48 protein-coding genes, 4 pseudogenes and 1 riboswitch (1 of these 53 running past the window's edge) are annotated in these 57,671 nt (G+C 59.8%); of the genes and pseudogenes, 31 read left to right on the forward strand and 21 right to left on the reverse strand.

The genetic code is table 11. The annotated features are described in order from the left end of the window. Positions 1-100: 100 nt before the first annotated feature. The gene (gene asnB, locus NOV21_RS09145) at positions 101-2,050 is read left to right on the forward strand and encodes an asparagine synthase (glutamine-hydrolyzing) (RefSeq protein ID WP_283170742.1); all 1,950 of its coding nucleotides are present in this window, start codon (positions 101-103) and stop codon (positions 2,048-2,050) included. A gap of 565 nt (positions 2,051-2,615) precedes the next feature. On the opposite strand, the gene NOV21_RS09150 is transcribed toward asnB, so the two are convergent. Then, positions 2,616-3,704 carry a DUF6591 domain-containing protein gene (locus NOV21_RS09150; RefSeq protein WP_283170743.1) on the reverse strand — a complete coding sequence of 363 codons (1,089 nt, stop codon included), beginning with the start codon at positions 3,702-3,704 and terminating at the stop codon, positions 2,616-2,618. Between the two features lie 489 nt (positions 3,705-4,193). Between NOV21_RS09150 and NOV21_RS09155 the strand changes: the two genes are divergently transcribed. Then, positions 4,194-5,336 (forward strand): hypothetical protein, encoded by a 1,143-nt coding sequence (locus NOV21_RS09155; RefSeq protein WP_283170744.1) that lies wholly within the window; start codon positions 4,194-4,196, stop codon positions 5,334-5,336. Positions 5,337-5,366: 30 nt separating this feature from the next. Here the strand turns inward: NOV21_RS09155 and NOV21_RS09160 are convergent, their stop codons facing one another. The 3 genes from NOV21_RS09160 to NOV21_RS09170 form a co-directional block, all read right to left on the reverse strand. Further along, entirely contained in the window at positions 5,367-6,953 is a 1,587-nt protein-coding gene (locus NOV21_RS09160) for an asparagine synthetase B family protein (RefSeq protein ID WP_283170745.1), read from the reverse strand. A gap of 583 nt (positions 6,954-7,536) precedes the next feature. Then, positions 7,537-8,763 carry a dicarboxylate/amino acid:cation symporter gene (locus NOV21_RS09165; RefSeq protein ID WP_283170746.1) on the reverse strand — a complete coding sequence of 409 codons (1,227 nt, stop codon included), beginning with the start codon at positions 8,761-8,763 and terminating at the stop codon, positions 7,537-7,539. Positions 8,764-9,016: 253 nt separating this feature from the next. Next, positions 9,017-9,988, reverse strand: a complete 972-nt coding sequence (locus NOV21_RS09170) for an IS1595 family transposase (protein WP_283170747.1) — start codon at positions 9,986-9,988, stop codon at positions 9,017-9,019. Positions 9,989-10,203: 215 nt separating this feature from the next. On the opposite strand from NOV21_RS09170, the pseudogene NOV21_RS09175 reads away from it, so the two are divergent. Both NOV21_RS09175 and NOV21_RS09180 read left to right on the forward strand, forming a co-directional pair. After that, a pseudogene (locus NOV21_RS09175) lies at positions 10,204-12,003 on the forward strand (BCCT family transporter). A gap of 45 nt (positions 12,004-12,048) precedes the next feature. After that, positions 12,049-12,606: a TetR/AcrR family transcriptional regulator gene (locus tag NOV21_RS09180; protein ID WP_283170748.1), complete on the forward strand. Its 558-nt coding sequence runs from the start codon at positions 12,049-12,051 to the stop codon at positions 12,604-12,606. Positions 12,607-13,327: 721 nt separating this feature from the next. Here the strand turns inward: NOV21_RS09180 and NOV21_RS09185 are convergent. Next, positions 13,328-13,786, reverse strand: a complete 459-nt coding sequence (locus NOV21_RS09185) for a DUF1648 domain-containing protein (protein ID WP_283170749.1) — start codon at positions 13,784-13,786, stop codon at positions 13,328-13,330. Between the two features lie 241 nt (positions 13,787-14,027). Here NOV21_RS09185 and NOV21_RS09190 point away from each other — a divergent pair, with 241 nt between their 5' ends. The 6 genes and pseudogenes from NOV21_RS09190 (at position 14,028) to NOV21_RS09210 (ending at position 19,180) form a co-directional block, all read left to right on the forward strand. Further along, on the forward strand, positions 14,028-14,501 hold the full coding sequence (locus NOV21_RS09190; protein ID WP_283170750.1) for an HsmA family protein: 474 nt from the start codon (positions 14,028-14,030) through the stop codon (positions 14,499-14,501). Positions 14,502-14,960: 459 nt separating this feature from the next. Then, the gene (locus NOV21_RS09195) at positions 14,961-15,353 is read left to right on the forward strand and encodes a secondary thiamine-phosphate synthase enzyme YjbQ (RefSeq protein WP_283170751.1); all 393 of its coding nucleotides are present in this window, start codon (positions 14,961-14,963) and stop codon (positions 15,351-15,353) included. 25 nt (positions 15,354-15,378) lie between these two features. After that, positions 15,379-15,960 (forward strand): DUF5714 domain-containing protein, encoded by a 582-nt coding sequence (locus NOV21_RS09200; protein WP_283170752.1) that lies wholly within the window; start codon positions 15,379-15,381, stop codon positions 15,958-15,960. Between the two features lie 701 nt (positions 15,961-16,661). Beyond that, positions 16,662-16,727 (forward strand): annotated as a pseudogene (locus tag NOV21_RS11425) (hypothetical protein); the annotation flags it as partial. Between the two features lie 28 nt (positions 16,728-16,755). After that, positions 16,756-17,481, forward strand: coding sequence for a DUF4143 domain-containing protein (locus tag NOV21_RS09205; protein ID WP_283170753.1), 726 nt, complete (start codon positions 16,756-16,758; stop codon positions 17,479-17,481). Between the two features lie 403 nt (positions 17,482-17,884). Continuing rightward, a complete protein-coding gene (locus NOV21_RS09210) occupies positions 17,885-19,180 on the forward strand; it encodes an ATP-binding protein (protein WP_283170754.1) in 1,296 nt (431 codons plus the stop codon). Between the two features lie 177 nt (positions 19,181-19,357). Here NOV21_RS09210 and NOV21_RS09215 read toward each other — a convergent pair whose 3' ends face one another. The 10 genes and pseudogenes from NOV21_RS09215 to NOV21_RS09255 all read right to left on the reverse strand — a co-directional run bounded on the left by NOV21_RS09215 (position 19,358) and on the right by NOV21_RS09255 (position 26,106). Continuing rightward, positions 19,358-20,080, reverse strand: a complete 723-nt coding sequence (locus NOV21_RS09215) for an ABC-2 transporter permease (protein ID WP_283170755.1) — start codon at positions 20,078-20,080, stop codon at positions 19,358-19,360. Then, positions 20,077-20,553 (reverse strand): ATP-binding cassette domain-containing protein, encoded by a 477-nt coding sequence (locus NOV21_RS09220; protein WP_283170756.1) that lies wholly within the window; start codon positions 20,551-20,553, stop codon positions 20,077-20,079. Before NOV21_RS09220 ends, NOV21_RS09215 begins: the two co-directional genes overlap by 4 nt. 112 nt (positions 20,554-20,665) lie before the next feature. After that, a complete protein-coding gene (locus NOV21_RS09225) occupies positions 20,666-21,766 on the reverse strand; it encodes an ATP-binding protein (protein ID WP_283170757.1) in 1,101 nt (366 codons plus the stop codon). A gap of 179 nt (positions 21,767-21,945) precedes the next feature. Next, positions 21,946-22,158, reverse strand: coding sequence for a hypothetical protein (locus tag NOV21_RS09230; RefSeq protein WP_283170758.1), 213 nt, complete (start codon positions 22,156-22,158; stop codon positions 21,946-21,948). A 1-nt stretch (position 22,159) separates the two neighbouring features. After that, entirely contained in the window at positions 22,160-22,291 is a 132-nt protein-coding gene (locus NOV21_RS09235) for a hypothetical protein (RefSeq protein ID WP_283170759.1), read from the reverse strand. A 39-nt stretch (positions 22,292-22,330) separates the two neighbouring features. Then, a pseudogene (locus NOV21_RS11295) lies at positions 22,331-22,513 on the reverse strand (Fic family protein); the annotation flags it as partial. A gap of 452 nt (positions 22,514-22,965) precedes the next feature. Next, positions 22,966-23,802, reverse strand: coding sequence for a metal ABC transporter permease (locus tag NOV21_RS09240; RefSeq protein ID WP_283170760.1), 837 nt, complete (start codon positions 23,800-23,802; stop codon positions 22,966-22,968). Continuing rightward, positions 23,802-24,524 carry a metal ABC transporter ATP-binding protein gene (locus NOV21_RS09245; RefSeq protein ID WP_283170761.1) on the reverse strand — a complete coding sequence of 241 codons (723 nt, stop codon included), beginning with the start codon at positions 24,522-24,524 and terminating at the stop codon, positions 23,802-23,804. Before NOV21_RS09245 ends, NOV21_RS09240 begins: the two co-directional genes overlap by 1 nt. 3 nt (positions 24,525-24,527) lie before the next feature. Beyond that, positions 24,528-25,550: a metal ABC transporter substrate-binding protein gene (locus tag NOV21_RS09250; protein ID WP_283170762.1), complete on the reverse strand. Its 1,023-nt coding sequence runs from the start codon at positions 25,548-25,550 to the stop codon at positions 24,528-24,530. Between the two features lie 94 nt (positions 25,551-25,644). Then, positions 25,645-26,106 carry a Fur family transcriptional regulator gene (locus NOV21_RS09255; RefSeq protein ID WP_283170763.1) on the reverse strand — a complete coding sequence of 154 codons (462 nt, stop codon included), beginning with the start codon at positions 26,104-26,106 and terminating at the stop codon, positions 25,645-25,647. Positions 26,107-26,439: 333 nt separating this feature from the next. Here NOV21_RS09255 and NOV21_RS09260 point away from each other — a divergent pair, with 333 nt between their 5' ends. The 6 genes from NOV21_RS09260 to NOV21_RS09285 all read left to right on the forward strand — a co-directional run bounded on the left by NOV21_RS09260 (position 26,440) and on the right by NOV21_RS09285 (position 37,750). Further along, the gene (locus tag NOV21_RS09260; RefSeq protein ID WP_283170764.1) at positions 26,440-29,592 is read left to right on the forward strand and encodes a Cna B-type domain-containing protein; all 3,153 of its coding nucleotides are present in this window, start codon (positions 26,440-26,442) and stop codon (positions 29,590-29,592) included. Positions 29,593-29,771: 179 nt separating this feature from the next. After that, positions 29,772-30,629: a pirin family protein gene (locus NOV21_RS09265; RefSeq protein WP_283170765.1), complete on the forward strand. Its 858-nt coding sequence runs from the start codon at positions 29,772-29,774 to the stop codon at positions 30,627-30,629. 243 nt (positions 30,630-30,872) lie between these two features. Next, entirely contained in the window at positions 30,873-31,712 is an 840-nt protein-coding gene (locus tag NOV21_RS09270) for a hypothetical protein (protein WP_283170766.1), read from the forward strand. Between the two features lie 192 nt (positions 31,713-31,904). Then, entirely contained in the window at positions 31,905-36,071 is a 4,167-nt protein-coding gene (locus NOV21_RS09275; protein WP_283170767.1) for an InlB B-repeat-containing protein, read from the forward strand. A 230-nt stretch (positions 36,072-36,301) separates the two neighbouring features. After that, complete coding sequence (locus NOV21_RS09280; protein WP_283170768.1) at positions 36,302-36,520, forward strand: hypothetical protein; 219 nt, start codon at positions 36,302-36,304, stop codon at positions 36,518-36,520. A gap of 108 nt (positions 36,521-36,628) precedes the next feature. Next, positions 36,629-37,750, forward strand: a complete 1,122-nt coding sequence (locus NOV21_RS09285; protein WP_283170769.1) for an ABC transporter substrate-binding protein — start codon at positions 36,629-36,631, stop codon at positions 37,748-37,750. Between the two features lie 406 nt (positions 37,751-38,156). Here the strand turns inward: NOV21_RS09285 and NOV21_RS09290 are convergent, their stop codons facing one another. The 4 genes from NOV21_RS09290 to NOV21_RS09305 are packed head-to-tail and all read right to left on the reverse strand — an operon-like array spanning position 38,157 to position 41,417. Continuing rightward, positions 38,157-38,972, reverse strand: a complete 816-nt coding sequence (locus tag NOV21_RS09290) for a class I SAM-dependent methyltransferase (protein ID WP_283170770.1) — start codon at positions 38,970-38,972, stop codon at positions 38,157-38,159. Beyond that, positions 38,969-39,829, reverse strand: a complete 861-nt coding sequence (locus NOV21_RS09295) for an ABC transporter ATP-binding protein (RefSeq protein WP_283170771.1) — start codon at positions 39,827-39,829, stop codon at positions 38,969-38,971. Before NOV21_RS09295 ends, NOV21_RS09290 begins: the two co-directional genes overlap by 4 nt. Beyond that, positions 39,826-40,872, reverse strand: coding sequence for a FecCD family ABC transporter permease (locus tag NOV21_RS09300; RefSeq protein ID WP_283170772.1), 1,047 nt, complete (start codon positions 40,870-40,872; stop codon positions 39,826-39,828). The genes NOV21_RS09295 and NOV21_RS09300 overlap by 4 nt, the downstream gene beginning before the upstream one ends. Beyond that, positions 40,872-41,417: an FmdE family protein gene (locus NOV21_RS09305; protein ID WP_283170773.1), complete on the reverse strand. Its 546-nt coding sequence runs from the start codon at positions 41,415-41,417 to the stop codon at positions 40,872-40,874. The genes NOV21_RS09300 and NOV21_RS09305 overlap by 1 nt, the downstream gene beginning before the upstream one ends. A 444-nt stretch (positions 41,418-41,861) precedes the next feature. Between NOV21_RS09305 and NOV21_RS09310 the strand changes: the two genes are divergently transcribed. The 7 genes and pseudogenes from NOV21_RS09310 to NOV21_RS11390 all read left to right on the forward strand — a co-directional run bounded on the left by NOV21_RS09310 (position 41,862) and on the right by NOV21_RS11390 (position 49,259). Beyond that, positions 41,862-43,475, forward strand: coding sequence for an ABC transporter substrate-binding protein (locus NOV21_RS09310; protein WP_283170774.1), 1,614 nt, complete (start codon positions 41,862-41,864; stop codon positions 43,473-43,475). Positions 43,476-43,662: 187 nt separating this feature from the next. Further along, a complete protein-coding gene (locus NOV21_RS09315; RefSeq protein WP_283170775.1) occupies positions 43,663-44,622 on the forward strand; it encodes an ABC transporter permease in 960 nt (319 codons plus the stop codon). Then, the gene (gene nikC / locus NOV21_RS09320) at positions 44,619-45,584 is read left to right on the forward strand and encodes a nickel transporter permease (RefSeq protein ID WP_283170776.1); all 966 of its coding nucleotides are present in this window, start codon (positions 44,619-44,621) and stop codon (positions 45,582-45,584) included. Before NOV21_RS09315 ends, nikC begins: the two co-directional genes overlap by 4 nt. Before the next feature lie 10 nt (positions 45,585-45,594). Then, positions 45,595-46,731: an ABC transporter ATP-binding protein gene (locus NOV21_RS09325; protein ID WP_283170777.1), complete on the forward strand. Its 1,137-nt coding sequence runs from the start codon at positions 45,595-45,597 to the stop codon at positions 46,729-46,731. 2 nt (positions 46,732-46,733) lie between these two features. Beyond that, a pseudogene (locus NOV21_RS09330) lies at positions 46,734-47,495 on the forward strand (ABC transporter ATP-binding protein). A gap of 229 nt (positions 47,496-47,724) precedes the next feature. Then, positions 47,725-49,047 carry a LuxR family transcriptional regulator gene (locus NOV21_RS09335; RefSeq protein WP_283170778.1) on the forward strand — a complete coding sequence of 441 codons (1,323 nt, stop codon included), beginning with the start codon at positions 47,725-47,727 and terminating at the stop codon, positions 49,045-49,047. Continuing rightward, the gene (locus NOV21_RS11390) at positions 49,044-49,259 is read left to right on the forward strand and encodes a response regulator transcription factor (RefSeq protein WP_283170779.1); all 216 of its coding nucleotides are present in this window, start codon (positions 49,044-49,046) and stop codon (positions 49,257-49,259) included. The genes NOV21_RS09335 and NOV21_RS11390 overlap by 4 nt, the downstream gene beginning before the upstream one ends. 113 nt (positions 49,260-49,372) lie before the next feature. Here the strand turns inward: NOV21_RS11390 and NOV21_RS09340 are convergent, their stop codons facing one another. Beyond that, positions 49,373-51,166, reverse strand: a complete 1,794-nt coding sequence (locus NOV21_RS09340) for a flavocytochrome c (RefSeq protein WP_283170780.1) — start codon at positions 51,164-51,166, stop codon at positions 49,373-49,375. Between the two features lie 505 nt (positions 51,167-51,671). Between NOV21_RS09340 and NOV21_RS09345 the strand changes: the two genes are divergently transcribed. From NOV21_RS09345 to NOV21_RS09375, 7 genes are all read left to right on the forward strand, one after another. After that, complete coding sequence (locus NOV21_RS09345; protein ID WP_283170781.1) at positions 51,672-51,875, forward strand: helix-turn-helix transcriptional regulator; 204 nt, start codon at positions 51,672-51,674, stop codon at positions 51,873-51,875. A gap of 9 nt (positions 51,876-51,884) precedes the next feature. Further along, positions 51,885-52,418: a hypothetical protein gene (locus NOV21_RS09350; protein ID WP_283170782.1), complete on the forward strand. Its 534-nt coding sequence runs from the start codon at positions 51,885-51,887 to the stop codon at positions 52,416-52,418. Positions 52,419-52,629: 211 nt separating this feature from the next. After that, positions 52,630-53,649: an ABC transporter substrate-binding protein gene (locus tag NOV21_RS09355; RefSeq protein ID WP_283170783.1), complete on the forward strand. Its 1,020-nt coding sequence runs from the start codon at positions 52,630-52,632 to the stop codon at positions 53,647-53,649. Then, positions 53,649-54,398 carry an ABC transporter permease gene (locus NOV21_RS09360; protein WP_283170784.1) on the forward strand — a complete coding sequence of 250 codons (750 nt, stop codon included), beginning with the start codon at positions 53,649-53,651 and terminating at the stop codon, positions 54,396-54,398. Before NOV21_RS09355 ends, NOV21_RS09360 begins: the two co-directional genes overlap by 1 nt. 38 nt (positions 54,399-54,436) lie before the next feature. Then, positions 54,437-55,078, forward strand: coding sequence for an ABC transporter ATP-binding protein (locus NOV21_RS09365; protein WP_428978394.1), 642 nt, complete (start codon positions 54,437-54,439; stop codon positions 55,076-55,078). 10 nt (positions 55,079-55,088) lie between these two features. Then, positions 55,089-55,421: a cupin domain-containing protein gene (locus tag NOV21_RS09370; RefSeq protein WP_283170786.1), complete on the forward strand. Its 333-nt coding sequence runs from the start codon at positions 55,089-55,091 to the stop codon at positions 55,419-55,421. Positions 55,422-55,430: 9 nt separating this feature from the next. Then, positions 55,431-55,772 carry a cupin domain-containing protein gene (locus NOV21_RS09375; RefSeq protein WP_283170787.1) on the forward strand — a complete coding sequence of 114 codons (342 nt, stop codon included), beginning with the start codon at positions 55,431-55,433 and terminating at the stop codon, positions 55,770-55,772. A 326-nt stretch (positions 55,773-56,098) separates the two neighbouring features. Here the strand turns inward: NOV21_RS09375 and NOV21_RS09380 are convergent, their stop codons facing one another. Then, a complete protein-coding gene (locus NOV21_RS09380; RefSeq protein ID WP_283170788.1) occupies positions 56,099-56,239 on the reverse strand; it encodes a VOC family protein in 141 nt (46 codons plus the stop codon). A 679-nt stretch (positions 56,240-56,918) separates the two neighbouring features. Then, a riboswitch (cyclic di-GMP riboswitch) is annotated at positions 56,919-56,992 on the forward strand. Between the two features lie 445 nt (positions 56,993-57,437). On the opposite strand from NOV21_RS09380, the gene NOV21_RS09385 reads away from it, so the two are divergent. Continuing rightward, positions 57,438-57,671: the 5' end (the start) of a SpaA isopeptide-forming pilin-related protein gene (locus NOV21_RS09385; protein WP_283170789.1), read on the forward strand. 4,521 nt of this gene lie beyond the right edge of the window; only the first 234 of its 4,755 coding nucleotides appear in the window; its start codon is at positions 57,438-57,440; the stop codon falls past the right edge of the window.

The raw sequence follows: 57,671 nt of genomic DNA on the forward strand, positions 1-57,671 counted from the left end.
TTTTTGTTGCCGGCGGCGCTTAGGGGCCGTCGCGCCGTACAATTCAATGGCATCTAAATTACCTGGGGCTTTGCGAAGCCAAGAGGGAAGGGCGGCTTCTATGTGCGGGATTACCGGTTTCTTCGGCGGGCATCGGTCCGACTCGTTCGACGCGGCTGCCGTCATTCGGAGCATGATGGCCGCGCAAACGCATCGCGGGCCCGACGACGAGGGAACCGCTGCGCTTGCCGCCGAAGGCGGTGCGCTGCGCATCGCGCTCGACCGGGATATTCCGAATGCCGCCGGCTATCTGGGATTCAATCGCCTGAGCGTGCGCGATGTCTCGCAACGCGGCCATCAGCCGATGGTCAGCCGCGACGGCAATTCGGCCCTCATCTTCAATGGGGAGATCTACAATGCCGATGAGCTGCGCGAACGCTACCTTGCGGATGTGCCGTTCGAGAGCACGGGCGACACCGAGGTGATTCTGCGCTTGTACGAGCGCTTCGACTTCGATCGTACGGTGAGGCTGCTCAACGGCATGTTCGCCATCGCGATCGTCGATGCTTCCACCCGCACGCTTTTCCTCGCGCGCGATCGCGTGGGAATAAAGCCGCTGTACCTGTTCAGCGACGAATCCACGTTCGCCTTCGCCTCCGAGATGAAATCGATCACCAACTCGGGGCTGGTGGTTCCGCAGCTCGATATTGCCGCCTACTACGAAACGGTCGTGTTCAGCTTCTGCCATGGCCGCACGCTGGTGAAGGGCGTGCGGGAGCTACCCCCCGCAACGATCATGGAGGTCTCGCTCGACACCTTTTCCTGCGACGAGCGCACGTACTGGCGCGCGACCGACGTCCTGCTATCCGCTGAGCGCATCGGGCTGGCGAAGGCGCAGGAGATGCTGCCTCAGGTGCTGCGCGATTGCGTGCGCAGCCAGATGGTGACCGACGTCGCCCTGGGGTGCCAGCTTTCCGGGGGCGTGGACAGCTCGCTGATCACCTATGAGATGATGCAAAACCGCGCCTCGCTCGACAACGACAACCTGCACCCGGTGGGCATCGGCGTGATCGGGTCCGACCCGAAGCTTTCCGAGGAAAAATGGATGCGCCACGCCCAACAGGTATCGGGCGTGGAGCTGCGGCTTGTGCAGGTGAGCGACGAGCTTGCCATCGATGACTGGCGCGATGCGGTGTGGCACATGGACATGATTCCCGCCATGTCGAGCGAAATCGGCGTGATGGAGCTTGCTCGGAAGGCGCGCGAGCAGCTGACGGTGCTGCTGTCCGGCGAGGGCGCTGACGAGCTGTTCGCCGGCTACGATCGCATCGTGCGCAACGTCGCGCTGATCACCCAGGCGGACCTGGGCGGGGATGTGCGCGCTCTCGCCGCCGATCTCAACGTACGCAGCTACGCGGGGAACACCTACGATACGGATATCTCATTCGCCGAGGATCAGCTGCTGTTCAACGGGGACGGCATCGATCTCCGGGTGATCGAACGCTGCTGTCCCGGCCTGCGCCGCTACGAGCAGGAGATTCTCGCGCCCCGCTTGGCGAAGATCGCAGACTTGCGCAAGATGGGCCTGGGGCTATGGGACTTGATGCGCGTGTACGATTTGGAAGTACGCATGCCCGCCCTGCTCATTCGCCAGGACAAGATGACCATGGCCTCCTCGATCGAGAACCGCGTGCCGTTCCTTGACAACAATATGCTCGAATTCGCCTTCTCGCTTGCGCCGGAGTGCCTTGCTCGCAAGGTGGGCGCTAAGATTCAAGGGAAATACGTGCTCAAGGAGCATGCGGCGCAGGTGTTCGGCCATAACTTCGCATACCGGCCGAAGATCGGGTTTTCCATGCCGGTGGATCGCTACATCCGCGCCATCTCCGAGGCGGAATGGTTCGAGCCGCTTCGGATCGATCTCGAGAGCAGCCCGGTGCTCGATGCGAAGGGCGTGGCGAGCCTGCTGGATGGCATGCCGCAGATGAAGACGTTCGACGATTCGACGATCCTTTTATGGCGCCTGCTCTCGCTCGGAATATTCCAAGACGAGTTCATCGCGCAGGAGTAGGCGTGCCGTCAGCGCGATCATTCCTCATGGGATCGCGCTTATTGCGGGGACGCTCCTGAATATTCCAGGATATCGTCGGGCGCTGCCATCCCCCTGCTGCTTCGCCTACCCGGCAAGCTAGCATGGCCGGGGCTGCTTGCAGGTGCGCAGCCGATCATCGCGGCGCGTGCGATTCCCCCGACCGAGCTCAAAATCATCGGGTCGATGGGGAGGGGGAATGCCGAACGGCATCTTGCAAGGAATCCAAGCGGGGCGGCAACTCAAATGGAATTCCGCTTGCGACGTTGGAAGCTCCTTATGGGTTTGCGGATGGCAATGGCGGCATGCGCGATTCCCACAGCCGTCGAAGCCGGGTTGATGCGTGGGGGATGCCGAACGGCGCCCAGAGGGAAGAAGCTTAGCGCGGCGGCATGGCAAACGGGTTTCGCGTATGGTGCTGAAAGATGCCGCCCAGGCATTCGGCGCCCCTTCCGCGCCGGGCGATCATGCCCTCGGGCGGAGGCGCCGTACCCGTTCCGGCCCTTCCCGTCGATGCGCCGCTGCCGCCCGGTTGCGGCCGATTGCGTCAGTAGATGCTGATCGCAGCGACGCCGTTGCCTTCATAGCGGATGCTGAGCGTCTGCCCGGCGCTGTTCGATGCGCACAGGTAGTCGTCGTTCTGGGCTTCCACCGCAGAGTATCCTGCGTTCACGCATGCTTGGCCGTATTCTTTCAGCTTGGACACGGACATGTCATTCACATAGATGCTCAGGCTGGTTGCGCTCGCGGACTCGATGTAGCACTTCGAAGAATCGGGTTGGGGGATGGTGTCGGCGACGGTTCCCGACGGCCAGATCATCGCGCTCATCGGCTTGGGCGCCTTCATGCGGATGTCCATCTCGTTGAGGCTTCGGTAGAGGTTGACGGAAACCTTGTATCCATCTTCGTTGAATGCCTCGAACGATGTGGTGTAGATAGCCGGCTCGATGGTGTAGCCGCTTTGCCGGTATGCCGTCACGTAGGCATTGAAGTCATCTTCCGTGGCGTTCGCCAAATCGATGCTCAGGCGCTCGCTTGTGTTGGAATACACGTATGCCTGCGTCAGGTTGGACGGGGGGATATGCTCTGCGAGCACGGCGTCGCTCCAATCGAAGTCGGAGTATACGTGCGACGAAGACGTGCTGCTGTCGGGGCCGGCCGCATACGCCCATGGGACGATGAGTACGACCGCGAGCGCCATAGCGGCGGCGCGCCTCTTGCCCGCGCCCGGTCCTTGCGCGAACGCATAGGCGAGCAATCCGAGCTGGATCAGCGCGACGGCGCCGGCGGGGAAGCCGATGGCGAAGCTGGCGCAGGTGGTGACCACGGCGAGGGTTATGAGGATGATCAGCAGGATCTGCGCGACGCTTACGCGCCCTTCTTTCTTAAGGATGCACCGCGGTGTTTTCGGAGCGGGGTGCTTGGCGGCTGCGCTGGAAAGGATCTTCTTGAACGCTTTCGATACCGCGCGGGCGGCGCGTTCGCTTTCGTTTTCGTCGAGCAGGTCCGAAACCGAAAAGCTGCTCCCGCAGTATTCGCAGGTGACGAACTCCTGGCCAGCTGAATCTATTTTCAGCGGCGCCCCGCAGCTCGTGCAGATGAGCGGTTTGTCCTTGTCGGTCGAATGTGTTGCCACGCTAACTCTCTTTCCCGGGTTCCGATGGCCATTGTAACGTATTGGCGAAAGCGCGCTGCGCCCGTTCGCTTGCGAGCGCTCTCCGTACCGGTTTCGTGGGCGGCGATGGAATCCTGCCTCGGAGCCTCCTTTTCCGCCGCCCATGCCCGGAAGGAAGCGGGCGGCGGGGTTCGCCGACCTTCTGCTCCGCTTGGCCACCGCCCGCGCCCGAAAGGGGATGGCGCCCCTCCGTCATCCCCGGCACCGGCTGCTTCCCCGTTTTTTGCCGCGCGCACGATGGCGCGAGGGCTGCCGCCGCACGATGGCGCGAGGGCTGCCGCACGTCAGATCACGTGCGTTCGCAGGAACGCGTCGGGCAGATTTCGCGCGCACGGAATGCGATGATTGTGTACCCTGTAGGGGCGCCGGCATGCGGATCGTTTTGGGGGAAGCGGGCAAGCGATTGCGGCGCGGGGAAAGCGATACCGAATGAAGGAGCGGATGCCTCCCATGGCTTTGAAGAGCGATGAGCGTCGCCTGCGAGATCACACGCTGATGCTGAAGAACGTCGAGGTTCTCGATTTCCGGTACGACGGAGATGCCGAGCATGTCGTTTCTCTCGGGCGTATCGTCCATCCAGAGCTCGCGCCCCCGGGTGCCTGCGCGGCCCCGGGGTATCCGACGGAGAGGGCGCTCTCCTTGTGGCTGGCAGCGCGCGCTGTCCCGGACGATCGGTTCGATTGGGACTACATGGGGCAGGTGCAGGGGGCGGGAAGCCCCGCCGCCCTCCTTTTCAAGAACCTTGGGCAGGGTTTGGCCGACCAATACTGGTTCAAGCCGACCGGCTCCGCAATCGATTGGCACGACGTCAATTTCTTCGAGAACGAGTTCGAAGGCGACGTCGATGGGATCGGTCCGGGGGCGGCGACCCCGGGCTCGCAATTCAAATGGTGGGAATGCCGCGACGGCGCGCGCCGATTGTTGAAGTTGGCGGGCGATTCGGAGCGAGAGCCCTTCGCCGAAAAGGCCGCCACGGCGCTGTTTCGCCGGCTGCTTGCGGAAGGGGAGTATGCGCCCTGCGATATTTCGTTCGAAGATTACGGCACGTGCTCGGTAAGCACCAGCATCGTCGATGAGGATACGCATTTCGTTCCGATGCGCGATGTCATCCGATGCTATGCGGGGGCGGATTTCGATGGCGGCTACGCGGAATGCCGCGACCTCCTTTTGAAACTGGGCATCGGCGATGCGCGCGAGCGTCTTGCGAAGATGATCGTTTGCGACTTTCTGGGGGCCAACACGGGGAGAACGTTCGAAAAATTCGGGTTGATCCGTTCGAGCGCAGATGGGTCGTTCCTCCGCTTTGCCCCTCTATTCGGCCACAGTCGGTATTTTTATGTCGATGCTGATAAGGAGAATGATTTCACTGCGGGGGTGTATCCGCACGCATCGCAGCCGTTTTCCTCCTTCTCGTGCGAGCAGCTTTCATTTGCCGAGGACTTCGGCTGGTTCGACCCGGATGCGCTCGACGGCTTCGAAGACGAGCTCGCTGCGATTCTCGGGGAGAACGACTCCGCCCCCGAATGGTTTGCCAAGTCGGCGGCGGATCAGTTTATTCTGCAATTCTCGCACGTCATGGAAGTCGGCTTCTAAACACGTGCGGGAACCGCCTGATGGCGGCTCCTATTTCGCGGATTGCTCGAAGAACAGCTCGTACCAGCGGATAAACACGTAGATCGACCAGACGCGGCGCCAGAGCGAGGTCTTGTTCCCGCGGTATCGCAGCTTATGCCAGAGGTTCGATTTCCCACCCGTGAACTCGCCGAACAGGGCCTGCAGCTCCTTGGGCTCGAAGAACTTCGCCGCAGCCTCGCCCTTGAACGCGCGCTCGATATCCCCGTTGTAGGCGGGGTCGGCAAGCCAATCGCGGATGGGCACGGGGAAACCGAGCTTCTTACGGTAGGCGACCTCGTCAGGCAGCACGCGCGATGCGGCTTTGCGCAGCGCGATCTTGTTTTCGCCCGCGTTCGCCTTGAAACGGGAGGGCATGCGGCGGGCGATATCGAATATGCGCAGGTCGCAGAAGGGCATACGGATATCGAGACCGGTACCTTGCGCGATCTTGGTCGAGTTGAGCAGTATGCTTCCCTCGAAATAGCTGCGCAGGTCGACGTAGAGCATCCAGGAGACGGTGTCGTATTTCCGGCCGCCCGCCCCGCGCTTTCGCATGAAATAGCTTTCCGAGCGATTCTTGTGGAAGCGCTTCAGATAGTGCTTCTGGTCGAGGTCGCGCATTGCCCGCGTCGCCCCGAAGTAGACGGGGTCGGACTGCTTCTCGAAGCGCGCGGCGTCCTGGTAGCCGTTGTATCCGGCGAAGAACTCATCGGCGCCTTCCCCGGAAAAGCACAGCTTGGTGCGCGATGCCACCTGCTTGCACGCGCAGTAGAGCGCCAGGCCGGCGGCATCCGACGTCGGCTGCTCGTAGGCGAGCAGGAATTCGTCCAGCGTGGCGAAGAAGTCCTCGGGTGTCACCTCGATTCCCTCGAACCCACGGCCCAGATACTCCGCCGTCGCGCGGGCCTGGTCCTCTTCGTTCGCCTCCTGGTTCTGATAGGAGACGCAGTAACCGGTTTTCGCGCGGCTCTTCGCCAGCATATACGACGAATCAACCCCGCCCGAGAGGAAGCTGTCGGGTTCTTCCCCCTCGTCGCAGATGGAAGCCATGCTCGCGTCCATTGCGTCGGAGATCTCGTCCGCCCAATCGTCGAGGGTTTTCGTCTCGTCGGGTTCGAAGGAGAGCTCCCAGTACCTTCCCAGCTGCAGGCCGCCTTTCCCGAACTTCAGGAACCCGCCGGGCTCCAGCTTGTTCACGCCCGCGAACAGGGTTTCCTCGCCGGGGACGTAGGAGAAGCCCAGGTAGAACTGTATGAGCTCCTCGTTGAGCTCGCGTTTGAAGCCGGGCTGGTCGAACAGGTCGCGGATCTGCGTGCCGTAGAGCAGGTCGCCGTCGGCGGTTACGTAATAGAACAGCAGCTCGGCGCCCAGTATGTCGCGCGCGCAGAACAGCTCGTCGGCTTCGGAATCGTACAGCGCCACGCCGAACTGGCCGTTGATGTGCAGCCCCATCCGATCGCCCCATGCCTGGTAGGCGGCGACGATGAGCTTCTCCTCGCGCTCGCGGCGCGTGCATCCCGCTATCTCGGCGCCGAGCTCCTCGGCAAGCTCTTTATGGTTGCGGATGAGCCCCTGGTACGCTTTCAGCTCTATCATGCACGCCCCTCTCCTCCGGGTGTTCTCGCTCTGCAATTCGTGATGCAGCCATTCTAATACGTAACCGTTTGGCCGCATCGAGGCGAAGGATTTCTTCGCAAACGCTTAGAGAATGTACCCCAGATGCATTTCGGGCAGGTTAACTCTCCCCGCGTCTGCGCTCCGCCTTCGCATTCTGTGCGAGTATCCCGCGTCGATGCCCTCGCCCACGTCGAGCTTTCCCAGGGCGTTTGGCGGCATCCATGCTTTTGGGGGTTGTTCGCGAATCTCTTCGCGTGGTCCTGCCTATGGCGAAGCGACCGCTTGTTGAGAATGCGGGGCGCGAAGCGATCTGCTTCATGGCCGCCATCGGGCGAGCGAGATAGAACCGCCGATGCCATGGTCGGCGGCCCGTTCAAGCCGTGTGGAAATGCGCTTTCGAGCTAGACGATATGACCCGCTGGTTAATTCCGCCAGCCCAAGGACGGCATGCTGAGCGCCGGAGCGGCTCGATCCCCGTTCGCGCACGCCTGCGCCCGCTCGGCTTCCGCCGCTTTGGCGCTCAGCATGCCATCCCCGGCCAAGGCAGAATTCATCAGTGCTTCTAGAATCCGATTTTGGCCTCGTCTTCGGGTTCGAACAGCTTGCGGTTCAGGCTTTCGTCGGGCTCGATCCCGTGCTTCTCCACATAGCCCGTCAATGTCAGCGTCAGCGCTCCGTCGCCCGTCACATTGCAGGCGGTGCCGAAGCTGTCCTGCAGCGCGAAGATCGTCAGCATCAGCGCCGTACCCGTGTCGCCGAAGCCCAGCACGCCGGTGATCAGCCCGAGCGATGCCATGACCGTGCCTCCGGGCACGCCGGGCGCGCCGATGGCGAAGATCCCCAGCAGCAGGCAGAACAGGATCATCGTGCCCACGCCGGGAATGGTGCCGTAGAGCATTTTCGAGATGGTCATGACGAAGAAGACCTCGGTCAGCACCGAGCCGCACAGATGGATGTTCGCGAACAGCGGGATGCCGAAGCTGACCATGTCCTTGCGTAGCGGTTTCGCCTTGCCGGCGCACTGCAGGGCAACGGCAAGCGTGGCGGCGGAGGACATGGTGCCGATGGCGGTCAGGTATGCCGGGCCATAGTGGCGGAGAACGTCGAGGGGATTCCTCTTCGAGTACACGCCCGCGATGCCGTACAGCAGCGTGAGCCAGATATAGTGGCCCACGATCACGATGAGCACGACCACGAGGAAGACGGGCAGTTGCTTGGTGATGGATCCTTCGTACGCCAGCCCGCAGAACGTCGCGGCGATGAAAATCGGCAAGATGGGGATGACGACACGCGTGACGATGGCGAGCACGATGCGCTGGAATTCGTCGAGCAGGCGCGGGATGAGCTGGGCGCGCGTCCATACGGCGGCGAGTCCGATGAGGATGGAGAACACAAGCGCGCTCATGACGCCCATGATCTGCGGGATATCGAGTTGGAAGGGCACTTCGGGCAGCATGCGGAGCCCGTCGGGGTTCGTGTCGATCGACAGGTTGGGGATGATCGCATAGCCCGCACCCATGGAGAACAGCGCCGCCCCTATGGAGGAGATGTAGGCGAGGATGAGAGCGAGTCCCAGCACGCGGCCTACGTTGCTGCCAAGCTTTGTGATGGACGGAGCGATGAAGCCGATGATGATCAGCGGAACGCAGAAGTTTATGAACTGCCCCAAGATGTACTTGATCGTGATGACGACCAGTATGAACTGCTCGTTGGCGACAAGCCCGATGAGGATGCCGGCGATGACGGCAACTAGTAGGATAAAGGGCAGGCTGGTTAGAATCTTCTTCATGGTGTGCCTTCGGAAAGAGGATATGGTAGCGGGAGGCATGCTACCACAAAAGGCGCATTCTGTTCCGCAACCGCTGCGGTGCTCGTGCGAGCGGTGCTTGGGGGCGTTTTCGCGCCGCGGTATCCCGAAGGAGGCATCCGTATTTCGCCCCAAGTGTGGCAATACTTTGGATTCTACGAATACATGATAAGGTTTTTGCATAATGTGCGGTTTTTAATGAATCTAAGAGTAGCGAATCGTGTGGATAACTAACCTATCGGGAGCTGCGGTAATGAGCGTCAGACATGAGCAAATGGCGAAGCACCCTTGCAGTTTTGGGCCACTTTTCCTCGTCCCTGCGGACTCGGAAGAGGTACACGAACCAGTTCAGGTAGGACTGGAGGTTCACCTTCTTCATTCCCGGGAACCTGAACAGGTATCGTCTGAGCCACGAGCAGAGGTTGTTCACAAGCCCCATCGCCTCAAGGTACGTCGGGTCGTTGACGTCGGCCTTGTAGGCCTCGTCGGTGCACTTTGCGGCCTTCACGAGAGAGGGGTGAGAGCGCTCCATGTCGTGCACGATCACCGAACCCGGCGCTATGTGCGAGAGGAGCGCGTCCTTGATCCGCTTGGAGGAGGGCCTGCCGTGCCCGCAGACCACGACGACCGCGTTCTTGAACGCGTCTATCGCGACGGCGATGCAGATCTTGTTCTTGGACAGGCCCCTCTTCTGGACGAAGCCGGCGCTGCGCACGATGTCGGAGTCGGTCATGTAGAGCTCGTCGATCCAGACCCGGCCGCTCAAGACGAGCCGGTCCTGGTAACCGTCGATCGTGGCGAAGACGCGGTGGCGCCACTCGAAGGCGGTCGTGTGCGCGACCTCGCAGACCTCTGCGATGAGGTCGATCGGCGCGTTGTAGCACATGCACGTGATGAAGCGCTCCCATACGGGGAGCTCCTTGTTCACGTGCTCGAGCACCGTCCCGGTGAGCGCGGAGAAGGGCTCGCCGCATGCAGGGCAGAGCCACCTTTGGCGGCCGGCCGGCGTGCTCCCGTTGCGCGTGCAATCCGGGAACCCGCACGAAGGGCACGGCGGATGTGGGCGCCAGAGATCGGCTGCTTCGGAAAGCCTGCCCACGCCGATCAGCTCCCGGCAATGCCTCTCGGCGATGGCGGACCTGAGCAAGTCGAATTCGCGGGCGTCGAGAGCGGAGACCATGCCCGCATAAGGGTTGGAGGCAACCATGGCGAATTCCAATCCGCCCAAGCGGCCATCCGGTCTGGAATGTCGCCAAACATAGGGCCAGATGGCCACTTGGGCAAATCTATGTTTGGCAAGGCCATGTTACCATTGCGATTTAGAGGCGAGACCGGGAGTCACTTCTTTATCCGCACGATTCGCTACTCTCGGATTAATGAAAGGTGTGTATGCGGGTGCGCGGTCGGGGCAATCGATCCCCTGTGGGCGGGAACTCGCACGAGGTTTCGCCACGGGGAAGGTTCGCTTCGGTTGCGCGCAATGTCTTTTTCCCCTCCGTCATCGTCCTCGTGCTGCTCGTAGGCGTGGCGATTGCGGCGCCCCAACAGATGAACGCGTTCATTCAGCCTATCTCGGATGCGATCGTCACATCGTTCACCTGGTATTACGTGCTGGTCGTAGCGGCGATGGTGGTTTTCGTCTTCGTCGTCGCGCTGTCCCGCAAGGGCGATATCGTGCTGGGCAAAGACGAGGACGAGCCCGAGCATTCGCTCGGTTCGTGGTTCGCGATGCTCTTCGCGGCGGGCATGGGCATCGGTTTGGTGTTCTACGGTGCCGCCGAGCCCCTTATGCAGTTCGCCAACCCTCATCCGGGGGTTCCCTTGGAGGTGACCCAGCGCGCCTAAAGCGCGATGACGACGAGCATCTTCCATTTCGGGTTGAGCGCGTGGGCCATATACGCCGTCGTTGGGCTCGCCGTCGCCTACGCCATCCATCGCAAGGGGCGTTCCGTATCGCTGCGCTGGACGCTTTCCTCCGTTTTGGGCGAACATGCCACGGGGAAGGCGGGCGATGCGATCGACATCGTCGCCACCGTCGCCACGCTCATCGGCGTCGCCACCTCGCTCGGCTTCGGGGTCATGCAGCTTTCTTCCGGCGTGGAATACCTTACCGGGATCGAGCTTTCGAAGTCGCAGGTCATCACCATCGCCGTTGCCATCTCCGCCTTGGCGGCGATCAGCGTGAGCTCCGGGCTCGACCGGGGGATCAAGTTCCTCTCCGATGCCAACCTCGTGATGGCGGCCGTGTTCGCTGTCATGGTGGCCCTTTTGGGGCCCACGCTGTTCGTGCTCAACGGCATCGTCCAGGACGTCGGCGACTATCTGGCCCGCATGCCCTCCCTGATGATGCAGACGCTGCCGTTCGGCGGGCAGGAGGGCTCCGACTGGATGGGCGCGTGGACGGTGTACTATTGGGCATGGTGGATTTCCTGGTCGCCCTTCGTCGGCATCTTCATCGCTCGCATCTCGCGGGGGCGAACCGTGCGCGAATTCGTCATGGGGGTCGTGCTGGTGCCGACGCTCGTCACGCTGATCTGGTTCGGCGTGATGGGAGGGACATCGCTGTACCATCAGATATTCGGCGGCGTGCAATTCATCGGCGCCGATGGCGCGGTGGATGCTTCCAGGGCGCTGTTCCAAATGCTCGACAACCTGCCGGCGAGCAAGATCCTGTCCGGCGCCGCCCTCATCATCCTCATCGTGTTCTTCGTCACCTCGTCCGATTCCGGCTCGTACGTGATGTCGATGCTCACCACGGGAGGCAACACCACGCCTCCCATGTCGGTGCGCCTGCTGTGGGCTATCCTCACCGGCGCGGTCACGGCCAGCCTGCTCGCGGCCGGCGGGGAAGGGCTGCAAGGTACCGCAGCCCTACAGACGCTTGTCATCATGGTGGCGCTTCCCATGAGCGTACTCATGATATGCATGGGCGTTGCGCTCTGGCGCGACCTCTCGGTGGAACACGAATGGATCGTGCGCCGCGAGAGGCGCCTGCTTCGATCGCGCTTGGTGGAGGACACCGTCGCTGCGGTGGCGGAGCAGATGGACGACAGCGTGCGGTCCACGGGCCGCGTGGAGCCCATCAGCCTGCCCGAACCGCTGTGGGCATGGCCCATCCGCAAACAGGGCAAACCGTTCCCGCCGCTCATGCTCCCCAAGATAATCGGGAAGGATTCCAAGGATGCGGGGGATGGCGAACCGGACGATAAGGGAGCACAATAACCCCTGCTGCAGATATCTGCACGCCATGTCGAAAGGGCGGGAACCATGCCGGGAATCACACGGCAACAGCTTATCGACCACGCATGCGCCATAGCGGCGCAGCATGGGATCGCCGCGCTCACGATCCGCGGGCTCGCGCAGGAGTGCGGGGTGTCCACCGGCGCGGTGTACCTGCATTTCAAGACGAAAAGCGAGCTGAGCGTCGCGGTCATCGAGACGTTTTTCCGTCGCAAGCTGTTCGCCGATTTCTGCCTGCCCAGCGGAGGGTTCGACTACCTTGAATTCTGCAAGCGCGTCGATGCGGAGATCGAAGACGCGATGCGCGAGTTCATGACGAAGTGGCTGCGCGGCGCCGAAGCGTTGCCCGCGAAGGAGGTGCAGGCTGCAAAAACGCGCGAAGCGGAGGTCATGGAGCATATCCAACGCGGGCTCGTGTACGCGTTCGACCGCGATCCCGACATCGACCGCGACGCGCTGCCTGAAGGGGTGGACGGCGCATCGATAAGCGCGCTTGTCTTAGATGCCATCGTCAAGCGCGTGCGGGGTCAGGGAACGTGCGACGCGGTCTTCTACCTCCTGGAACGCGGGTTGTATCGGAACTAGCGCGCGATTTCGGCGTCCTCAACCCGCGCGCTGGTTGCCCTCTGCAACCGTGCCCAGAACCGCCTCGACGTGCGTTTTCGACCTGCTCGGGCTTTGCTTTAGCTGCCTGCGTCCCCGACCAGGTTCATCTGCGGCAGTCCCTTCTCCGTTCTGCGGACTTTGCCGCCTGCCTTCGTTTTCGATAACAGATGCGATCTTCTTCCTGGTCTCGACTCTGCAAAGGGCTTCAAGCGGTTCGGGGCATTGCCTGCCGTTCTCGGGGCGCCGTGCGGGCGAGTCCGTGCAGCCCGGCTTTTTTGATTGAAGCCCACCGTGACCATAGCCGGCTGATCGGCGTTGCGGAAGAGGAATGCCGCGGTGCCCGATGAGGGCTTTCGACACTGCGGGAGCCGCTCTCGTAGTGTCGCCGGTGGAGCCAACTTCGGAGGTTTTTAGCCTTACTTCGATCTGGAAGTCCGAAATAGGTCCTTTTAGCGCCAACTTCGGGGGTTCCCAGCCTTTTCGTAAGCTATGAAAAAAGAAGAAGATCGAATGGGCAGCTGCAACCTGGGGAAACTTGGTTGATTTCTCATCGACCTGAAAAGATCAGGTGGCGAAAGGGCTGGAAACCCCCTAAGTTGGCTCCAGGACCTTGATTTTCGTAATGCCAGCTTGCGAAAAGGCTGGGAACCCCCGAAGTTGGCTCTGCTATGGGCGGCGGCTTCTGCTCCCGTTGAGCTCCTTATTTGAAACGGCGAAGCGGCACGAGCCAGAGCGCGAGATCGCCGAACGTCACAAGCAAAAATGTGGGCAGGAAGTGCCAGGGGAGCGGCGTGCCGCTGACTTGGGTAGCCGAAATCACAGCGAATGCGACAATGATGATGAGCTTAAGCGAGATCACCAGCGCCCGCAGGCATCCGTACACCCGCACGCGGTTCTCGTCCGTCACCCGCACTCCCGTGTTCCATATCTTGGGATGCCGTTCGACCCACTCGAACAGGATGAGCATGAGGAGCATGACAATGGGCGGGAAAAAAGCCCGAGCCTTCCCTCCCCATGCGTCGATGGTGCCGTCCGCTCCATAATGGGTGGGGATGATGTCGGGCATGGTTACCCAGCTCAGCAGCAGATGCACGAAAGTCGCTGCCGTGATGGCCGCGCATATGAGGGAAATCGCTGTCGAAATCCGATCCCGTTTCATCGGCACCTCCCCGAACGTTCAACCGGTCAAGTTTACTGCTTCTCCTCCGCTTGGTTCAAGAATCGCTTGCAGTCCGTGCGCCAAGCAGAGGGCTGTTTTGCTAGATTGCCTTCGCCGTCTGATGTGGGGGAGGCGTGAAAGAGCTGAACATCGCATCGTTGATGTTCAAATAGGACTCCGTAGGATGAAGGTGCCACATGAAATGCGCCGCTGAATCCGGCGCCCATCCTAAGGAGCACCAATGTCCACCACGCTTGCATTCGCGACGAGCGCAATCACGCTCGCCCTCGTCCTGTACACCATCGGCGTCATGTGGGAGCGCAACAGCGAAAGCGGCTTGCGCCCCGTCCATCTGCTGTTCTTCATCGGCGGTCTCACCTTCGATGCGATTGGCACGTCATTGATGGGCGCGATTGCCCAGACTTCGGACGCGGTTGCCTCGACGCATCTGATCACGGGCTCGCTGGCACTGGCCCTGATGCTGGGACATGCCCTGTGGGCGACCATCGTCCTTATCCGCAACAATCCGGAAAGCAAGCAGCGCTTCCATAAGTTGAGCACGGCGGTCTGGCTGTTCTGGCTGGTCCCCTACGCAGGCGGCATGTTCATGGGAGTGCCCGCCCTGCACTTCGGCGACGCGCAATCCCTGCTCGCCGCCACGGCGGTTGCCGGGGTCGTCGGCATGCTCCTGATGCGCAAATCCCTCCGCGCGTAAAACGATCCGGAGCGCGGCGACACCGTCGCGCCCCTGCTGCAGGCCGGCACGTGCTGCATGGATTCCGGGCGGCGGTGATTTCACCGCCTGTTCTGCAGCATGGATCCTGACATGGCGTGAAGATGTCGGCGGGTGGCTTGCAATCGTGCCGTCTCATGCCACCGCGTGCCGCGCCCTAAGCGTCTTCTTGGTGGGGTACCCATGATCTTGCCCGCCGCCGCATAGTTGTAATCCGACGCGGCGAGTGCATCCGAGACTATCCGTCTTTCCTCGCGTTCGTACATACGACGGCAGCTCTTTTTGCTGCAAATGGGGTGATGTTTCAGTGATGTACGTGACTGGCGATATACACGGTGTCTTGCTTGGCTGGCTGACTGACAGGGGGCCGCTCCGTTCCCTGTGCATTTCCGCTGACCTGCGCGTGCGCTACACTGGGCACAGCTTGAAAGAGGGGTTGTTATGAAGACATTCGAGCTGAGCACGCCGGCCTACGATCTGATCGACATCACGCGGCAGGTCGAGCAGGCGGTTGCGGAGTCGGGCGTGCAGGAGGGGCTTTGCTGCGTGTACTGCCCGCACACCACTGCCGCGATCACCATCAACGAGAACGCGGATCCTGATGTGGTGCACGATTTGCTGCTGGCTCTGGGCGACACGTTCCCCGATCGCGCCGCCTTCCGCCATATGGAAGGGAACAGCCACGCCCATCTGAAGAGCAGTGTGATGGGGTGCAGCGAGACCATCCCCGTATCCAGCGGCCGCCTGGCGCTGGGCACGTGGCAGGGCGTGTACTTCTGCGAATTCGACGGTCCGCGCCATCGCCGTTTCTTCGTGCAGGTTGTCGGCAGCTGATGCGCGCCAGAAAAGGAGAACGAGCATGGACCTGAAAGAGAACAGCCTGGTCTGGGCGCGCGAGAAGTGCCTGGGTACCCAGAGCCCGAACCCCGGTGAACTGCTGGAGGAGCTGATGGCGAATCCCAAGTGCGCGGCGTTCGGCCCGGCGCACCACTTTCTTGTCGGCGCGGCGCTCACCACGAGCCTGGATCGCGCGAAGGACGAAGGCGGCGCGAAGCTCGAGGCGGATTTGGAAGAGCTGTTCGCCCGATCGTTGCAGCTTCCCGGTGCCGCCTGCGCCAAGTGGGGAATCTGCGCCGCCGCGATCTCGGCCGGCATGGTGTACTCCATTGCCGCTGGCACCGCGCCGCTCAAGCGCGAGGGCTGGAGCGAAGGCCAGGCCATGGTCGCTTCTATCACCGCCCAGATTGCGCAGGCGGGCGCGCCCCGCTGCTGCAAGCGCGACGCGCGCATCGCGGTCGAGCATGCAACGGAAGTCTTCACCCGCGACTTCGGCGTAGCCTTCCCACCTGTGAAAGGTCCCCGAAAAGCCTGCGCGGTCGCAGATCAGAACACCGTCTGCATCGGCACAGCCTGTCCCTACTTCGCCTCCGACTCGGCCTAACTCGTCAAGCGTCAGGTTAGGTTGATGTGGCAGTATCCGTCGGGGTGCTTCTTGAGGTAGTCCTGGTGTAGGGCTCGGCTCCATCGCAAGCTGGTTGACCACCTCCCTTACGTGAGGCTAGATGCGCCAATATCGAGGCTCGTCAATTCCGCATCGGATTTCTCCGGCTGGTTTGCGCTATATATCGGTCCGCCAACTTTTGGGCGCCTGTTGGGGTGCGCATGAGATGGCATGGTGGCTTCCCGATTTTTTACGATCTGGGAAAACACGCGTTGCGTTTGCTTTCCCCGTCCCATTTTTCGGAAACAGGAGCTGACCAAGAATTGCGGACTGCAGATTCTGGCTCACAGACACGGAACGGTGCGATAATGAAAAGCGAAAAGGCAACCGGATGCTGAAGGAGGTGAGGCCGATGTCGAAGAAGCGCAAGCGAACGGGGAGGGAATCCCCAGTCTGGCACCGAAGCGCGGAGCAGGTGACGCTCGACGCGATGCCTAAGTACAACCCGTACGCCATCGGGCACGGAGTCCACGGCGACGTGAAGTACAATCGCGCTAAAGAGCGGAACACGTGGAAGCGCGAACAGCGACAGGAGGGGGCCTCTCGGGGCCCCTTCCTTATGGCCTTCTCTCCTAGAGGCCTCATTCCCCGCAGCTCGACGTTTGCAAGAGCAGCTCAAGGGCTATTTCGTCACGGGCGGTATGCCCGATGTGGTGAATGCGTGGGCACAGACTCACGATGTCGCCGAAGTCGAGCGCGCCTTGTCGGACTTGCTCGATTCTTACGAGAGAGACTTTGCAAAGCACGCCGGGGCTGCCCAGTTCGCGAAGATCTCGGCGATCTGGCAATCCCTTCCGTCCCAGCTGGCGCGCGAGGCGCATCGTCCAATATCCTCCCGAGCATATCTGGCAATCCCTTCCGTCCCAGCTGGCGCGCGAGAACAAGAAGTTCCTGTACGGGCTGGTGCGTAAAGGGGCGCGGGCGCGTGAGTATGAAGACGCTATAGAGTGGCTGCGCAGCGCCGGCCTGGTGCATCGCGTGGGGCGTATCGAAAAGCCCGGCATTCCCTTAAACTCCTATGTCGATAAGAAGGCCTTCAAGCTGTACAGCCTGGATGTTGGCTGCGTACGCAGGATGGCGCGCCTCGACCCTTCCGCCTACCTGCAGGGTTCGCGGCTGTTTGAGGAATTCGAGGGTGCGCTCGCGGAGAATTACGTGCTGCAGGAGCTTGTGGCAGAAGCGGGGGAGGAGCCTCTCTACTGGATGTGGGACAAGCCGAAGCACGAGGTTGATTTCATCGTGCAGCATGCAGGCAGGATAGTGCCGTGCGAGGTAAAAGCGGGCGGGAATGTGACCGCGAAGAGCTTGGCGTACTACCGGAAAAAGTACGCCGACCGAACCCCAATCGCTGTGCGCTACTCTCTTCGCAACCTGGCGCTGGACGGGGGTGTGCTCAACATACCCTTGTACCTGGCATCACGCACGTCCTGCTTGTTGGATGCTACGTTGAAGTCCTTCTAGAGCCGCGCCCCGCATTCGCGAATGCGGGGCGCGGTTTTTGGCTGCTGGGATGCTATGCTCTGACAAGCGAAGAACTCTGAGGAAAAGGGGAGCTTTCTCTCGTTTGGCATTTGATGGATAGATTTTACGATGCGGCAAAGACGATCGGAAGTACCGAATATTGTCGTAGGCGCTACGCTAAATCGTACCTATGCAGGTGGAGGTGCACATGGCGAACAAGAGGAAGGCTGTGGACGACACGGTGGTTGTCGAGCATCCTCGAGCGTGTGAGCGCTCCCAACGGAACCGGTTGATGCCTTCCGTGGGGGTGAATCTTGCTGTAAAGCAATTTTCAGTCGAAAATTGTGGTAGACTCACACAAAATTCCGCCGAATAATGTGTGTTTTAAATAAGGGAGGCTGCGATGAGGCGCTTTCTGATTGAGGAATTGGCCGTTTGGAAGGACTCGCCAAATCGCAAACCTCTTGTGCTGCGCGGCGCACGTCAAGTCGGGAAAACTTGGCTGCTGCAGGAGTTCGGAAGAACCCATTTCGAAAATGTGGCCTATGTGCGGCTCGAGGACAATGCGGCAATGGCGCAATTGTTCGATGGGTCGCTGGAGCCAGCACGACTGATTTCCGGCATATCGGCCCAGACGGGAGAGCGAATCGAGGAAGGGAAGACGCTTATTGTCCTCGACGAAGTGCAGGCAGTCCCTCGCGCTCTCACCGCGCTTAAGTACTTCTGCGAAGACGCGCCCGAATACGCAGTCGCCGTTGCAGGGTCCTTGCTGGGTGTGGCCCTGAATTCCGGCATCTCCTTTCCTGTTGGCAAGGTCACTTTCCTAGATCTCCATCCGTTGAATTTCCGCGAGTTCCTGATTGCCGTTGGGCAGGAGCGGATGGAACAATGCCTTCGCGCACATGACCTTGATATGCTCAACGTTTTCAAGGAACGATTTCAAGATCTTCTGCGCGTGTATTATTTCGTCGGCGGAATGCCTGAAGCAGTGAGCGCTTATGCAGACGGTCGGGGATTCGCTGAAATCCGCCAGGTGCAACAGGACATCGTGCAGGCATACCGGGGCGATTTCGCAAAGCATGCCGGCACCACCGTGGGGGAGCGCTGCCGCCTGATATTCGATTCATTGCCGCGCCACCTTGCCAAAGAGAACAAGAAGTTTGTGTATGGCGTGGTGAAAAAGGGGGCACGCGGACGCGATCTAGATGATGCGCTGCAGTTTTTGTGCGACTCGGGTATCACGGTGAAGGTTAATCGGGTGTCCCGCGCGGGCCTGCCTCTTGCCGCGTACGAGGATGAATCCGCGTTCAAGCTGTTTTGCGTGGACGTAGGCCTTCTGGGGGCGCTGGCCGGAGTTGGCAGTGCCATGATTATCGACGGGAACGAACTGTTCACGCATTTCAAAGGCGCATTGGCCGAGCAGTACGTATGCCAGCAGATCATTTCCGATTGCGGGTTCTTCCCCTATTACTGGTCTGCGGCAAAAAGCTCGGGTGAAATCGATTTCATTATCCAGCGCGGTAGCGAAATCGTGCCTGTGGAAGTGAAGGCCGAGGAGAATCTTCGGGCCAAAAGCCTGGCACAATTCTGCCGTGACAATGAGCTCGCAAATGGAGTCAGGCTCTCGCTTTCGGGCTATCGAGAAGAATCCTGGATGACGAACATCCCGCTCTACGCTGTTTGTTTTCTGCGGCCGTGAGACGCCGATTCGCCTCCTCTGGTGGTCCTGGGTTCCGCCGTGCGCGACCGTCTTATCCGGGTTGCCGAGTTCCTTTGCATGCGGGACAGGTAGCGCGGGAGGGATCGCGGACGGCTGCGGTGGTTGCATGAGGCCGTCGCGTCCGGGTGAGCGGCTGGGGGGCGGCCGGCCGGTGCGTTAGAACTCGCGGCGGGCGTAGAGTTTCAGGCTGATGCGCCAGCTGACCGCCAGCAACACCGCGATGACGGCGACCGTTATGGCAAGTAAGGCGATCAACACCCCCATCTGGGATGATGCAAGCTCCGGCGCGACGGCGTGCAGCGCGTCCTTGAAGTCGAAGAACGAGGCGATCTTCCCCGCCACCTGCAGCATGAGCCCCGCCGTGCACATGATGGCAAGCGGCAGGGCCTGCGCGACCAACGATGCCTCTTTCATAGCGAGCAGCGGTGTGGCGATCGCAGCGGCCAAGGCGGTGATGCAGGCGACGAAAACCATGATGATGAGCGAGAACGCCACCATGTCCATACCGCCCGTTATCGATGCGATCCCTTCGACTTCTCCGTGCAAATTCCCCGTTGCCGCACCGGCTGCGATGGAAAGCGCCCATCCGCAGAGTATGCCGCCGATAAGGCACAGGACCGTTCCCGTGTACCTGCCGTTGATGAGATCGCGTCGGGAATGCAGCATCGTCGCCCGAAGCCTTCCCCAGTCGTTCTTCTCGTCGACCGCCCATTGGTTGATGGAGAACGAATAGGGGATGAACATGGCAAGCGGCGCTCCCGCGAGAAACGGCGCATTTCCCCAATAGGCCATCAGGATGCCGACGATGGGGCAGAGGATGCAAAGCGAGAGGAGCGAATTCCTCATCGAGACGAAATCGGTTCTCATCGAGGCGTTCATAGCTCGTTCCTTCCCAATGTCATTAGCAGATACGTTTCGATGGTCGCAGGATCGCAGGGGATGCGGGGGAATTCCCGCGCGAACGCGAAGCGGTCGGGCACGAGCACATCCGTGCTGTAAGCTTTTTTAGCCACCTCCACGTTTTCGCGCGAGAGGTATCCCGATCCCTCGAGCGTTGCAAAATCGGCCGCGGAGCACCGCGCGATGCCGGCGAGCCCGCTGATGTCGTCTTTGGAGAGGGAGAACGCGATGCGCCCCTTATCGATGCACGTGATGGTGTCCGCGCATTCTTCCAGGTCGGAGGTGATGTGGGTGGAGAGCAGGATGCCGCGCCGCCCGTCCGAGACGAAATCTCGGAGCACATCCACCGTCTCCGCCCGCGCCAGGGGGTCCAAGCCGGCGGTCGCCTCGTCGAGCAGGAGCAGTTTGGGGACGTGGGCCAGGACGAAGGCGAGCTGCTGAATCTGCGTCATCGACGATGCTTCCTTCGGTAAGCGGCGGTGGGGCGCTGTCCGTCGTCGCAGACCACGCTCTAAGCTGTTGCATTGCTTTCCCGCGGCGGCGTCCGGCCCCGTCTCGCTTCCTTTAGCCGTTCTTCAAGTAGCCTCCCAGATAGGGGACGGCGAATGCTATCTTGCCGCGTCCCGCGGCTTCGATCACGCCCGCGTCGATAAGGCGGCGACGGTATTTTTGAGCATAGTCTTGCGACACCCCCATGCGTGTCGCAACATCCGCTATGGCGCTTGGCCCCTCGTCCTCCGCCATGGCGGCCAGGAAATCGGCATCGCGATGGGAGAGCGCTGCCAACGTCGTCTCGCACACATCCATCCGAAAATAGGCTCGCGCCTCGTCGATCGCCGCATCCAGCTCTTTTCGTTCGACTTTGCCGCTGTCTCGCGCATATGCGCAGATGTAGTGGCCGACGAGTTGGAGCATGTAGGGCGATCCTTGGACCGCATTCGACGCCTCGTGCCGCAAGTCCGGGGCAATGGCGACGCCGAGCTCATCGAACGCTTGGAGGAAGAACGCATCCACGTCGCCGCGTGCCAAGGGCGGGAGCTCCACCTTGCGGGCGCGGTTCAAAAACGTGAGAACCTTGTCGTTGAGCGTGGCGGAAACCGCGCCGGGCAGGCCCGCCATGACCAGGGCGACGTCGAGCCCCTCGCCCACGAGCTCCTGGTAAGCGATCACGAGCTGGCGGATCTCAGTCGAGCTGGCTTGGAGCTCATCGATCAGTATGACGATCCCCCGGCCTCGTTCGCTCAGTCTCCGCGCCAGGCTTGCGAGCTTGTACTCGAACGTCTTGGACTCCTGGACGTCGCGTGTGAACTGAAGGCCTGCCGAAAAGCCGAGGGCGCCCACCGAACCCCCTGAGACGTAACTCGTCTTATTGTGGACATATTTTTCCCCGTCGTCCTGCACCTTTTCGACAACACGCTCCAACATGCCCTCCGAGGCGATCGTGGGGGAAGCGACGACATAGCCTTGCTGACGGGCGCGATCTGCGAATTCCCACAGCAGCACGGTTTTGCCGCTGCCTCGTTGCCCCAGTACAACGATTGCACGGTCTTTGCTGCCGGGCTTTGACCTAAGAGCGCTCTCGAATGCGCGCAGGATCGGCTCGCGGCCGACGAGATGCGACGGGCGATTGCCGAAGGCAGGCGAGAAAATGAAATCGATGACCATGATGCCTCCATCTTTTCCTTTTTTCCTATTCTTTCCTTTTTTTCCTATTTGTCAATTTTCGCGTGCGTCGAGTGCATTCCGGGGTTGCCGTGCGTGCCGCAATGGCACTGCGCCCCGCAATGGCACTGCGCCCCGCGATTGACCGCAGGGCGCAGGGACTTCGGGGATGCGATTTGGATCTAATCGAGTTGTGCCAGATAGTATTCGAGCGATCGCCGCGGCATCTGGCCGGGTTGCGCTTCAACGCGGTTACAGGTTGCCGATTCCGACTCGTCCATGAGCGCAATGTCGTTCGCCGCTGCCGCAGCGGAAAGGGAGCCGCAAGCCGCAACCGCCTTGAGCACCTGCTCGTCGGTCAACAAGTTGCCTTTCTCGTCTTTCCATATGCGCATGCTACGATCTGCCTCTCCAGTCGGAAATGCAGGCGATCTTCAGGAAAGCTTCCGGTGCGTCCAGGTCGCCTTCGCGATGGAAGGCGTCGAGGGCGCCGTAGTACGCCAGACGCTGTTCTTCACGGATTGCCACGGGCGGGTGATTCCGTCGTAGCAGCTCGCGGTTCATAAGGAGCCGCGCAACGCGCCCGTTCCCGTCGGCAAACGGGTGGATTCCTACGAGTCGCGCGTGCGCGAACGCTGCAATCGTGAGCGCTTCCCACCACGCAACGCATCGGTTATGCGCAGCTTCGATTTGCACGGCGCCTCCTTGCGTGGGTATCGTACCATGGGAGCGACCGTTCGGCGTTGGCACCGGGGGAGAGCCCGAGGCTCTGTCATCGTAAGACGGGTTGCAGTAATCAGGGGCGTGCAGTGTTTGCGAAAAGGCAAGGACGCTCGCGGCGGAGGAGTCTGTCAGCTACAAGGTTTACGCGCGATGCTTATGAGGGGAGACTGTCTCGAAACTCCCTCTGAGACTTCTGTTCATATGACATATAGTGTTTCAATAAACATATAGATACTATGTGATGTATGCTTGAACAGATTGATAGGAGTTTCTAGACAGCCTGAGGGGGGCAAATCCGGACAGCCTCGATAACCGATAATCTCGCGAAGGAGGGGATGGCGGAAGGGGGCGGCATACGGGGCTTGGCATCGCCGCGGACTTGAAGAGGCGTTGCGGGGTGGATCGCGGAGAACGGTGAGCACGTGCTGCACGCAGAGAACCGGCGTACGCTGCAACAGGGTGCAAGCGCACTGCGAGACCTAGCGCTGCGACCCTTTCGGGGCGCGGCGAAGGATGGCTCCGACAGCCCAATGCAGGAAGAACGCCGCGATGTTGCAGAGCACTACGCTCGCGCCGGCGGGGGTGGAGAACACATACGACACGGTGATGCCGATCCACAGGCACGCCACGGAAACGACGGCCGAGCTGATGGTGACGCGGCGGAACGAGTCGTGCACGCGCATGGAGGTGAGCGCGGGGAACACGATGAGGCTGGAGATGAGCAGCGCGCCCATCAGCTTCATGCCCAGCACGATGACCAGTGCCGCCAGCGTGGCGAGCGCGGCGTTGTAGGCGCCGGTGTTGGTGCCCGTGGCCTTGGCGAACGACTCGTCGAATGTGATGGCCACGATGCGGTTGTACAGGATGACGAACACGATAAGCACCGCGACCGACACGATGATGGAGAGCACCACGTCGGTCTGCGAGAGCCCCAGGATGCTGCCGAACAGGTAGTTGTCCACGTCGGTGTTCATACCGGTGGACATGGAGATCACGAACACGCCCACGGCGAGCGCGCCCGTGGATATGAGCGCGACGGAGGCGTCGCCTTTGATCTTGCTGCCGTCGCTGACGCGCAAAAGCAGGAAGGCGGAGGCGACCACCACGGGGATCGCCACGGCAAGCGGCGCCGCGTTCACGGCCGTCGCCACGGCCATGGCGCCGAAGCCCACGTGCGACAGCCCGTCGCCGATCATGGAAAAGCGCCGCAGCACCAGGCTCACGCCCAGAAGCGCCGCGCACAGCGCGACCAATGTGCCCACGATGAACGCGCGCACCATGAACGGGTAGGAGAGCATTTCCGCAACAAGCGCCATCAGCGGCCCCCGCTTTCTTCCGCGCGGACGCCCAAGAAGGAGCGTCCCAGCTCCGTGGCAAGATACTCCTGCCGCGTTCCGAAGAACAGCTGGTCGAGCGAGAGGTGCAGTATGTGCGATGCGCGCGTGGCGGCGCACTGCGTATCGTGCGACACCATGATCACCGCGATGCCGTCCGCGTCGTTCACGGCATCTATGCGGTCGTACAGCTCGGTAGTGGCTTCGGGGTCCAAGCCCGAGGCGGGCTCGTCCAACAGCACAAGGCGCGATGTGGCGCACAGGGCGCGGGCCAACAGCACGCGTTGCTGCTGGCCGCCCGAAAGCTCGCTGAACTTGCGTTTGCGCAGGTTGGTTGCGCTCATGAGCTCCAGATTGTGTGCCATCTTGTCCCGGTGCGCCTTCTGGTAGAAGGGGCGGCGCCCCAGGCTGTTCAAGCACCCTGAGAGCACCACCTCCTCCACGCTCGCGGGGAAATCGGCGCGCGGCGCGCTCTTCTGGGGCAGATATCCCACCTCGTCCAGCCTCAGGCCGTCCCCGTACTCGACGCTGCCCGAAGCGGGTTTGATCAGCCCGAGCAAGCCTTTGACCAGCGTGGATTTCCCCGCGCCGTTTTCGCCCACCACGCACAGGTAGTCGCCGCTGTCCACGGCGAAGTTCAGTTTGCGCACGGCGGGCGCGCCATCGTATGCAAACGAGGCATCACGGCAGGATATCAAGCTCATGTGTTACGCGAGCGCCTTCCTCAGGGCATCGACGTTTTCGGTCATCATCGACATGTACGTCGCGCCCTCTTTCATCTGATCGGCCGAAACGTTATGGCAGGTATAGAACGTCAGGCGCTTCGCACCGGTGGATTCTGCGATAGTGTCGGCGATCTTACCATTTGAGAGCTCGATCGAGAACACGACGGGGATCTTCTCCTCTTTTACCTTATTGATCAGGAACGCCACGGTATCGGCGCTCGCCTCGGTGTCGGTGGCGCAGCCCGGGAAGGCGGCGTAGTAGTTCAGGCCGTATTCCTCGACGAAGTAGCGCAGGGGGAAGCGATCGCCGAAGACGATGGTCTTCCGGTTCGCGTTGTTCACCACGTCGCGGAATTTGCCGTCCAGCTCTTCCAGCTGCTTTTTGTACTCGGTCGCGTTCGCCTTGAAGGCGTCGGCATCGGCCGGCCGGGCGCTTGACATGCGATCGCACAGCGCATCGACGATGGCCTCGGCGTTCTTGGGCGAGGTCCACACGTGCTCGTCGATCTCGGCCTCCTCGCCGTCGGCGTGCTCATGCTCATGCTCGTGCTCATGCGCCTCTCCCTCGGCGTGCTCATGGGCTTCGCCGTCCGCGTGCTCATGCTCTTCCTGCATGCCCTCGACGGTCTCTTCCTCGACGGTCTTCACGCAGTCGACCAGCTTCAGGGTCTGGGGCGCCTTATCTCCCATGGACTCCAGGATGTCTTCCACCCATTCGTCGTTCTCGCCGCCCACGTACACGAACAGGTCGGCGTTCTGGATGGTCTTGATGTCTTCGGGGGTGGGTTCGTACGAATGCGCCTCGGCGCCGGGGGCCAGCAGCATCTGAACGTCGGCGCGGTCTCCGCCGATCTGCTTGGCGAAGTCGTACTGCGGGAAGATGGTCGCGACGACTTTGACTTTCTCGTCGCTCGAAGGGGTCGATGTGCTGCCTTGGCTCGAGCAGCCCGCCAAAATGGCGATGCACATGACAAGTGCCGCGGCGACGGCGATGATTTTCTTCATAGTCTTCTTTCTCTCTGATTAGTGGGTTCGGATACGCGTGGACACTCCGTTCGCGGCGCGGTGGGCGAGGGCGAAGCGGAGCATGGCGGCTCGATCAGACGATGCGGCCATTACCTCCCTGGAAACGGTCGGTCGGGGTCTCTTCGCGGTGCGGCTTCTTCGACTTGCAGTCATCGCAAATGCCGAACAGCACGGTCTGCCACGGGTCGATGTCGAATCCGTGCTTGGCGGCGATGTGTTCCTTCAGGCTGTCGAGCTCGTGGCATCGCAGGTGGATGATCCTCCCGCATTCGCGGCATTCGCAATGGACCGAGATGGGCATCGCGTCATCGCCGCGCTGGCCGAGATATTCGAAGCAGCTTGCACGCTTGCCCGACGTCGGCATCCTGCGGACCAACCCCTCTTCCTCGAACCGCGTGAGCGCCCGATAGGCGGTCGCGGTGCTCACGGGTGTGCCCGCCGCCTTCAGCGCATCGACGAGCTCGTCGGCGGTGACGTGCTGTTCGCGGGAAAGCACGGAGAGGATCGCATCCTGCTGCTTCGTCTTGTAACGCACAGAAACCCCTTTGAAACTGATATTGAGAAGCATTCTCATATTAGTCCATCAGATTCGCGTCCACGGAATCTCCACGTGCCAAGGATCGACCCATGTCGAGACGGGAGATGGAGCTGTTGCCGAAAAGCGGGTGGATCGATGTTGCGCCGGCTTGCCGTGTTGATGGGGGAAGTCTTTTCCAACGTGAGAAGCAAGGGTCGCATCTCAGGTTTGATTCTCTTACTGGACGTGCGCTCATGAGAAAGTTAGCAATCCTAACTAGATGCGTGTAATATAGGCGAGGTTTCTTTCTCCGTATGGCTATGCGGGGGTTTTTCCTTATGGAGGGCGTGAATGAAAAAGAGATTCCGGTATTGTGCCAGCATCGTGTTGATAGCATGCTCCTGCTTCACCGTCGGCGCTGTGCAGGCGCTGGCCGATGAGACCTCGTCGACCTCGTCGGCGGTGCTGCCCGCGGCCGACGGGGTCGCATTGCGGGATGGCACGGCGTTGTCGTCCGATGTCGATCCAACCGAGGTTCCGTCATCCGCGCAGCTAGCTTCGTCCTCAAGCGAAACCCAATCCGCAGACGCTTCAACGGAGGATGGGCAGGACCCATCCGATCCTGCGGATTCGGCTGAGCCTCCCACCTCTGCCGATTCGGAACCGCTTGCGTCACGGGCTGCTCCTCTGCGGGCGCCTGCCGCCCCTTCGCCGCTTCAGCAGATGATCGATGATGCTCCAAACGGCGGTACAGTGACCATCACGAGCGATATGGGTTTGACCGAAACCGTGGTGATCCCTGCCGGGAAATCCATCACGTTGACCGATGATGGAACCGCCCGCACGATCAAGAGCACGGCGGAGCCGATGTTCAAGGTCGAGGGAACCCTCACAATCGCGGCAACGTCCGATGCTAATCTGAGATTTTTTGGTTCCTCGAACGGGACGTCGAGCCAAGGCTCGGTTGCAACCGTCACCGGTGCGCTCAACTTGAAGAGCGGGACGTTCACGGGCGGTGCGGCAACCGCTGCGGTCGAGGGCACGGTTGCCGTCTTCGGTGGGACGTTTGCCATGACCGGCGGGCTTATCACCGGCGAGCCAAAGGGCGCTACGGGTACGGTTTCCACGGCGACGGTGCTCGTTTGGGACGGCTCCACGTTCACCATGACCGGTGGTTCCATCACCGGCAACCGTGCCATTTCCGGATGGGCGGTGATCACATCGGGCTCCCAGATGAGCATGACGGGCGGTTCCATCGACGGAAATGCCGGCGGTGTCATATTGACGGGGAAATCCAACTTCGACTTTTCCGGCGGGTCGATATCGAACAACACCAATTCCGGCATCAAGGTGAATTCGGGGACGACCCTCGCCATGACGGGTGGAACGATTTCCGGCAACGAGGCGGGCTACATGCGCGACGATGGTCGCGAGGTGATAAGCCCAGGCGCGGGCATCTGCGTTCGTAATGCGGGGACCGCGGTCATATCTGGTGGAACCATCAGCGGCAATCATTCAAACGGATCGGGAGGCGGCATCTATGCCGACGAGAGCAACGACCTTACCATCACCGGCTGCACGATCTCGGGGAATTCAGCCGCCAGCTTGGGCGGCGGCGTGTACATCAACTCCACCGTATCCACGCTGCGAATCGATAGCGCACTCGTCACAGGCAACACCGCGTCGCTGATGGGCGGCGGCGTGTGGTGCTGCCCGACGAGCGAGGCGACCATCGGGGTCACCGATGGCATGGCGATCTTCGATAACTCGACGACGGACGACCCCTCGGCAGGGGATGACTTCGCAAACCTGAACCAGTCGAGCAGCGAGGGGGCGAAGGTTACGGTTTCCGATCGCATGCTCGGCGGTGGTGTCGTTTCCTTTTACCGTGATGGCGCGATCGCATATGCACCTGACGGAGCGAAGTTCTTTGACAAATGGAAGGCGGATCCTGCTGCTCCGCGTTTCGACGCCTCCAATCCGGGGGATCCCGTCCATATCGATGGAACGCTTGAATCCCGTGCCCTGAAGTCGGTCGCAAGTGATGATGCGAAGCGGGCAGCGAGGCTCAAGGCGACCACGGTCATCATCGGCAACACGGCGAAGGCGGGCGGCGGCATCGCCACCAACGGCAGCTTCACCAGCGGCAAGAACGACGAAGGTTGGAAGCTTTCTGTCAACAAGGTGTGGGGTGATGCCGTTCCCGCATCCTCGAAGAAGGCGGTCCCCGTCTATCTCGTGATCGACGGTACGGTGCTTGATCATGTCGTGCTTTCCCAGGACAACGGCTACCAAGCCGCGTTCGAGGGGCTGCCCAACCCTGATTCGGTGGGGGTTATCGAGGTTCGCGAGGGGACGTTCGATGCAGAGGGGAAGGCAATTCCGGTCGAACCGGCCAATACATGGGACATTTCGTACAGCACGTTGACCAAAGACGAGACGACGAAAACCCTCTCGGGGACAGTGACCAATGAGCCGATTCCCGAGACCATCGCAATCCCCATTGAAAAAAAGTGGATCGGTGATGAGGGCAAATCGGTTGTTATCGAGCTTTTGGCCGATGGCAAGCCGACCGGCAAGATGCTGCCACTGAATGCGGAAAATTCCTGGAAGGGGACGTTCGAGGGTCTTGCCAAGCGTGATTCGAAAGGTGCCTTGATTTCCTATAGTGTGAGGGAAACGCGCATCGATGACGTCGACGGTGATACGTATATGATGCAACCCATTCAAGGAACTGCGGAAAAGGGTTTCACCATCACCAACGTCAACACGACCACGGTGGATGTTGCGGGCTCCAAGACCTGGAACGACGATGGCGACCGCGATGGCATGCGGCCCGAGAGCATCACCGTCCACCTGCTCGCCGACGGGGTTGAGAAGGCGAGCAAGACCGTGACGGCCGCCGATGGTTGGAAATGGTCGTTCGATGGCCTTGCGAAATTCGACAAAGAAGATGGCCACGCGATCTCCTACACGTTGACCGAAGACGCGGTCGCGGGATACGTCGCCACTTCGAAAGCGTTCGATATCACCAACGCCCACAACCCTCAGAAGACCTCAGTCAAAGTTGAGAAGAAATGGGACGACGCGGATAATCAAGACGGCCTGCGCCCGGCAAGCGTGACCGTTAAGCTCCTCGCCGACGGCGTGGACACCGGCAAGACGGCGAAGCTGTCGGATGAGGGCCAGTGGACCGCGGTCTTCGACGACCTCCTTGCCAAGAGCGGCGGCCGTGACATCGTCTACACGGTTGAGGAGGTCGATGTTCCCGAAGGGTACACCGTTGCGATTTCTGGAGACGTCCAAAAGGGGTTCACCGTTACAAACGCGCATAAGCCCACGGAACCCGATACCCCTAAGCCGAATAAGCCCCACCCCGATCGGCCTTCCGTTGAAAAGACTCCGCAAACCGGCGATGTTGCGGGCGCGGTTGCCGCAGGCATTGCGATCGTGGCCGTCGGGGCGTTGGTTATCGCCGTGGCGATTCGCAGGAAGATGCGTTAATTCCCCCTCGCAAGTCCCTCTCTCGGAAGGCCGGTCGTTGTTGACCGGCCTTCCGGCGTATGGGAGGGGTTCATTCTGTGGAGAAAAGGGCTATTATTATAAATCGTACAATTATATTGTATGCAAGTAATATGATGCGGATTGAAAAGATATGCAAACCAATCACCAAGGAGCTTGCAATGGAAAAATCGTACCGTTCGATCAAGCGCATCGTGCGCGGCGTCCACACGACGGATGGCGCGGGCGTTCACCTGGTGCGCGTCGTTGGCCAGAACGACATCGACGACTTCGACCCGTTCCTAATGCTCGATGCTTTCGATTCCGATGATCCGGCGGATTACGTCGCCGGGTTCCCCTGGCATCCGCATCGCGGCATCGAAACCGTTACCTACCTTATCGAGGGCGACATCGAGCATGGGGACAGCCTGGGGAATCGCGGCAGCATCAAGGATGACGATTGCCAATGGATGACCGCCGGCTCGGGCATCATCCATCAAGAGATGCCGCAGGCGACCGACAGCATGCTGGGGGCCCAGCTGTGGCTGAACCTTCCTGCAGATGATAAGATGTGCGATCCGCAATACGGCGATATCCAGAAGGAGAACGTCCCCGTCGTCAAGGACGATATCGCCACCGTGCGCGTCCTGGCGGGTTCGTATGGCGAGATTGAAGGCGCGTTCCAGGGCCAGCATGTTCCGATGACGTATCTCGACGTCGAGGTGAACCCGAATCAGGAATGGGAGTTTCCGAGCGACCCCGAGGCGACGCTGTTCGTGTACCTGGTGTCCGGATCGGCCTCGTTCGACGGGGGCGAGAACTTCGAGGACCACCATCAAGCCGTGCTCTTCACGCAAGACGAGTACCTGCGCGTGAAGGCGGGCAAGGAAGGCGCGCGCATGCTGCTTCTGCAGGCACATCCTCTGCACGAGCCGGTCGCATGGGGTGGCCCGGTCGTCATGAACACCGACGAGGAGCTCCGTCAGGCGTTCAAAGACATCCGCAACGACACGTTCATCAGACACGAACCCGCGATGTGATCACCAATGGGATCGTTCGTATGGTTTCATGCGGGATTGCGAACATTGATCGAAGGGGATCGAACATGGATTCGATCCCCTGCTTTGCTGCTGGGCGGCGAATAGCTGATCCGCTGATCGACTGCAAGATATGAAATGTGTCCTATTTATGAATGAGGGGCAAAACGCCTCCTTATCGTTGATTTTCTTTCGACAACTGTTCATATTCAGTCGGAATTCAAGCATGCGGGGAAGAGCTGCCCCTTGAAAAAAATGGAAGGATATTTACGCATGGATAGAAGAAATTCCGGGAAGGCGACACTGAGGCTATCCGATTTCGTGCGGCACGTCTCAAGGACGGGAATGGCTTTTGTCCTTGCCTTTGCATTGAGCGGTTTCACCCCAAGCGTCTTGGCTTTTGCAGAGGATGGTAACGAAAATAAAAGCGATCAACCCGCATCCGGGGTAGAGACCTTGGTGGAGGCGCCCACGTCTTACACCGTTCCGGCGGATGATCAAGTGCAGGGCGATAGGGAAACAGCTCGGGAATCTGCCGGTTCTGACGCTGCTGCATCTGGTCTGGCCGATGTTTCGTCCACTTCCGGCGATGTTTCCGGTCAGGATGCGACTGGTGGTTCAAAATCTGATTCCAAGAGCTCAGATGGCCAATCCACTGGTTTGCTTGGTGGAGACGCTGCCAACTCTACACGAGTGCCAGGTGGGGCGCTCGCTGAGGAAATCGGCAAGAATCGCGAAGCGAACCCTGCCAGCCTAACCGAGTTGTGGGTCGATGGTGCTGCCGGGGATGATATCAACAACGGCGGTACCGAAGGTACCGCCCTCAAAACGCTCACCAAGGCACTTGAGCTGCAGGACGCCAATCCGGCAATTGCCACAATCTACCTGAAGGGTACCTTCGAGAAACTTCCCACGACAACCATTCCCAGCGGTGTGAAGCTTGTGATCGCTGCAAACACGACCATGACCGGTTCCGGCAACGATGGCATCAAGCTGGAGAGCGGCTCTACTCTCAAGTGCGAGAACGGTGCCACGCTTTCCATGAGTGGGTTCGGAACTGCGCTCACGGTTCCTGCTGGAGCCTAGCTGCTCGATGGCAACTACATTTTCAAGGACAATGCGGGTGGTAGCGGCACTCGTGGTATCGCCCTTGCCGGCACCATCAAAGGCAGCGCGGGCAAGACAAGCCTTGTCATCACCGCTGATGACAAGAGCAATACCAACTTCTACGAAAGTGGCACCACGTTCGAGAACTGCACGATCAATGTAAACTCTCAAGTGCGAACGTGGTTCGATGCGCGCGATCTCAACCTGAAAAACGGCTCGTTGACGGTTGCGGGGTTTGGTCAGACCTTCTACGTGAATAGTTTGAACATGGTCGATTCCGAGTTGACCATCAACAAAGGTGGTTCTTGGGGCGGCACGGGTATGACTATCCAATCTTCCTCATCCATCGTCAACTCGCACATCACTACGAATGCCGGGTCTACCGCGGGCATTTCCATTGGCGCTATAGGTGGGACCATCCGGGTAACCAACTCAACGCTTGAGTTCAACAACAGCGGCACGGGTGGTCTCAACGTCAATACTGGTGCAGTCGTACTCACTGATTCAGTGCTAAAGGGGAATGGCAAGAACAGTGGTGCTCTTTTCGGTGTTCAAACGAATGGCTCCATTGAAATCAACGGTAATTCCCGCGTCGAAACTCCTGCATCGAAAAACGGCGATACTGGTGCCAGCACGAAAGATGGAAACTATGTCGTACTCGGCGGCTCTCATCTTGTGAAGTACGAGCCTTCTTACAACTCCAGCTCTGGCAGTACCGTGCCCACCAACGGCGAGGCCAACGGCAACGAGAAGCTGATGCTTTTCACCCTTGCAGATGCCAGCCAAAACGAACTCGCTCCTCTCAATAAGAGCGGTAACGCCTATGCCTATCCTGTGGCAAACGCTTCCGAGGATGCTCAGAAGCACGTGTGGATTCCCGGTGAGAACGTCACCTTCAAACTTAATGCGGACGATGCAGCAGAGACGGTTTCTGCAACCTTTGCCGATGGTTCCAAGAGTGACAAGAATGCCCTTGCCATGCGCGGCTATGCGCTGCCCGATGCAATCCCTGCAGAAGGTACTTCCGATGTGCCTTCTGATCCCGTGGCTCCTGGTTATAAGTTCCTCGGCTGGTACTACAAGGACGGCGCGGGAACTGAGCGGGCTTTCGACTTATCCATGAGGATTGCCGGTCCCATTGCTGTTTACGCCAAGTGGAAGAGCGACTCCGCGAGCTACGGTGTCGTGTACCACAATAACCTTTCTGATGATGCAGCCTACACTGCCACGGGCAGCAAGGCAGATCGTAGTTCACAGATTGCCTCCCTCGATACGGTTATCGCAGCGAACCCCGCCTTCTCCGTGAAGGGTAAGACCTTCACGGGTTGGAATACCAGCGCGGATGGTACGGGAGAGAGCTACGAGGTGGGTTCTACCGTCATCGTTCCCGCAGATAAATTTTCGCTTGACCTCTATGCCCAATGGGAAGATCAGATGGTTACGGTGCGCTTTTCCGCTAACGGGGGCATTTTCGATAACGATAGCGTGTTCAAGAAGAATCCCGATGCGTTCGAGATTTCCACCGATGTAAGCGGTGGGGAGATTGCTACGGTCAAGAAACAGGCGAAGGTCTCTGACAACATGACGTTAAACAGCCTTTTGAAATCGTTGAATGCCTCTCTTGATGCGAACGCGCCGGGTATCTCCAACCCTGTTGGAGATGATGGGGTTGACGCTTATAAAGGGATTGCCTCTCGTAACTTCTTTGTTCTTGATCCTGATGTGAAAGAGCAGTCCATTTTCGGCTATGTATACGATCACGAGAATGCTTATTGGTTCACCGATGCAGAAGGCAAGAATCAAGCTTCCATCCATGGCGGCACGAAGGTCGATGCTGACCTCACCTATTATCTCAAGTGGAAAAACGATCCGGCTGTCAAAACTGTTGAGGCCCGGGGTACGCTCGATGCCGATATGTGGGGCGATTCAAAAGAAGTAACCAATCAGATTAAATTCGTTAAGTCCGGCGAAAAATTCAGTCTGACGGGCGCCATCGTCACTACCGACATCAAAAATCAAATGTCTGCTATCGAGGATCAGTTCAGCGAGAAGCCTGAGAACTTCTCCAATATCGTGCTTTCCGACATCAGGTCGACGTTCACAGCAAGCATCACGCTTCCCGAGGATGTCAAAGTTCCCGCTGACGCGCAAGTCAAGGTCGATGGATTGGGGAAGCTGTTCACGGTTGATTCTACCAAGGTCAAAGGACAGACCGTAACTGTCGTCTTCAAACTTGCAGACGGTATCGACACCTATCAAAAGTTAAAGGATGCCGTGAATTCAACGGGCCTCGCGGCAACACACGGTGCGTCCGATATCAACGATTCCGACCTGATCACCGCAACCGTGTCCGGACTCAGCTTGGTGGATGGCGTGGAGAGTGGGAAAGAGCTCACCGCCATTGGCGACGTCGACGGCACATTCCATTCAATTGCCCAGGACGGCGAAACCGTCAAGCGTTTTGAATTCAGTTGGGGCTCTCAGCAACTGCCTGCAGGCAAGGATCCCAAAGGCGACAAGATACAGCAAACTCTGGTGACGGTCGTTCCCCTGGAAAGCGAGCTGCCGGCCGACCTTGAAGTCGATGGCGATACCGAGCACGCTGCCGTACACGAAGTCTTCACGGGTGACAAGGTCAAGTTGACCGGTGTTGTGGACGTTTCCAACGTCAAAGAGCAAATGTCCGCTATCGAAAAGCAGTTCAACACCACCCCCGACAAGTTCGAAACCATCAAACTCAGCGAGTTGGAATCGAGTTTCAAGGCGACGCTCACCCTTCCCGATGGCATGGAGTACGCCGACGACCTGAAGAAGGAGGATGTCAAGGTTGGCGGCTTTGCGGACACCTTCACGGTGACGGACCTTCTCATCGAAGGCCAGAAGATCACCGTCACGATGACGTTGAAGGATGGCATCGATAATTACAAGCAGCTCAAGGATGCTGTAGATGCAGTTGACAAAGAGATGACCCTCACTGTTCCCAAGATCGAAATCGATCCCGGGGTGAACCCGGGTACAAAGCTGACCGTTCCCGGCACCGTAACCGGCACGTTCTTCTCCAAGGCGACATCTGCTTCAGGCACCACCAAAGCATTTTCGTTCACATGGAACGGCGTTCAAACCGCTGAAGGTCGCGATGCCATCGTCACCGACGAGAACGATCCTACCATTCAGGCGACCCTCATGCCCGTCAGCACAACGGAAGCCGAGCTTGAAGGTGACATGCTTGTGGACACTGATACGGAGCACGATGCCGTCATCAAACGGGAAAAAGGCTCGAGTTTCGACCTTACCGGCGCCGTGAATGTCGCCTCCATCAAAGAGCAGATGGATGACATCGAGAAGCTCTATCCCAATACCGCCCACAAGGATATCCGTCTTGATATCCGCGGGTTTGATTTCACGGCGAGCTTCACCGTTCCCGATGGTATCGAACTGCCCGAGGGACTCGACGTTTCTCAGGTGAAGTCGGAAGATTTCGGCAAAGGTTTCAAGGTGAGCCATGTCAAAGTCGAGGGCAAGACCGTGACCGTATCCTTCGAGCTTGCCGATGCGGGCACGATTCTGACGTATGATCAACTTGAGGCGGTTGTGGACGGCGCTGGCGACAACGGAGAAAATAATCCAACGTGGATGAAGCTCACCATTCCCGGCCTGAAGCTTTCCTCCGATGCCGAAGCGGGCAAGCAATTTACCATCAAGGGAGAGGTTGCCGGCACTTTCAAGTCCTACGCCCAAGCTCCGAGTGGAAAGAACAAGGCTTTCTCTTTCAAGTGGAATGGCACGCAGTGGGCTCCTGGCAAGGATGCTGTTGCAATCGCCGATGAACCGATTCAACTCACCATCGAGGCAACTGAGCCGTGGATATCCTTGAACGAAACGCCGAAGGTGACCGCCAAAGACTTTACGATCACCGCGGGGGATGTGTTCGAGATCATGAATGATATGAAGGTCAGCGCCTCCGATGAAGAAGACGGCGATTTGACCGACAAGGTCGAGATCGTGTATCCCGATGGGTTTGACACTGCTAAATCAGGCGTGTACCTGATCGTTTTCAAGGTGACGGATTCCAACGGGGCGACTTCTATCACATCTGCGACCTTGACGGTTTTGCAGAAGGCTGCCCCAGCGCCCGCTCCGGACAAGCCCGATTCCGTTAAAACGAACGATAAGCCCGATTCTACTGTGGAACCCGAAACGAGCCGGGTAACGGAGGAAGAAAGCAAGGCGGAAACTCCCAAGACGGGCGATGCTGATTTCGCCCTTCCCCTCGGCGCTTTGATGATCGTTTCGCTGATTGTTCTTGGGCTCGTAGTTCGCAGAGAGGGACGAGAATAAGAAGTTTGAGGTAAGCGCAACTGCTCAAAAGGCCGGGTTCGGAATCACCATCCGAACCCGGCTTCATATTTGCGTGTTTCGCAGATCGATTATCGCACCTGCAATATACAAGGGCGGAGGCGGCTTTCCAACCTGCCGCCGAACCCGATGCATCTGGTTATGTTATAGCGGATTCGGCCCAGGAGCCATCCGCCTCCGCGAACGACCATCGAGATTAGAATGAGACAGTGGTGGAAATCGCCAAGAAGTCATTCGAATCGCCGGCAGTCCAGCTTGGCTTGATGATCCTTGTCGGTATCGGTACGACGGGCGAGATCATCGCCGGTGGCAGCTTATCGTGCGAAGAAGTACAAGGATCAACTGAAACAGACGCGGCGGATCGCATGATTCGGCAGCCCTGTGCGGTCGAGAGATTCACAGCGGGTCATCTCCGCCGTTTGAGCGGTTGATTTCACACCAATCGGTGATAAGTAACATCATGGGATGTTACTAACTATGAAAATGTGTTACTGTCCTGGTGGGTGGAATGTTTCGCTATAAGGAAAAGGAGAAAAGAGATGAGGAAACCACTCCGTATCGTAGGCGTGCTGTGCATGGCGATTGCGCTGTCGTTGGGCGTCTTCGCACTTGCGGGATGCTCGTCGTCGAGCTCAAGCACCCAGCAGGAACCGCAGCAAAGCGCAGCCGTCAAGCAGGTTACCGACGTGACGGGACGCGTGGTGGATGTGCCCGCCGAGCCGCAGAAGATCGTCGGTATCGGCGCCTCCTCGCTGCGCGTGATCTGCTATCTCGGCCAGCAGGATAAGGTGGTGGGCGTCGAGGTTTCCGAGAAGGAGGACGCCGTCACCTGCACGTACCGTCATGTGAACATCGAATCGTTCAAGGATCTGCCCGTCATCGGCGAGGGCGGGGCGAAGGGCGTGACTCCCAACGAAGAAGCGCTCATCAATGTAGCGCCCGACGTCATCATCGCGAGCGTCGATAAGGATACGGCCGATTCCCTGCAGGCCAAGACGAAGATTCCCGTGGTGTGCATCGAATTCAACGACAAGGTGTTCGACCAGGGCATCTACGAGAATATCGCGCTTGCGGGCGAGGTGCTGGGCGCGGAAGACCGTGCCGACGAGATCGTCGCGTACATGAAGGACGCCCAAGCCGACCTTGCGAAGCGCGTCGAGGGGCAGCCTTCCCATACCGCCTACGCGGCTGGCGTGAGCTTCCGCGGGGGCCATGGCTTTGCCGGAACCGAGGCGGCGTTCGCGCCGTTCAACAGCGTCAACCTCACGAACATCGTCGATGGGGAAGGCACTACGGGTTGCTTCGACGTGGATCTTGAGAAGGTGAGCTCGGCGCAGCCGGAATACATCTTCGTCGAGACCGGCAATATCGGACTCGTGAGGGAGGACGTTGCCGGCAATCCGGATTACTTCAAGAACCTTTCCGCAGTCCAGGCGGGCAAGGTGTACTCGCTCGTGTCATACCGGTACTATCAGACCAACCTCGACCTGGCGGTTGCCAACTGCTACGCGGTCGGCGCCGCCGCGTATCCCGATCGTTTCTCCGACATCGATCCAACGGCGAAGCTCGGCGAGGTCACGAAGTTCTTCCTCGGGAAGGATATCTCTGCCGACCTCGCTTCCGAGGGGTATTCGTTCGGCAAGGTGGATCTGCTCTCGTAGAACCGGCGAAGGCAGGATCGCATACCATACAGGAAATGCCCCGTCCTCGGGGCGTTTCCTGTATGCCGAGCATGCACACGTCTCTCATGGGTGAAAGTCCCTAGGGAGCCGCTGACGGATTCCGCCAGCCCGGGAACGACATGCTGGCGCCGGAGCGGCTCGATCCCCGTTCGCGCACGTCAGCGCGCCCGCTCGCCTTTCGCCGCTCTGGCACTCAGCCTGCCGCCCCCGGCCAAGGCGGAATTCATCAGTGCTTTCCTAGCGCGCCCGGTGGCGGGGAGCGCACAGACAATGGCAAGGGCGTCCGCCGCGAGGCGGAATCCGAAATCGTGGCGCGATGATGGCGGCGCGCTGCGCCCGTCGGCGTTTGCGAGCGCGGTGGCGGGCCGGCTTCATCGGAATGGCGTCACACCCTCCATCCCATCATGTATACCTCGGTGGTGATGACCTCTTCCACGGTCCCGTCGACCGCAAGCTCTTCAAGACGGGCGTCCGCCTTTTGCAGGCCTTCGTCCGAAACCCGCCCCTTCAGGGACTTCTCGATGAAGAAGTCGCGCGCCTCCTCGAGGCTGCGCGTGTTGCGCCATTCGTCGGTGTAGTGGCGCAGGCTGGGATTCAAGCCCTGAGCCCATACGATGCACATCATGCGGAACAGATCGTCATCGTTGTTCCCATCGTCGACGAATCCCGCCGCGTCCATCAAGTCGTGGAGGACCGCATCATGGCGGCGGCAGGGCTTTGCCACGTAGATGTACTCATTCGCGAGGTTCGCCATCTTCTCGAACGTCCTGCCGTCGCGCACGGCGGGCGTCATGTGGGCGATAACCAGATCGTAGCGCTTCCCGGAGCCCCCTTCGGCGAAGTCCCCCACTTCGAAGGTGGCGTTGCCGATACCCTCGTCCACCGCCTTCTTCCGCGCAGCCTCGATCATCTTCGGCGAGATATCGGTCCCGGTCACCCGTTCCGCACGCGCAGCAAGGGCCAGGCTGTACAGGCCGGCTCCGCAGCCGATGTCCAGCACGGAAAGGCCGCGGGAGAAGTCGACCTCGTCGGCGAGCATCTTCAAAAACGGGTCGTCATCCCACGAGGCGACGGGGCGGGCCGCCCATTTCTCGGCGGCGGCATCCCAGGTGGAGGCGTTCGCATACCCTCCCAAAGAGCGGTTGCGCCATTGCCCGATGATGGTATCCGGATCCAAGTTGAGGAAGGTGCTGGTTGTCATTGATCTCCTATCTTCTGGAGGGGGCTTGCTACGGCCATGCGGATTCCCTCGAATTCGACAAGGCGCATGGGCAGGTCGTACGTTTGCGAGAGGGTTCTGTCGGTCACTGCCTCGGCGCCGCCTTCCGCCACGACCTTTCCGTTGCGGATGAGCAGGAAGCGGTCGCAGAAGCGCAGGGCGAGGTTGACGTCGTGGATGACCAGGATGGTTGCAAGGTTTTCCCGCTTGGTGGCATCCGCTATGCTCTGCAGGACTTCCATCTGGTTCTTGGGGTCCAGGGCGCTCGTGGGCTCGTCGAGCAGCAAGACCTCCGTCTGCTGGGCGAGCGCGCGGGCGATGAAGACCTTTTGCCGCTCGCCCCCGGAAAGCTCGTCGCAATAGCGGTCGGCGAACGGCTCAAGCTCGAGCTGGGCGATGCAGCGGGCGACCACTTCACGGTCGTAGTCGGAGATGCTCCACGTGATGTGGGGCCGCCGACCTAGGACGACCTCGTCGTACACGCTCAGGTGCGGCACGTGCTGCTGCTGCGACACATAGGCGATATGCTGGGCGTTTTGTCGACGGTTGAGCATGCCGAGATCGATTCCGCCCACCTGCACGGTGCCCTCCGTGGGATGTTCGATGTTGCCCAGGAGGTTGAGGAGCGTCGATTTGCCCGCGCCGTTGTTGCCCATGATGGCGAGCATAGATCCCGCCTTCGCATGCAGCGAGATATTCTCGAACACGGCTTTGCTCGTGTGCGGGTACACGTACGAGAGGCTGTCCGCCTCCAATACCGTTTCCCCCGGCTTATAGCAGGCGCGTTTGCATTCGCGCGGCGCCTCGGGGGCGAGGCTGCCCTTACCTGCGGCCGTCATCGCTTATACCCCCGATACAGGAGGTAGAGGAAGAGCGGCGCTCCCAAAAATGAGGTGATCGCGCCGATGGGCAGTATGATGGGCGAGATGACCGTGCGGGAGACGAAGTCGCTGGCGAGCATGATGAACGCGCCGAGCACGAGCGATGCCGGCAGCAGGAAGCGGTAGTCGTTGCCGATGATGCGCCGTGCGATGTGCGGGGCGATGAGGCCGATGAAGTTGATGAGGCCCACGAACGATACCATGATGGCGGCCATCAGCGATGATACGAAGACGCCCACCAGGCGCGTGCGCCGCACGTCGACGCCGAGCCCGCCCGCGACGTTGCCGCCGTTCTGCAGCGCGTTGTAGTTCCACCGGTTGAGGAAAAAGTAGATCGAGCACGCGCCGCCGACGACGAACATCAGGCAGATCTGCTCCCAGGTGGCGCGTCCGAGGTCGCCGAACTGCCAGAAGATGACCTTCGTGAGGTTGAGGTCGTTGCTGAAGTATTGCAGGATGGTGGAAGCGCCCGCCCAGAGCGCGGAGAGCGCCACGCCCACGAGGATGATGCTCTCGGGGCTCGCGATGCCCAGGCGTGAGAACAGGAGCACCACCAGGCTGGATGTCATGGCGCCGGCGAACGCGCACAGGGCGATGACGCCCATGCCCGCGTTGGACGCGGAGCCGGCGACCGCGGGGATCACGATGAGGATTGCGAGCGTGGCGCCGAAAGCGGCTCCTTGGGAGATGCCAACGGTGGAGGCGGAGGCAAGCGGGTTTTCAAGCACACTCTGCAACGCCGCGCCCGCAAGTGCCAAGCCTGCTCCTGTGACGCAGGCGGTGGCGACGCGTGGAAGGCGAATGGATTGTACAGTGTTGACGTCGCCGGGGGTGCCGATCCCGAACAGCGCCTGGAGGCTGGTGAAGACGTTCAAATCGGATGCTCCGGCGCAGAGTTCCGCCGATGCCATGGCGAGGCAGACGATCACCATGCCGAAAATCGCGAGGATGTTCCGGCGTTCGACCTTCCTCCTCTGCGAGGTTATCTGCTCGGTTTCCATCAGAACCCTTCTCGGCCGTATGCGTCGTAGCAGTCCAAGCAGACGAACTTGCCGTCTTGGACGCGCAGCCCGTACTCGGCGGTCATCTCGCCGCAGATCGCGCATTCGTGCGACGGGAAGATCCGCGCGGGCTCGGGGAGCTGAACGGTTGGCTGCTTCACATCGAAAAGCTCGCAATAAGGGGTGGTGATCAGATAATCCATGTACTCGTCGCGGGAGAGCCCGTCGCCGAGCCCCTTCTTCAAGATCAGGCGGGCGCTCGTGCCGCTATCGCGCGCGAAGAACGAGAAGGCCATCTTGCCGCGCAGACGGGGGACGAGGTTCGATTTGCCGTATGTGCAACCGAGGAGGCATTGGACCGCGTCAACGCAGCAGGCGTCGTTTTCCGTGATGCACACGATCTCCTCCTCGATTGCGGGGAAGGCGCCCTCGTCGAGGCCGAGTTCCGCGATGGCGCCTTCGACCGCCTTGAATCCAATCGCGAGCCCTGGGCACTTGTGCCCATGGAACTTCGCGGCCTCTTCCCAGAATGTCAGATCAAGCATGCTGTCCTCCGTTGGTGTTGTGGGTCCGTCGTGGAAGTAGATGAGTGTTACTCTACATGAAAAAGTGTTACTAGACCAGGATATATATGAAAACAGCCTGATACAGGGACGGAAATCGATGGGTTGCCCACCGGGAAAACCATACCGTTGATGTTACGAATTACAAATTAGTAGTACTCAGAGCAGAATCGTGTTATCTATATCATATTCGTATTACTCCTCTGTCTTGGATGTACCGATGGGGGATGGCGATCGGCGCCGTCGGGTGCCATCGCCGGGAAGGTGCCCAATTTTTCGCTCCGATTGGGTACAGGGGTTCTCAATGCGACGAAGCGAGCCCGGAAGTTGGGCACGCGGATAGGAGCGACGCATTGCGGGAAACGCGGTGCGAGGATTCGATGGCAGAGGCTTGCGTTGGAAATCGCAAGGAAGGAAGCAGGAGATATGACTCGGGTGAGGATGAAGGGAACGCGGCTGATCGCTGCGCTGATGATGACGGCCGTCCTGGCTCTTGTTCTTGCGATGCTTGTGGGTTGCGCCTCGACCTCATCGTCCGACGGATCCGGTGAAGCCAAACGCGGAGGGGACAAGGTCCTCACGCTCTGCTTCCCTTCAACGGTGACCAGCTTGGATGTCAGCTCGAACGATGCGACCATGCTGAAGGAGGTTGCGGGCGTTCTGGAAACCCTCGTGAACACCGACTCGGACTTCAACCTCCTGCCCTCGCTCGCCACCAGCTGGGAGCGCACGGGAGATAACACGTGGGTGTTCCACTTGCGCGAAGGTGTGAAATTCCACGACGGGACCGATATGGACGCCGCTGCTGTGAAGTGGTGCTTCGACCGCGCGGCGGCAAACAACAAGAGCTTCGCGAAGTACACGTCCTACGCGTCAAGCGAGGTCCAGGACGACCATACGCTTGAGATAACCACCAGCATCCCGACCGGCGAGCTTCCCGCTGCGCTCACGAACGTGTCCACATCCATCATCGCACCCACGTCAGTGAATGCGGCTGGTGAATTCGTGCAGCCCGTGGGGACCGGATACTTCCAGTACAAAGATTTCGACGTCTCGACCGGGGAATTCAAATGCGTGACGTTCGACGGCTATTGGGGCGGTGCGCAGGATTCCTCCATCGTCGAGCGCGATGTGAAGTGCATCTCCGATAGCAGCACCCGTTCCCTGGCGGCGCAAAACGGCGAGGTCGACATCGCCACCGACGTGCCCTTCACCGATTTGCAAACCCTGAAGGATGCGAAGAACGTTGAGGTGACATCGTACGAGACCGCCCGCACCTACTTCTATTCCTACAATCTGCACAAGGCGTACCTGGCCGACGCAAACGTGCGCAAGGCGCTGATCTACGCGCTGAACAAGGAAGATATCGTGAACAATGCCCTGCAGGGCGTGGGCAGCGTTCCGAACGGCATTTTCATGGATGCCGTGCAATGGAACAATGCGTCGGTCGACACCTATGAATACAACGTTGACCTGGCGAAGCAGATGCTCGACGAGGCAGGCTTCAAAGATACGGACGGCGACGGCTACCGCGATTGGAACGGCGAGAGCGTGACCATCGATATCGTCACCGGTTCCCGCCGCCCGGGCAACGCGTTGATCGCACAGGCGACGCAGGGGTATTTCGACCAAATCGGCGTGAAGGCCAAGGTGAACGTGCTCGATGGCACGGCGTACAGCCAGAAAATCGATAACGGCGATTTCGATATGGCGCTGGATTCGGCGGCAACGGGCTACATCCCCTCTGCTGCATACTATCTGTACCAGAACTATTATTCGGGATCGTCCAACGCGCAGAAGATCGGCTACAGCAATCCCGAGCTGGATGAACTGGTTGCGCAATGCCGCAACATGGAAGCCGGCGAGGCCAAGAACGAGGTGAGCCGCCAGGCTCAGGCTATCGCGCAGAACGATGCCGCCATCTACACCGTGGCTCATTACGGTGCCGTGTTCGTGCTGAATCCCAAGATCGAAGGCTTCAGCTACAGTGCTGCGGTGCACGACTTCATCGTTCCGTACACGACCGACTTGGCTGATTGATTCTAGCCACCTCCTCCCATCGGATGGGGCCGCTTTTCCGCCCGGCCCCATCCGACTCTTGATTGTGTCTGCGCCCTCAGGGGCGGATTTCCGGTCGCTATCGGCGGGATGGCTGCGGTGCAATCTCGGATTTCTCTGGTCTGCGTGAGCCCCTGCTTCATACGAGAGCGCTTCAAAGGGGATGCGCATGGCAAAATTCATAGGACGGCGCCTGCTGGCGATGGTCTTCGTGCTGTGGGCGGTGGCGACGTTCACCTATTTCATGGTGCATGTGACTCCCGGCGATACCGCAACCGCGATTCTCATCGAAACGTACGGCGAAGAGGTTGTCAGCCCCGAGACGTTGCAAGCTGTGCGGGAGAAATTCGATTTAGAACGTCCGCTGGTTCAGCAGTACGCGGATTGGCTGGTCAATGCGGTCACGGGGAATTTCGGAATTTCGTATCGGTACAATTTGCCGGTCGGGCAGATGCTTGCGATGCGTTTGCCCAACACGTTGGAGCTGGGCATCGCCTCGCTGATCATCGCGCTGGTCATCGCCGTGCCGCTTGGCGTGCTGAGCGCCTTGAAGCACAATAGGATCCCCGACCATCTGGTGCGCCTTGTCGTGCTCCTTCTCGCATCGTTTCCAGGGTTCTGGCTTGCCATCATGGGCATCATGCTGTTCTCTATCCAACTGGGGTGGCTTCCCACTAGCGGGAAGGGCGGTTTTGAAAGCTTGATCCTTCCTGCATGCACGCTTTCGGTGGGCATGATCGCATCTACCACGCGTATGATGCGCACGTCGACGTTGGATGTGGTGCGCCAGGATTATATGACGGTGGCGCGCGTGAAGGGCTTGACCCGCGGCGCTGTCATGCGATCGCATGGTATCCGCAATGTGATTCCGCCCATCATCACGTTGGTGGGCTTGCAGATCGGGCATATCTTGGGCGGAGCCGTGGTCATCGAGAGCATATGCGCTTGGCCCGGGGTTGGCGACCTGTTCATCAATGCGGTGAACAGCAAGGATACCCCGATGATCGAAGGATGCGTCATCCTCATCGCGTTCGGCTATGCGTTCGCGAATCTTCTGGTGGACATCATCTACGCCTGGATCGATCCGCGTGTGAAGTATTCGAACGCGGAAAGCGGGGGTGCCGCATGAGCGGGTGGGGAAGGCGCGTTCTTGTCGGAGATTCGGCGGGGGAGTCCGCGGAAGGTGCGGAAGCGTTGGCTCCGGGGGGACGCAAGCCGGATGCGCGGCATGCGGCGAATCCCCTCGTGCGCTTCATCGCGTTTCTGAACCGCAAGAACGTCATGCTGTTCTTAGGGTGCGCCTGCGGCATCGTATTGCTGGCGCTCGTCCTCTTCGGCCGGTTTCTGGAGCCGAACGATCCCACCGCCATGGACCTCACGCAGACGTTCGTGGCGCCTTGCGCGAAGTATCCCTTCGGAACCGACAACCTGGGACGGTGCATCTTCTCGCGCGTGATCGAGGGCGCCGCCGTTTCCCTTCCCACCGCGGTGCTGGTCGTGCTCGTCAGCGTGATCGCCGGAACCCTGATCGGTTTGCTTTCCGGGTTCGTCGGCGGCAGGGTTGATGCCATCATCATGCGCATCGTCGATGTGTTCCTGGCGTTTCCCACCATCGTGTTCGCCCTTGCCATGGCCGCGCTGCTCGGTACGGGCCAGGCGAGTTTGGTCGTTGCCATCTCGTGCATCCAATGGACGCGGTATGCACGCATGGCGCGCGGCGAGGTGGTGCTTTTGCGGAATGCGGAGTACGTGGAGGCGGGACGGGCGATAGGCAATCCTCGCTGGCGCATCATGCTGAAATACCTGCTCCCGAACGTTGCCTCCAAGAACATCATCCTTATGTCGTTGGATGTGGGCAGCATCATACTGTACTGCGCATCGCTGAGTTTTTTAGGGCTGGGCGCCCAACCTCCCACCCCTGACTGGGGCGTCATGGTCTCCGATGGGAAGGACTATCTGCGCCACGCACCGTGGATGTCCGTTTTTCCCGGCGTCGCCATCGCGTTCTCGGCGCTGTCGTTCAACATGATAGGCGACGGACTGCGCGACAAGCTGGATCCCCGCATGCGCGAATCCGCGGTAACGGAGTAGGTGGGGCATCGTGTCGGAGGAGCTGCTGCGCATTCGCCATCTGAACGTGGGCTTTCTGGTGAAGAATGAGGTTTTGGAGATCATCCACGATCTCAGTTTGGATATCCATCCTCACGAGATCGTTGCCGTCGTGGGGGAGACGGGCTGCGGAAAGTCGGTCACGGGGAATGCGGTTCTGAATATCCTCCCCGATAACGCGATCGTTTCCGGGTCGATTTCGTACAGGGGACGCCAACTTGCTGGTATGGGCGAGCGCGAGTTCCAAGCATTGCGCGGGAGCGAGATCATGTGCATCCCCCAGAGCCCTTCCACATCCCTCGATCCGTTGATGAAGGCCGGACGGCAGGTGGAGGAGTGCGTCGAGGTGCGCGCGGCTCGCGAATTCGGCGGCACGGCAGGTGCCGGGAAAGGCGTGAAAAAGAAACTGCGCGCGCAAACGGAATCGACGGTGCGCGCATTGTTCCAACGACTGCGCTTAACCCCCGCGGAAGCGCGCATGAACAACTATCCTTGCGAGCTCTCGGGCGGCATGTGCCAGCGCGTGCTCATTGCCATGGGCGCCGCGACTCACCCCGAATTGCTTATCGTGGACGAACCCACGAAGGCGATCGACTGGGCGCTCCGTATCGAGGTCGCGCATATGCTCGCGCAGCTGCGCGACGAGGCTGGCTGTGCGATGATGCTGATCACGCATGATATTCCTTTGGCGAGTGCCGTTGCCGACCGCGTTGCGGTGATGTACGCGGGCCAAATCATCGAAATGGGACCCACGGAGCAGATTTTCGGGGATGCGGCCCATCCCTATACGCGCGGGCTGATCGATTCGATGCCCACGCATGGATTCAAGCCGATGCGCGGCTATATGCCCGCTTTCACCGACCTTCCGCCCGGGTGCCGTTTTTCCGATCGATGCCCCTATGTCTCGGATGTCTGCACGAAAATGGATATCGAGTTGATGCCCGTCGATGTGGAATCATCGGAGCGCGTGGCGCGTGCGCATGAGATGGCAGAGCAGGTTGGGGATCGTCCGGGTCCTGATCGGCGGGGGAGGACGCACGGCACCCGTGTCGACCACGCAGATCTGGGGCACGTGCATAGCTGCCGGTGCTTCTTTTCCGCGGACGAGCTCTGCGAAGGGAAAGCGTAGCCATGCTGGAGGTCAGGAATATCACAAAACGCTTCGAATCGGGCTTCATCAAGAAGTCGGAAGTGCGAGCGGTGGATGATGTCTCGTTCACCGTGGGAGAGGACGAAGTGTTCGGCTTGATCGGCGGAAGCGGATCGGGCAAAACCACCATGTCGCGCATTATCATGGGGTTCGTGAAGCCCGATGCCGGCAGCATACGGTACGATGACCGGGATTTGACGCGGATGACGAACCGCCAATAACGCCAAATGAGGCGTTCGATTCAGATGATCTTCCAGAATCCCCAGATGACGTTCAATCCGCGTTCCACGGTATACGACTGCTGTGCCGAGCCGATACGGATGTTCCATTTGGCTCGGAATCGTCGGGAGGAGCGGCGGATGGTGTTCGACATGCTCGACTCGGTGGGCATCAGCGCCGATCAGGCGGGGAAGTTCCCGCACGAGATATCAGGCGGGCAGGCGCAACGCATCTCCATCGTGCGGGCGTTGGTGCTTGAGCCCAGGTTGCTGATATGCGACGAGCCCACGTCCATGCTCGATGTTTCGGTGCAGGCGCAGATCATGACGCTCATCCGCACCTTGCAGCGCAAGCGGAAGATGTCGCTGCTGTATATCTCGCATGATTTGGATACCGTGCGTGCCCTGTGCGATCGCGTGGCCGTGATGCAGGAGGGGAGGATTGTCGAGCAAGGCCGGATGGACGATGTATTCGAACATCCGCAGCATCCTTCCACGAAGGCTTTGCTGGATTCCGCGCTGTGAGCTGCTGCCTTGATCGAGGTATCGCTTGCACCTACTGAGGCCAGCTGGATGCTCGTTTAGGGTCCTTTTGCTTCGATCAAAACGATCTCGGGCAACAGGCTCGGGGCCTTTCCCCGTTGTGTTAGAATCGGAGCGTCGATGTGCTGGGAAAACAGATCTCTAATCTCGTTTACAAGGTTTGCAAGGCCCCTTACTGACGGCGTTTTGGCGGAGGGACGTTTGCTTCGCAATGGAGCGCGGCAGTTATTTGGGGAAGGGTGATACGGTGCGGTCATCTCAGGAAAATGACTGTACGGAATCGATTGACGTAAAAGGCTCGATGTGCAACGCGCTCGGCTTGGCTTGCTACATAGCCTGGAGTTTCTTGTTTTGGAACGGCCCGCTTCTTATGGTGGGTTCTCTCAGCGTAACGGCGGCCGATGGGGCTTTCATTGCCCAAGGGATCGCAACGGTGCTGGCTTCGGGGCTGCTTGCGTTGATCGTGTGCCGTAATTCCCGTCGGTTTTCCCGCACGGTCCTCTTCGCGATCTTTAGCGGCTTGTCTCTAGTTTCGGTTGCAACTTTGGCCTTGTATGGAGCGGGCGTTCCGTCGCAAATTCTCATCGTTGCCTTTGCTCTGAGCGGCATGGGCAGCACATTGCGCTTGCTTTGGGAGGAGCGCATCAGCTTCGGCGGCGTCCGACGCGTAGCGCTAACCGTGTCCTTGGCCTATGCCATAGGATACGCGATATTCGCTACCGTGGCGTTTTTCCCCTCCGAGGTCGTTGCAGCGGCGACGGCGGCGCTCACGTTTGCGGGCATGGGGTGTTTCGCAATAGGGAACCGTCGGCCGCGATCGTCATCCCCTTCCGTCCCCTCCCAAGGCAGTCCTTCGCAGAATGCCGAGAAAGCGGTGCATGGGCTGCAGCACCCGGAGAATATCGGTTTGAGGGAGTTGGCCCGACAGCTTCCAATAAGGCATCTGATCATCGTCGCCCTTGCCTTCTTCGGGTACGGCGCCATGCGCACGGTCGGGATCTTCGGAGGCTATCAAGCGGGCTCGGCAATCCCCTCTGCACTTTCGGCCGGCATTCCGGCCCTCTCGAGTATGGTCGCGGTGTTCGTGGCCTATCGGCTTTACAAGAGGAAGGCGACACTGACATTCTATGTGGCTTTCCCCCTCATGGTTTTTGCAACGCTGCTTCCTTCGGGGGTTGACATGTTTTCGGGCGCCGTTGCTTTTTGCATCATGCTTGTCGGGTCCGAGGTCGTCAAGTATGTCGTTTGGTTCATGCTCATCGATTCGATTGCACAAGATTCGGTATCGGCTTTGTTCTGCTTGGCAATGCTGCGATGCGCGCAATGGCTCGGCAGCGCGCTGGGCCAGTCGGTGTCATTCGCGGTTCCCGTGGGCGAGGGATCGAGCATCGTCGTGCTGATTGCGCTCATCGTGGCACTTCTTCTTGCCGTGGACATGCCACATCCGGCATTTCATCTGCAAAGACCACTCAGGGGAAGCCAAAATCGGTATCGAATGATGCGCGTGAAAACGGCATCGATAGGGTTGCCTTGACGGTAGAGCGCTATAGATTATCTCCACGAGAGGCTGAGGTTTTGGGATATTGGGCGTCGGGCTATCCGAGTCCGTTCATCGAAAAGAAGCTCTTCATTTCCAAAAGCACGGTGAAAACGCATCTGACCCATATTTACGGTAAGACGGGGACGAGCAATCGCCAGTCCCTTCTCGAGTTGCTTGATGCGCTGGAGGAGGAAGCGCGTTCTTAGTGCGAGGCGACCCACGGAGAAGGCGGCGTGATCTACGCCGCCTTCGATAGCGCCCGCCTTGTTATGCGCAGAGTTTCAACTGAGAGCGCATGCTCATCCTCTCGCGATTGCCGCTATTGGGAAACGCTCTCACCCGCCAATCTGCCGAACACGAAGACGTCGGCGATGGAGCAGGAACCGAGACGGTTGTTGCCCATTTTATGCCCCGCCACTTCGCCTACGGCCATCAGCCCGGGAATCGGGTTTCCCGAAGCATCGAGCACCTGGGCTTGCGGATTGATATGAAGCCCGCCCATGGTGTAGTGAACGGACGGCTTGAAGACGATGATGTAGTAAGGACCGTTGTTGATGGGGTTGAGCTTGCCGCGGTATTTGAAATCGGGGTCTTCGCCGGCTTTGCAATATTCATTCCATGAGGAAATGGTCTTCTCAAGTTCCGAAGAGTTTATTCCGAAGGGCTCGCATGCGTCGGAAAGCGTATCGGCTTTGATCATTTTCCCGCGGGCGAGCAGGTTTTCCACCTCGCTTTTATTCGCCTTGAATACGCCGGTGTTATCGACTTGCTCCTGGGTGAACACCATATATCCGACCCCGTCGGTTTGCTTGGTGGTGGCTTCCGAGATGACGTCGCGGCGCTCAAGCTCCTCGACGTATCGCTTTCCCTCTTTGTTAACGCAGATGGCGTTTTGGTTGAGGCGCATGTTGCCGGTGTACAGCAGGCCCCCTGTCTCGATGTCGCAGGTTGGATAAGTCTGAATGTATTGCATGTCGATAAGATTTGCGCCGACGGCTTCGGCCATGGTTATTCCATCTCCCGTTGCCCCTACGCTGTCGGTTGAGAGAATGCTCGAATCCATCTTCGGGTTGTATTTCACGCGCATGTCGACGTTGGAGCCGAATCCCCCCGTTGCAAGCACGACGTGTTTGGCATTGAATGTGTACGTGTCTCCGGTTAGGGTATGGGTTGCTTTGACCCCGGTGACCGCGTTGCCCGTCGTGATGAGCGATTCCGCCTTCATGTTTCTGAGAATGGTCAGGTTGGCGATGTCTTTGCAGCGTTTGCCAAGCTTGACGATGATCTCGCTTCCTTCTTGGCCATATGGAACAAGCGAACGCGCTACCGAATGCCCGCCGAAGAATTGCTGATAGGGCTGCCAAGCCACGTCGGCTTCGAATGTGAGCCACTCCATGGCATCGTAAGCGCCCTCGGCGATGACTTTGACGAGATCGGGGTCTCCGATATTGTCGCCTCCGACCAGCATGTCGTGGGCCAGTTTTTCGGCGCTGTCGCTTATTCCGTCGCGGCGTTGGAAGTAATTGTTGGGAGCGGCGATAGCCCCGCCTGACAAAATGGTATCTCCGCCTGTTATGCCGAGTTTTTCGATCATGACGACTTTCGATCCCTTGCGTGCCGCCGTCAAAGCTGTTGCGTATCCGCCGCCTCCGGAACCGACGACGACGTCGACATCGGTGGGAATGTCGCTCGGGAGCTCCGGTGCTGCCTTGTCCCGCTTCTTCCATTTGGAAGAGCTTTCGCCCGCATTGTCGAGAGCCGCGGAAACAGCGGAGATGAAGGCCATGCTTGAAATGGTCGCTCCGGAGACGGTATCGACGTTGAGCGTTTGCCCGTCGACGATGAGCTGATTGAGGATGTCCATCGCCTCGGTTCCAACCCCGAAGGATTCTTGCGATTTCTGCACGTTTATGTGCAGCAGCGTTCCGTTTTCGAGTACCGTTTCAACGACGAGTTCGCCGCCTTTGCCCGTTGCCGACCCCGAGCCTGCTACCTGGCCGCTTTTCGCGGTCGAGGGTTTGGCGGTGGAGCAGCCTCCCAGGACAAGAGATGCGCCGCCAGCAGCTGCGACCATGCTTCCCGCCAAGAAATTCCTTCGAGATAGTTGTGCCATGTTTCCCCCTTGCTAGATGGAACCAATACTCTTGCCGGGCCCTCGGGCAAGGATGTTGCATAACGGGGGAATCGTCTATCGGAATTTTGGTCGGATTGCTTCTTCGGCCATCCCCCCTGCGGGGGGATTTGCTTGAGGATCGAATCGTGCTGCGTCTCCGTGCGGTCCGAGAGTCGGACCGGGCGCGCGAAGCGCCGGAGGCGGGGTTGCGTCGCGGTCGCGGCATGCCGGCCACGATATCCGCGCGGGCGGTGGATCGGCTGTCTTGTTTCCGAGGCCGCCGAAAGCCGGGAGACGATGTCCGCTCGGGTGGGCGATCGCTTCTCTCGCGATGCCCGCATCGTTTTCGGCTTTTAGCACTTCGTTCGGTGGTTCGATGAAAAGCTGCCGTCGAAAAATATGTCAGATATAGTTGACTGATCAAATTCTATGTCATATATTTCTGACATAAGGGAAGACAACCCGATGGAAGCTCGCTTCATCGGTTCCGAGAACGGGGAAGGCGATGGATGGTACGAAGAACACGCGTTTGAAGGACGCGCGCAAGACGGCGGGATTGTCGCAGGCACAGCTTGCTGCGGCGGTGGGCGTAACGCGTCAGACGGTGTGCTTCATCGAGTCCGGAAGTTACAACCCCACGCTGAATCTGTGCATCAACATCTGCAAAACCCTTGGCACAACCCTCGACGATCTGTTTTGGGAAGAATAGGAGCAAGCCATGAACGATTCGAAGAAGCTGTTTGCCCGCGGGGCTAAAGACGAGCGCTTGAGCGCCCAGCTCGGCGAGATTTACCGTGTTGGTTTCACCATCATGGCGCTGGGGATCCTATTCGACCTGTATACCCGCTTCAACTACCTCGCCCAGCGCGATGGCGGCGATGGTCTGCTGTTTCAGGATCCTGTCGAGAGCGTCGTATTGATCGCGGCGGTCGTGACGGTTGCGGTGATGAAGGCGCGGCGCGGGATATACAGCGACTCCCTGAAGTTCACCGAATCTCGCACGTTCGGGGAGGCGGGGCTTGTCACCCCCTCGCTGGGGCTCGCGGCGCTGGTGGGCGTCGGCGCGGTAGGCGGCCGGCTGTGCAACGAGGTCGCGCTGTTCGGCTGGGGTGGCGTCACATGGGCGGGCGACATCGCGATGTTCATCGTCGTTTTCGGGATGATCGCCGGACTCGTGGTCGCGTTCCAATATCTGAGCTGGTGGAGCTATCGCCGCCGCGAGGACGCGCTCATGCAGGAGGACGAGGACTAGCCGCGGATCTTTAAAAGATGGAAAGTGTGGAGATAACCGGCGCTTGCCCTCCAAGCCGTCTTCGGAGGCGGTCGGGTTCTCGGCTTTCGTCAAAATAATCCGCGCGGATGTTGCCATGGCAACAACGGAGCCGCTTTCACGATGCTATCCTGCCTTGTGGTATAGTTAGGAACTTCTAACTAACAGGCAGAACAATGAAAGGGGCTTCTTAATGAAGAAACGCTTTGCCATCTTGGGCGCGTGCGTCGCGCTTGCCCTCGCGGGGCTTTTCGCCGCGGGTTGCGCGAGTTCGGGGCAATCGAGTTCGTCGGATAGCCAATCGGGCGCGTCGAAGTCGAGCGAGCCGGTCACGATCTCGGTCGGCGTGCCCACCGCGCCGCCGACTCTTCCCGTCCTGCACATGATGGAGGAGGGCATGCTGGGCGACGATGTAACCATCGACCTGGGGATTTGGAAATCGCCCGAGGAGCTGCTCGCCATGGTCCAGGGCGGAGAGCGCGACATGTACGCCTTCCCGCTGACGGTCGTGTCCACGCTGTACAACAAGGGAGCGGATGTGCGCTTGATGAACGTGAACACGTGGGGCGTCACATATTTCATGACGACCGATCCGGGTTTCCAGAGCTGGTCTGACCTGAAGGGCAAGACCGTCTACGTGCCGCTGCAATCCTCGCCGCCGGATGCTTTGACCCAGTACTTCCTGAACGAGGCGGGGCTTACCGTGGGCGATGACGTCCAAATCGTCTACGCCAGCCAGGCCGAGGTCGCCCAAGCGCTCGCTTCCGGCGAAGCCGAGTACGCGACGCTCATCGAACCGCAGGCCACCTCCGCCATGATGCAAAACGAGAACGTCCGTCGCGCCCTGAGCTTCGAAGACGAATGGAAGCGCGTTACGGGAACCGACACCATGATCCCGAACGCGGGCTTCGGCACCACGCAGAAGTTCATCGACGAGCATCCCGAGCTGGCCGCCGAGTTCCAAGCTGCTTATGAGGAAAGCGTCCAGTGGGTGAACGACCATCCGGACGAGGCGGCCGCCCTGGCCGAGAAGTACCTGGGCATGAAGCCGGCGATCGTGAAGGCTGCCATCCCCAACATGGGGCTTCACTTCGAGAGCGCCGTGGATGCGAAGAGCCAGCTGGAGGCGTTCTACCAGCTTCTGTACAATTTCAACCCTAAGATGATCGGCGGCCAGCTACCCGATGACGGCATGTACTATGAAGGAAAGTGATGAAGGATAAGACGGGCGTTTGGCTGCGTCGGATCCTGGGGGCGACGCTGCTCCTCGCGGTGTGGCATGTGCTGTCGTTGTGCTTTCCGCCGCTGGTGGTGCCGCCCCTCTCCCAGGTGGCGGAATCCCTGGGCGCCATCGTCGCTGCCCCCACATTCTTAGCCACGGTGGGGACGACCATCGCCCGGCTGCTCATCGGCCTGGCGATCGGCGTCATCGTCGGAGGCGCGTTCGGGCTCCTGTTCGGGCTCTGCCCTAAGGTGGAAGACGTCGGCATGCCGCTGATCCAGGTGCTCCAATCCGTGCCGCCGGTGTGCTGGGTGGTGTTGGCGCTGGTGTGGTTCGGCTTCAACGGAAAACCCTGCATCTTCATCGTGGCGACGGCGACCATCCCCACGATGGCCATCAACTTGGTCCACGGCGCGCGCAACGTCGATCCGAAGCTGTTGGAGATGGCGCGCCTGTACCGGTTCTCCCGCACGAAGACGCTGCGGCACATCACGCTGCCGTCCATTCGGCCGTACTTCAACTCGGCATTCGAAATCGTTTTGGGTAGTGCGTGGAAGCTCGCCGTGATGGGCGAGGTGCTGACCACGAACAGCGGCATCGGCGGAGCCATCACCACGGCGCGGTTGAACATCGATCCCGCCGCCATCATCGCGTGGGCGTTCCTGCTCGTCGTGGGGTGTTTCCTCACCGAGAGGCTGTTGCGTGCAATGCTCGTTCGAAAGGAGGTTCCCTCGTGCTGAGGTTGCATGATGTGTCGAAATCCTTCGATGGGCTAGCGGTGGTGTCCGATTTTTCGCTCGATGTCCATCCCGGTGAGATCGTGGCGCTCATCGGGTCCTCGGGCTGCGGGAAGACCACGTTGCTGAACATGATATGCGGCCTTTCGAAGCCCGATTCCGGCACGGTGGACGCGCAGGGTGCCCGGGTGAGCTATATGTTCCAGGGTACTCGTCTGCTGCCTTGGCGTACCGTCGAGCAGAACATCAAGCTGGTGCGCGACGATGCACAGCCGGAGAAACTCGCATCGCTTATAGGCGCCGTCGGACTGGAGGGCTTCGAGGGCTACTACCCCAAGCAGCTTTCCGGAGGCATGGCGCGTCGGTGCGCGCTCGCGCGGGCGTTCTATTTCGGCGGCGACCTCTTCCTGATGGATGAACCGTTCTCGGGGCTCGATTACGGGATACGCATGGAAATGGTGCGCCTTCTGCTTTCCATTTGGAAGGTCGAAAAGCCCGGCGTCCTGTTCGTGACGCACGAGATCGATGAGGCGCTGATGGTAGCCACGCGCATCGCCGTGCTGTCTCCGCGGCCCGCCACCGTTGTAGAATGGGTCGAGCTGCCCGGCGGTGAAGGGCGCGATGCGAGCTCCCAGGGGCTTGCCCGGATCCGCCAGGACATCATTCATCGGATCACGTGCTGAGGAGGATGGTATGCAAGCATTGCGCAATCTGCCGACGGAAGCGCCGGCGCAACTTTCGGATCTCATCGGCGTGCAGTCGGGGCGGGTGGTCAGCATGGCCATGAGCTCGGTCGATGGCTGCCAGATGACGTTGCTCGCGTTCGACGAGGACGAGAGCGTGAGCGAGGAGATGTACTTCGGCGACACGTTGTACTATATCGTCGAAGGCGGGCTGACGGTCTCGATAGATGGGGCGAGCCACGACATGCACGTAGGCGATTGCCTTGCCGTGCCCGCGAAGACGCCGCATGCCGTGGCTGCGATAGGCAGCTGCAAGATCCTGCAGATAACCCTTACCGAATAGGAGAAAACCATGGATGCATTGATCAAGAACCTTCCCCATGCGGAGACGTTTGATTTGGCTGGCCAAGTTGGCTACGAGGACGGCAAGGTCGTGAGCTTGACGCTGGCGCAGAGGCCCGGTGTCGGGTCGACCCTGTTCGCCTTCGACGCGGGCGAGTCCATCAGCACGCACGCGGCACCGGGGGACGCCATGGCGATCGTGCTGGAGGGTGCCGCCGAGATCGCCATCGACGGTACGCCCCACACCGTCGGGGCGGGAGAGGCCATCATCATGCCCGCCGGCGTCCCGCACGCCGTGAAAGCCGCCACGCGGTTCAAGATGCTGCTCGTGGTCGTGAAAGCCGATCGGTGATCAGCAAGTCGTGATGCCGGGCTGCGAAGGCGCGTTTCTTCCAAATCGGTTTCCGCGGTGAAGCTGATGACGAATCCCGTGCCTTCCACGTTCACGCCTTTGCTTTCTCGCTGTATGAATTCGAGCATGTAGTCGCCTGCTGAATCGGTGAGGAAGGCTATTCCCCTCCCCGTGCGGCTGTCTAGAAACTCTTATCAATCTGTTCAAACATGCATAATAGAGTATCTATATGCTTCTTAAAATACTATATATCGTATAAGCAGAAGTCTCAGAGGGAGTTTCTAGACAGCCTTCCGCTGGCGCGGTGAACCGGCGTGCGAGATCCGTCATGCGACCGTGCACGAAGTGGCCAAGCGGCCCGCTGGCGCGGTGAACTGGCGTGCGAGATCCATCCCCAACGCGGTCTGGTAGAAGTCGACCGTGGCATCGAGGTTTTCGACCATGAACGTGGTATACGCATGCTCCATCTGGGTTCGTTCCTTCTTGCGTGGCTTTGATATGGCCAAGATACTCCTTCGGGCAGAGCGGGCGGGCGCCAACTTTGAGGGTTTCCAGCCTTCTTTCGACCTGAAAGCCCGAAAAAGGTTCTTTTGGAGCCAACTTCGCGAGTTTTTAACCTTTCTGGAAGCTGCGGGATTCGGCGATGGCCGGGCGATAGGCCTGTGAACTGCGGAAACGGCGCTATCCTCGTGATAAGGCAGAAAAAGTCAGATCGGAGAAAGGCTGGAAACCCTCAAAGTTGGCGCTTGGGAGGCGGTTTCGCCGGCTTCAGCCTCCGGCAAAGTTGGAAACCCTCAAAGTTGGCGCAGCCCAGCCGACCGTGTGCTGAATGTTGGCGTCGTAAGGTGCTTATGCAGCAAGGCGGCCATCGCCAAGGCTAAAGGTTTGCAAAATTCGATTGCTGCCGAGGTCGGGGTACCCCTATTGTCTTAAGGAGGCTTATCCTGTTGGATTTCCATTCGTATCTCCGCATAGTTGCGCGCATTCGCCTTTCGGTCCGAGTCGTTTAATGGCATGAACCCGGCCTCCCTTAGGCCGATGGCGCTCTCATCCTATCTTCTACGGTGCTTTCCGTCGGCTCTTCGCCGATTCCCCACGCGGGAACGCCTACGTCCGCTTGACCGATGTCTTAGGGTTTTCTAATATCTAGCCAATCGGCAAACCCGTCGAAAGACGGCGACACAAAGCTATAGGGCCTTAACTGGCAGCCAGTTGCATTTTCGTTGTGGAAGTGTGACTGGCTGCCTTTTTGCGTTGGGAGTGCACCGGATGTTCTCTAGATTGCGGGAATCGAATGTTGCGCGCAAGGCGACGAGCATCGCGCTTTCGCTCGCCCTCGTCTTATTCGTTGCGGTGCCCTCGGGCGCCTATGCCGACAAGAGCAGTCGAGCGGCTCATTCCGATATATCCGATGCTACCGGCGCCTCGGCAGAATCGAACGCCCGAGAAAGCTCTCCTTCGCAGCCGTCTTCTCCGACTGCCGGCGAATCGACAAGGGAAGATGGATCGCCTGCAACATCCTCTCAGGATACTCGACAGGACTCGGCAAGCAGCGCTTCGGATGGCGCGTCCCAGACTCCAAGTCGGAGCACATCGCAATCGCCGAGGCAAAGCGCTGCTTCCGATGAAAACGCTCCTCTTGAATTCGCCTTCGAAAACGACACGATGAAGGTCACCGCGACGGTTGCCGGCGAAAACGTGCTGCCGAAGGATGCCGTGCTCGATATTGCGGAGCTCACCCCTTACGGCGATGATGCCGTGAAAGCGCACGAAGCGGGCGGTGAGGAAGCCGCGAAAGCCGACGACGATGCTGAGCGTTACGTAGACGCCACCGCCAAGGTGGCAGAGCATGTGGGCAAGGACGAGAAAAACGTCATTGAAGCACGGGCGTACGATGTC

It is taken from the genome of Curtanaerobium respiraculi, from assembly GCF_024609215.1.
GTDB classification, from domain to species: domain Bacteria; phylum Actinomycetota; class Coriobacteriia; order Coriobacteriales; family Eggerthellaceae; genus Curtanaerobium; species Curtanaerobium respiraculi.

Excerpts from the sequence above, each read along its gene's own strand:
- asnB (WP_283170742.1), top strand. The coding sequence starts at position 101 with ATGTGCGGGATTACCGGTTTCTTCGGCGGGCATCGGTCCGACTCGTTC.
- NOV21_RS09155 (WP_283170744.1), top strand. The coding sequence starts at position 4,194 with ATGGCTTTGAAGAGCGATGAGCGTCGCCTGCGAGATCACACGCTGATG.
- NOV21_RS09160 (WP_283170745.1), bottom strand. The coding sequence starts at position 6,953 with ATGATAGAGCTGAAAGCGTACCAGGGGCTCATCCGCAACCATAAAGAG.
- NOV21_RS09165 (WP_283170746.1), bottom strand. The coding sequence starts at position 8,763 with ATGAAGAAGATTCTAACCAGCCTGCCCTTTATCCTACTAGTTGCCGTC.
- NOV21_RS09170 (WP_283170747.1), bottom strand. The coding sequence starts at position 9,988 with ATGGTTGCCTCCAACCCTTATGCGGGCATGGTCTCCGCTCTCGACGCC.
- NOV21_RS09180 (WP_283170748.1), top strand. The coding sequence starts at position 12,049 with ATGCCGGGAATCACACGGCAACAGCTTATCGACCACGCATGCGCCATA.
- NOV21_RS09185 (WP_283170749.1), bottom strand. The coding sequence starts at position 13,786 with ATGAAACGGGATCGGATTTCGACAGCGATTTCCCTCATATGCGCGGCC.
- NOV21_RS09190 (WP_283170750.1), top strand. The coding sequence starts at position 14,028 with ATGTCCACCACGCTTGCATTCGCGACGAGCGCAATCACGCTCGCCCTC.
- NOV21_RS09195 (WP_283170751.1), top strand. The coding sequence starts at position 14,961 with ATGAAGACATTCGAGCTGAGCACGCCGGCCTACGATCTGATCGACATC.
- NOV21_RS09200 (WP_283170752.1), top strand. The coding sequence starts at position 15,379 with ATGGACCTGAAAGAGAACAGCCTGGTCTGGGCGCGCGAGAAGTGCCTG.
- NOV21_RS09210 (WP_283170754.1), top strand. The coding sequence starts at position 17,885 with ATGAGGCGCTTTCTGATTGAGGAATTGGCCGTTTGGAAGGACTCGCCA.
- NOV21_RS09215 (WP_283170755.1), bottom strand. The coding sequence starts at position 20,080 with ATGAACGCCTCGATGAGAACCGATTTCGTCTCGATGAGGAATTCGCTC.
- NOV21_RS09220 (WP_283170756.1), bottom strand. The coding sequence starts at position 20,553 with ATGACGCAGATTCAGCAGCTCGCCTTCGTCCTGGCCCACGTCCCCAAA.
- NOV21_RS09225 (WP_283170757.1), bottom strand. The coding sequence starts at position 21,766 with ATGGTCATCGATTTCATTTTCTCGCCTGCCTTCGGCAATCGCCCGTCG.
- NOV21_RS09230 (WP_283170758.1), bottom strand. The coding sequence starts at position 22,158 with ATGCGCATATGGAAAGACGAGAAAGGCAACTTGTTGACCGACGAGCAG.
- NOV21_RS09240 (WP_283170760.1), bottom strand. The coding sequence starts at position 23,802 with ATGGCGCTTGTTGCGGAAATGCTCTCCTACCCGTTCATGGTGCGCGCG.
- NOV21_RS09245 (WP_283170761.1), bottom strand. The coding sequence starts at position 24,524 with ATGAGCTTGATATCCTGCCGTGATGCCTCGTTTGCATACGATGGCGCG.
- NOV21_RS09250 (WP_283170762.1), bottom strand. The coding sequence starts at position 25,550 with ATGAAGAAAATCATCGCCGTCGCCGCGGCACTTGTCATGTGCATCGCC.
- NOV21_RS09260 (WP_283170764.1), top strand. The coding sequence starts at position 26,440 with ATGAAAAAGAGATTCCGGTATTGTGCCAGCATCGTGTTGATAGCATGC.
- NOV21_RS09265 (WP_283170765.1), top strand. The coding sequence starts at position 29,772 with ATGGAAAAATCGTACCGTTCGATCAAGCGCATCGTGCGCGGCGTCCAC.
- NOV21_RS09285 (WP_283170769.1), top strand. The coding sequence starts at position 36,629 with ATGAGGAAACCACTCCGTATCGTAGGCGTGCTGTGCATGGCGATTGCG.
- NOV21_RS09290 (WP_283170770.1), bottom strand. The coding sequence starts at position 38,972 with ATGACAACCAGCACCTTCCTCAACTTGGATCCGGATACCATCATCGGG.
- NOV21_RS09295 (WP_283170771.1), bottom strand. The coding sequence starts at position 39,829 with ATGACGGCCGCAGGTAAGGGCAGCCTCGCCCCCGAGGCGCCGCGCGAA.
- NOV21_RS09300 (WP_283170772.1), bottom strand. The coding sequence starts at position 40,872 with ATGGAAACCGAGCAGATAACCTCGCAGAGGAGGAAGGTCGAACGCCGG.
- NOV21_RS09305 (WP_283170773.1), bottom strand. The coding sequence starts at position 41,417 with ATGCTTGATCTGACATTCTGGGAAGAGGCCGCGAAGTTCCATGGGCAC.
- NOV21_RS09310 (WP_283170774.1), top strand. The coding sequence starts at position 41,862 with ATGACTCGGGTGAGGATGAAGGGAACGCGGCTGATCGCTGCGCTGATG.
- NOV21_RS09315 (WP_283170775.1), top strand. The coding sequence starts at position 43,663 with ATGGCAAAATTCATAGGACGGCGCCTGCTGGCGATGGTCTTCGTGCTG.
- nikC (WP_283170776.1), top strand. The coding sequence starts at position 44,619 with ATGAGCGGGTGGGGAAGGCGCGTTCTTGTCGGAGATTCGGCGGGGGAG.
- NOV21_RS09335 (WP_283170778.1), top strand. The coding sequence starts at position 47,725 with ATGGAGCGCGGCAGTTATTTGGGGAAGGGTGATACGGTGCGGTCATCT.
- NOV21_RS09340 (WP_283170780.1), bottom strand. The coding sequence starts at position 51,166 with ATGGCACAACTATCTCGAAGGAATTTCTTGGCGGGAAGCATGGTCGCA.
- NOV21_RS09345 (WP_283170781.1), top strand. The coding sequence starts at position 51,672 with ATGGATGGTACGAAGAACACGCGTTTGAAGGACGCGCGCAAGACGGCG.
- NOV21_RS09350 (WP_283170782.1), top strand. The coding sequence starts at position 51,885 with ATGAACGATTCGAAGAAGCTGTTTGCCCGCGGGGCTAAAGACGAGCGC.
- NOV21_RS09355 (WP_283170783.1), top strand. The coding sequence starts at position 52,630 with ATGAAGAAACGCTTTGCCATCTTGGGCGCGTGCGTCGCGCTTGCCCTC.
- NOV21_RS09360 (WP_283170784.1), top strand. The coding sequence starts at position 53,649 with ATGAAGGATAAGACGGGCGTTTGGCTGCGTCGGATCCTGGGGGCGACG.
- NOV21_RS09370 (WP_283170786.1), top strand. The coding sequence starts at position 55,089 with ATGCAAGCATTGCGCAATCTGCCGACGGAAGCGCCGGCGCAACTTTCG.
- NOV21_RS09375 (WP_283170787.1), top strand. The coding sequence starts at position 55,431 with ATGGATGCATTGATCAAGAACCTTCCCCATGCGGAGACGTTTGATTTG.
- NOV21_RS09380 (WP_283170788.1), bottom strand. The coding sequence starts at position 56,239 with ATGGAGCATGCGTATACCACGTTCATGGTCGAAAACCTCGATGCCACG.